51 protein-coding genes and 1 pseudogene (1 of these 52 running past the window's edge) are annotated in these 57,671 nt (G+C 56.4%); 30 read left to right on the forward strand and 22 right to left on the reverse strand.

All coding sequences use genetic code 11. The annotated features are described in order from the left end of the window. Positions 1-102 precede the first annotated feature (102 nt). Entirely contained in the window at positions 103-2,505 is a 2,403-nt protein-coding gene (locus HUV30_RS14430; protein WP_205245238.1) for an ATP-binding protein, read from the forward strand. Here the strand turns inward: HUV30_RS14430 and HUV30_RS14435 are convergent. Continuing rightward, positions 2,499-3,761, reverse strand: a complete 1,263-nt coding sequence (locus HUV30_RS14435; RefSeq protein WP_174406217.1) for a beta-eliminating lyase-related protein — start codon at positions 3,759-3,761, stop codon at positions 2,499-2,501. The genes HUV30_RS14430 and HUV30_RS14435 overlap by 7 nt on opposite strands. A gap of 328 nt (positions 3,762-4,089) precedes the next feature. Here HUV30_RS14435 and HUV30_RS14440 point away from each other — a divergent pair, with 328 nt between their 5' ends. The 3 genes from HUV30_RS14440 (at position 4,090) to HUV30_RS14450 (ending at position 8,726) form a co-directional block, all read left to right on the forward strand. Continuing rightward, complete coding sequence (locus tag HUV30_RS14440; RefSeq protein WP_174406218.1) at positions 4,090-6,264, forward strand: malate synthase G; 2,175 nt, start codon at positions 4,090-4,092, stop codon at positions 6,262-6,264. 155 nt (positions 6,265-6,419) lie between these two features. Beyond that, complete coding sequence (locus tag HUV30_RS14445; protein WP_174406219.1) at positions 6,420-7,595, forward strand: glycosyltransferase family protein; 1,176 nt, start codon at positions 6,420-6,422, stop codon at positions 7,593-7,595. A gap of 195 nt (positions 7,596-7,790) precedes the next feature. Next, positions 7,791-8,726 (forward strand): methylated-DNA--[protein]-cysteine S-methyltransferase, encoded by a 936-nt coding sequence (locus HUV30_RS14450; protein ID WP_174406220.1) that lies wholly within the window; start codon positions 7,791-7,793, stop codon positions 8,724-8,726. Positions 8,727-8,976: 250 nt separating this feature from the next. Here the strand turns inward: HUV30_RS14450 and HUV30_RS14455 are convergent, their stop codons facing one another. Continuing rightward, positions 8,977-9,423: a MarR family winged helix-turn-helix transcriptional regulator gene (locus HUV30_RS14455; RefSeq protein ID WP_174406221.1), complete on the reverse strand. Its 447-nt coding sequence runs from the start codon at positions 9,421-9,423 to the stop codon at positions 8,977-8,979. 391 nt (positions 9,424-9,814) lie between these two features. Here HUV30_RS14455 and HUV30_RS14460 point away from each other — a divergent pair, with 391 nt between their 5' ends. The 4 genes from HUV30_RS14460 to HUV30_RS14475 all read left to right on the forward strand — a co-directional run bounded on the left by HUV30_RS14460 (position 9,815) and on the right by HUV30_RS14475 (position 13,343). Continuing rightward, entirely contained in the window at positions 9,815-11,611 is a 1,797-nt protein-coding gene (locus HUV30_RS14460; RefSeq protein WP_174406222.1) for a DEAD/DEAH box helicase, read from the forward strand. A 23-nt stretch (positions 11,612-11,634) separates the two neighbouring features. Then, complete coding sequence (locus HUV30_RS14465; protein WP_174406223.1) at positions 11,635-12,096, forward strand: hypothetical protein; 462 nt, start codon at positions 11,635-11,637, stop codon at positions 12,094-12,096. A gap of 21 nt (positions 12,097-12,117) precedes the next feature. Further along, positions 12,118-12,459, forward strand: coding sequence for a DsrE family protein (locus HUV30_RS14470; protein WP_174406224.1), 342 nt, complete (start codon positions 12,118-12,120; stop codon positions 12,457-12,459). Between the two features lie 182 nt (positions 12,460-12,641). After that, positions 12,642-13,343, forward strand: coding sequence for a DVU0298 family protein (locus HUV30_RS14475; RefSeq protein ID WP_174406225.1), 702 nt, complete (start codon positions 12,642-12,644; stop codon positions 13,341-13,343). Positions 13,344-13,578: 235 nt separating this feature from the next. Here the strand turns inward: HUV30_RS14475 and HUV30_RS14480 are convergent, their stop codons facing one another. Further along, positions 13,579-14,193, reverse strand: a complete 615-nt coding sequence (locus tag HUV30_RS14480; RefSeq protein WP_174406226.1) for a phosphatase PAP2 family protein — start codon at positions 14,191-14,193, stop codon at positions 13,579-13,581. A gap of 250 nt (positions 14,194-14,443) precedes the next feature. Here HUV30_RS14480 and HUV30_RS14485 point away from each other — a divergent pair, with 250 nt between their 5' ends. From HUV30_RS14485 to HUV30_RS14495, 3 genes are all read left to right on the forward strand, one after another. Beyond that, a complete protein-coding gene (locus tag HUV30_RS14485) occupies positions 14,444-16,204 on the forward strand; it encodes a chloride channel protein (RefSeq protein WP_174406227.1) in 1,761 nt (586 codons plus the stop codon). A gap of 303 nt (positions 16,205-16,507) precedes the next feature. Beyond that, on the forward strand, positions 16,508-16,684 hold the full coding sequence (locus HUV30_RS14490; protein ID WP_174406228.1) for a hypothetical protein: 177 nt from the start codon (positions 16,508-16,510) through the stop codon (positions 16,682-16,684). A 10-nt stretch (positions 16,685-16,694) separates the two neighbouring features. Continuing rightward, positions 16,695-17,432: a ubiquinone/menaquinone biosynthesis methyltransferase gene (locus tag HUV30_RS14495; protein WP_174406229.1), complete on the forward strand. Its 738-nt coding sequence runs from the start codon at positions 16,695-16,697 to the stop codon at positions 17,430-17,432. Between the two features lie 143 nt (positions 17,433-17,575). Here the strand turns inward: HUV30_RS14495 and HUV30_RS14500 are convergent, their stop codons facing one another. Next, positions 17,576-17,773: a DUF2065 domain-containing protein gene (locus HUV30_RS14500; protein ID WP_174406230.1), complete on the reverse strand. Its 198-nt coding sequence runs from the start codon at positions 17,771-17,773 to the stop codon at positions 17,576-17,578. 65 nt (positions 17,774-17,838) lie between these two features. On the opposite strand from HUV30_RS14500, the gene HUV30_RS14505 reads away from it, so the two are divergent. The 12 genes and pseudogenes from HUV30_RS14505 (at position 17,839) to HUV30_RS14560 (ending at position 32,303) form a co-directional block, all read left to right on the forward strand. After that, on the forward strand, positions 17,839-19,152 hold the full coding sequence (locus HUV30_RS14505) for a nucleotide sugar dehydrogenase (RefSeq protein ID WP_174406231.1): 1,314 nt from the start codon (positions 17,839-17,841) through the stop codon (positions 19,150-19,152). A gap of 66 nt (positions 19,153-19,218) precedes the next feature. Next, positions 19,219-19,407 (forward strand): hypothetical protein, encoded by a 189-nt coding sequence (locus HUV30_RS14510; RefSeq protein ID WP_174406232.1) that lies wholly within the window; start codon positions 19,219-19,221, stop codon positions 19,405-19,407. After that, on the forward strand, positions 19,404-20,138 hold the full coding sequence (gene mqnB, locus HUV30_RS14515; RefSeq protein ID WP_174406233.1) for a futalosine hydrolase: 735 nt from the start codon (positions 19,404-19,406) through the stop codon (positions 20,136-20,138). Before HUV30_RS14510 ends, mqnB begins: the two co-directional genes overlap by 4 nt. Positions 20,139-20,255: 117 nt before the next feature. Further along, complete coding sequence (locus HUV30_RS14520) at positions 20,256-21,224, forward strand: polyprenyl synthetase family protein (protein ID WP_174406234.1); 969 nt, start codon at positions 20,256-20,258, stop codon at positions 21,222-21,224. Positions 21,225-21,237: 13 nt separating this feature from the next. Next, complete coding sequence (locus HUV30_RS14525) at positions 21,238-23,751, forward strand: sensor domain-containing diguanylate cyclase (RefSeq protein WP_174406235.1); 2,514 nt, start codon at positions 21,238-21,240, stop codon at positions 23,749-23,751. Positions 23,752-23,997: 246 nt separating this feature from the next. Next, positions 23,998-26,979 (forward strand): AIR synthase-related protein, encoded by a 2,982-nt coding sequence (locus HUV30_RS14530; protein ID WP_174406236.1) that lies wholly within the window; start codon positions 23,998-24,000, stop codon positions 26,977-26,979. 146 nt (positions 26,980-27,125) lie between these two features. Next, positions 27,126-28,280, forward strand: a complete 1,155-nt coding sequence (locus HUV30_RS14535; protein ID WP_174406237.1) for a DUF4268 domain-containing protein — start codon at positions 27,126-27,128, stop codon at positions 28,278-28,280. Positions 28,281-28,295: 15 nt separating this feature from the next. After that, positions 28,296-28,946, forward strand: a pseudogene (locus HUV30_RS14540) (RHS repeat-associated core domain-containing protein); the annotation flags it as partial. A gap of 45 nt (positions 28,947-28,991) precedes the next feature. Next, positions 28,992-29,528: a hypothetical protein gene (locus tag HUV30_RS14545; RefSeq protein WP_174406239.1), complete on the forward strand. Its 537-nt coding sequence runs from the start codon at positions 28,992-28,994 to the stop codon at positions 29,526-29,528. A 37-nt stretch (positions 29,529-29,565) separates the two neighbouring features. Continuing rightward, the gene (locus tag HUV30_RS14550; protein ID WP_276512327.1) at positions 29,566-30,006 is read left to right on the forward strand and encodes an RHS repeat domain-containing protein; all 441 of its coding nucleotides are present in this window, start codon (positions 29,566-29,568) and stop codon (positions 30,004-30,006) included. Positions 30,007-30,514: 508 nt separating this feature from the next. Beyond that, positions 30,515-30,841, forward strand: a complete 327-nt coding sequence (locus HUV30_RS14555) for a hypothetical protein (RefSeq protein WP_174406240.1) — start codon at positions 30,515-30,517, stop codon at positions 30,839-30,841. A gap of 379 nt (positions 30,842-31,220) precedes the next feature. Beyond that, on the forward strand, positions 31,221-32,303 hold the full coding sequence (locus HUV30_RS14560) for a hypothetical protein (protein ID WP_174406241.1): 1,083 nt from the start codon (positions 31,221-31,223) through the stop codon (positions 32,301-32,303). Positions 32,304-32,453: 150 nt separating this feature from the next. On the opposite strand, the gene HUV30_RS14565 is transcribed toward HUV30_RS14560, so the two are convergent. After that, complete coding sequence (locus tag HUV30_RS14565) at positions 32,454-33,248, reverse strand: DsbA family protein (RefSeq protein ID WP_174406242.1); 795 nt, start codon at positions 33,246-33,248, stop codon at positions 32,454-32,456. A gap of 227 nt (positions 33,249-33,475) precedes the next feature. On the opposite strand from HUV30_RS14565, the gene HUV30_RS14570 reads away from it, so the two are divergent. From HUV30_RS14570 to HUV30_RS14585, 4 genes are all read left to right on the forward strand, one after another. Continuing rightward, positions 33,476-34,261, forward strand: coding sequence for a LytR/AlgR family response regulator transcription factor (locus HUV30_RS14570; protein ID WP_174406243.1), 786 nt, complete (start codon positions 33,476-33,478; stop codon positions 34,259-34,261). A 41-nt stretch (positions 34,262-34,302) separates the two neighbouring features. Next, positions 34,303-36,006, forward strand: a complete 1,704-nt coding sequence (locus tag HUV30_RS14575) for a LytS/YhcK type 5TM receptor domain-containing protein (protein ID WP_174406244.1) — start codon at positions 34,303-34,305, stop codon at positions 36,004-36,006. Positions 36,007-36,114: 108 nt separating this feature from the next. After that, positions 36,115-36,531, forward strand: a complete 417-nt coding sequence (locus HUV30_RS14580; protein WP_174406245.1) for a bacteriohemerythrin — start codon at positions 36,115-36,117, stop codon at positions 36,529-36,531. Next, positions 36,532-37,299: an exodeoxyribonuclease III gene (locus HUV30_RS14585; RefSeq protein WP_174406246.1), complete on the forward strand. Its 768-nt coding sequence runs from the start codon at positions 36,532-36,534 to the stop codon at positions 37,297-37,299. A 140-nt stretch (positions 37,300-37,439) separates the two neighbouring features. Here the strand turns inward: HUV30_RS14585 and HUV30_RS14590 are convergent, their stop codons facing one another. Beyond that, positions 37,440-37,652, reverse strand: coding sequence for a hypothetical protein (locus HUV30_RS14590; protein ID WP_174406247.1), 213 nt, complete (start codon positions 37,650-37,652; stop codon positions 37,440-37,442). A gap of 322 nt (positions 37,653-37,974) precedes the next feature. On the opposite strand from HUV30_RS14590, the gene HUV30_RS14595 reads away from it, so the two are divergent. Both HUV30_RS14595 and HUV30_RS14600 read left to right on the forward strand, forming a co-directional pair. Then, entirely contained in the window at positions 37,975-38,262 is a 288-nt protein-coding gene (locus tag HUV30_RS14595) for a type II toxin-antitoxin system Phd/YefM family antitoxin (protein ID WP_174406248.1), read from the forward strand. Further along, on the forward strand, positions 38,259-38,585 hold the full coding sequence (locus tag HUV30_RS14600; RefSeq protein ID WP_174406249.1) for a type II toxin-antitoxin system RelE/ParE family toxin: 327 nt from the start codon (positions 38,259-38,261) through the stop codon (positions 38,583-38,585). Before HUV30_RS14595 ends, HUV30_RS14600 begins: the two co-directional genes overlap by 4 nt. 238 nt (positions 38,586-38,823) lie before the next feature. Here HUV30_RS14600 and HUV30_RS14605 read toward each other — a convergent pair whose 3' ends face one another. The 16 genes from HUV30_RS14605 to HUV30_RS14675 form a co-directional block, all read right to left on the reverse strand. Further along, positions 38,824-39,663: an FAD/NAD(P)-binding protein gene (locus HUV30_RS14605; protein WP_174406250.1), complete on the reverse strand. Its 840-nt coding sequence runs from the start codon at positions 39,661-39,663 to the stop codon at positions 38,824-38,826. A 2-nt stretch (positions 39,664-39,665) separates the two neighbouring features. Beyond that, positions 39,666-40,733 carry a 4Fe-4S dicluster domain-containing protein gene (locus HUV30_RS14610; RefSeq protein WP_174406251.1) on the reverse strand — a complete coding sequence of 356 codons (1,068 nt, stop codon included), beginning with the start codon at positions 40,731-40,733 and terminating at the stop codon, positions 39,666-39,668. A 9-nt stretch (positions 40,734-40,742) separates the two neighbouring features. Then, positions 40,743-41,723, reverse strand: a complete 981-nt coding sequence (locus tag HUV30_RS14615) for a coenzyme F420 hydrogenase/dehydrogenase beta subunit N-terminal domain-containing protein (RefSeq protein ID WP_205245239.1) — start codon at positions 41,721-41,723, stop codon at positions 40,743-40,745. 2 nt (positions 41,724-41,725) lie between these two features. Then, entirely contained in the window at positions 41,726-42,250 is a 525-nt protein-coding gene (locus HUV30_RS14620; RefSeq protein ID WP_205245240.1) for a hydrogenase iron-sulfur subunit, read from the reverse strand. Between the two features lie 27 nt (positions 42,251-42,277). Next, positions 42,278-45,088 carry a 4Fe-4S binding protein gene (locus HUV30_RS14625; protein WP_205245241.1) on the reverse strand — a complete coding sequence of 937 codons (2,811 nt, stop codon included), beginning with the start codon at positions 45,086-45,088 and terminating at the stop codon, positions 42,278-42,280. A 36-nt stretch (positions 45,089-45,124) separates the two neighbouring features. Further along, a complete protein-coding gene (locus HUV30_RS18590; protein ID WP_205245242.1) occupies positions 45,125-45,349 on the reverse strand; it encodes an FAD-dependent oxidoreductase in 225 nt (74 codons plus the stop codon). A 47-nt stretch (positions 45,350-45,396) separates the two neighbouring features. Continuing rightward, entirely contained in the window at positions 45,397-46,722 is a 1,326-nt protein-coding gene (locus HUV30_RS14630) for a (Fe-S)-binding protein (RefSeq protein WP_174406253.1), read from the reverse strand. Between the two features lie 235 nt (positions 46,723-46,957). Next, positions 46,958-48,382 carry an NADPH-dependent glutamate synthase gene (gene gltA, locus HUV30_RS14635; protein WP_174406254.1) on the reverse strand — a complete coding sequence of 475 codons (1,425 nt, stop codon included), beginning with the start codon at positions 48,380-48,382 and terminating at the stop codon, positions 46,958-46,960. Next, the gene (locus tag HUV30_RS14640; RefSeq protein WP_174406255.1) at positions 48,369-49,217 is read right to left on the reverse strand and encodes a sulfide/dihydroorotate dehydrogenase-like FAD/NAD-binding protein; all 849 of its coding nucleotides are present in this window, start codon (positions 49,215-49,217) and stop codon (positions 48,369-48,371) included. Before HUV30_RS14640 ends, gltA begins: the two co-directional genes overlap by 14 nt. A gap of 45 nt (positions 49,218-49,262) precedes the next feature. Next, positions 49,263-50,603, reverse strand: a complete 1,341-nt coding sequence (locus HUV30_RS14645; protein WP_174406256.1) for an SLC13 family permease — start codon at positions 50,601-50,603, stop codon at positions 49,263-49,265. A 146-nt stretch (positions 50,604-50,749) separates the two neighbouring features. After that, the gene (locus tag HUV30_RS14650) at positions 50,750-52,072 is read right to left on the reverse strand and encodes a malic enzyme-like NAD(P)-binding protein (protein ID WP_174406257.1); all 1,323 of its coding nucleotides are present in this window, start codon (positions 52,070-52,072) and stop codon (positions 50,750-50,752) included. Between the two features lie 30 nt (positions 52,073-52,102). Then, on the reverse strand, positions 52,103-52,648 hold the full coding sequence (locus tag HUV30_RS14655; RefSeq protein ID WP_174406258.1) for a Fe-S-containing hydro-lyase: 546 nt from the start codon (positions 52,646-52,648) through the stop codon (positions 52,103-52,105). After that, complete coding sequence (locus HUV30_RS14660; RefSeq protein WP_174406259.1) at positions 52,648-53,484, reverse strand: fumarate hydratase; 837 nt, start codon at positions 53,482-53,484, stop codon at positions 52,648-52,650. Before HUV30_RS14660 ends, HUV30_RS14655 begins: the two co-directional genes overlap by 1 nt. Further along, positions 53,471-54,259, reverse strand: coding sequence for a fumarate reductase iron-sulfur subunit (locus HUV30_RS14665; RefSeq protein ID WP_174406260.1), 789 nt, complete (start codon positions 54,257-54,259; stop codon positions 53,471-53,473). Before HUV30_RS14665 ends, HUV30_RS14660 begins: the two co-directional genes overlap by 14 nt. Positions 54,260-54,271: 12 nt before the next feature. Further along, the gene (locus HUV30_RS14670) at positions 54,272-56,179 is read right to left on the reverse strand and encodes a fumarate reductase flavoprotein subunit (RefSeq protein ID WP_174406261.1); all 1,908 of its coding nucleotides are present in this window, start codon (positions 56,177-56,179) and stop codon (positions 54,272-54,274) included. Between the two features lie 12 nt (positions 56,180-56,191). After that, positions 56,192-56,845, reverse strand: coding sequence for a succinate dehydrogenase/fumarate reductase transmembrane subunit (locus tag HUV30_RS14675; RefSeq protein WP_174406262.1), 654 nt, complete (start codon positions 56,843-56,845; stop codon positions 56,192-56,194). 420 nt (positions 56,846-57,265) lie between these two features. Between HUV30_RS14675 and HUV30_RS14680 the strand changes: the two genes are divergently transcribed. Continuing rightward, a protein-coding gene (locus HUV30_RS14680) for a glycosyltransferase family 2 protein (RefSeq protein ID WP_174406263.1) crosses the window boundary here: on the forward strand, positions 57,266-57,671 show its beginning. It continues 611 nt past the right edge of the window; 406 of the gene's 1,017 nt are visible here — the first part of the coding sequence; the start codon lies at positions 57,266-57,268; the stop codon falls past the right edge of the window.

The following is a 57,671-nucleotide window of genomic DNA, read 5'->3' on the forward strand; positions in this document are numbered from 1 at the left end:
CGCACGTAAGCCAGAACTCACAGCGGGAAGTGCTGCGCGGCAAGCATCCGCGGGAAACGATGCTGAAGGGGATGTATGAAAAAAAAAACAAGGGGCGAAGTGATGAGTGATTTCGCAAACTATTTTCGATCTGAAAACGATTGGCCTTTTGTTTTAAGAGAACACGAGCTGACTGCTGCCATGGCATTTCTTGATGTGGGAACATCCAGACAACCAAAAATTCTGAGGTTGTTTGGTCCCTCTGGATCTGGGAAAAGTTTTTTTGTGAGAGAGTTACTTACTAAAATTGCCCATGATAAGCCCGATGCAATCGTGCTTTACCTTGATACTCCGCCATCAGATCTTGAAGCTTCGCAGACATTAGAGAAGCTTGGAAGGTTGCTCAAAAAAGAGAGCATAGCTTCAAGGACCCATCCTGTTAGTATTTCACGCAACATGGTATTGCGATTGAAACAACGAAACGTATTGCGCAGCTCATCCTTTATTAACTATCTTTATGGGGTATTTCGAGATCTTATTGGCCAAATTCCGGTGGCTGGGCCAATAGTAAAGGCCTTGCTACCTCAAAATTTACCAATGCGGCAAGAAACTGTGCAAGGGGATATGGCGCTTTTCAACTGTTGCCTTGACATCTCAAACAACTTTCCCGTGTTGTTGGCATTGGATAATATTCAATTTCTTTCAACAAGTATGCTTGAAATATTAAGAAATACATTTGCAGAAGCAGGGTGTATGTTTTGTTTTGTTGTTATTGAAAGGACCAAACAAAGCAAAGCTATCAATTGGCATCCTGAAATAAGCGATGCAACTTACAAAGACATTTATCTAGAAGCTATTTCAGAAATAGACACGCTCGCTATTGCAAGGGCAGTTCTTCCGGGCCACGAAGATTTACGAGAATTGGCCAAAAGTATTCATCGACGTAGCGAAGGGAATTTGAAATCAATATGGTTTCAACTAAAATTTACAGTTGAAAGAATAGAAAAGGGCGAGCAGTTTGCTTTACAGAATTGTACATATGAAAATATTGTGCAATCCTTACCAGCACTTGATCAATTTATTTTAAGAACCATTGTTATTCTTTTAGGCGGGCTGTCAATTGCACACTTGATTGAATTGTTCAAAACTTCAAATTTAGGAGTTGATCCTAATCAAATATCGTGGGCTATCAACGACATGATGGCCATGGGCTTGCTTGTCCTTAACTCTGAATCTCATGACAAGATAAAAATTGAGCACGAGCGTGTTGCAAGCGCGGTAACAGACTTGACTCCAGAAGATGAAAAAATGGAACTCCGTGAGCAGGTTGTAAAATCTATCGTAAATCTATTAGCAGAAAAACAATTAGCTGATGATGACGTTCTGTATGACCGCCTAATCGGCAACACTCATGAACAAGAAGTAAGGTCTTGCCCAAAAATACAAACTCACATTGTAAACTTCATAAATACGAAAAATAGTCTTGAACAGTTTACATACCTCTCAACCCTTGGGCGAGATACAGTTTGTTGGGATATTATAGACATTCTTCCATCTTCAACAATAGCAATATTGATGAATGCAGTACAGAAGTGTTCATTGTTTCATTTTGGACTTATACTTGCTGAGAGATGCAAAAAAATAGAGGCTCATCGTTCAATCTCACACCTTTATGAAGCAAAGTATTTAGTTCAGCTTTTCCACTACGAACTAGCTCAAGCTTCGTTACAGGAAGCCAAAGTTGGCCCAGAGCGTAACCTTGTAGCATTTAACATTTTAATAAACTTGAATCGCAACGACGAGGCAACGCGCATAGCGCGCAGCACCTACAAAAAAGCTAAAAAAGAAACCTGCTCTGAGTTCGAATATGCAATTTTAAGAAGTTCTGGACATTTGTTCAAAAAACAAGAAGCTAAAGAAGTCTTGGAGGTTGCAATCTCAGGCTTTCACAAGCTGGGCAGTGATTTTGGCGTTGCAACAACACTAAGCAATTTAGCAATCGTCGAGATGGTAATCCCCCAAACAACACAAGCGGAGAGGCACCTCGACCAAGCATGCACTCTTCTACAAAAATTAATGTCTAATGAAATCTATCAGCCTTTAGTTAATTTAAGTGGCATAGCCATACTGAATAGAGATTACTCCGCAGCAGAAAGATATCTGCACTTAGCAAAAGGCAATGCCCCCAGAAGTTTAGCCATGGACACTTTGATGTTCGAATATAACGAAATGGCTGTGGCAATTTTGGCAGGCAAGGCTTCAGGTTATGATGCGCTAGAGACCTGCCTGCATATCCACCATAGAGCGCAAAAGACCAAGGACATACGCTTTATTGAAACATTGGGCTGGTTTACAAATATGCTTTCTTGTCATTTTGGCTCTGGGCAAGCCACTGATTATTCTTCTGAAATAATTGAAATAATTACGGACACTGAGTTGGCAGGACTGGAGTTGCTTGTGTCAACCGACCGATTGGGGCCAGACATTACGGTTCCATATATTTTATCTCCTCATTGGCGCTACTGATTTTTTAAATAGGTTGGCTGAGGATACTTATGCAGGAGCTCCCGAACAATATCAGTTTTGTTTGCCTTGTTCTCGATAGTGTCGCATATCCAATTCCCCAAACGCTCTATATCCGTCTTATCTATGCCAAGGATTGCTAAGTTGGTTGTCCCTATTCGCAAACCGGATGCTGTACTTGGCCCACGCAGATCTCCAGGGATTTGATTTTTATTAAGCAACACGCAGCGATCCTCAAACCTTTTCTCCAGTTCAGCACCAGTTTCTTGCCGGCAAGCTAGATCTAACAATAGGATATGGCAATCACTACCATCCGTTACGAGCTTCACACCTCTCTTCTTAAAAGTTTCTGCAAGAAGCTGCGAACGCAAGACTATCTGGTGAGCATATTCTGCAATATCTCTATGTTGCCATTCCAAAATTGTTGCGTATTTCGCAAGTAGGCAAGGCTCATTAGCTCCACCTTGTGTATCAGGAAAAATAGACCGACTAATTTTTTTATGAAAATCTTCTCGGTATATAACGACTCCTGAATTTGGACCTCTTAAATTCTTCATCATATTAAACGTAGCAAAATCACAATAAGGAAAAATGTTTGTATGTAGACCGCCAATTATGAAAGGGCAAGTATGTGAAATATCAGCATGCAGAAAAGCATTCACCTTCCGTGCAATCTCGCTACAACGGGCAAAATCAATCATCCTCGGCAGAGAACTGCCACCTACAATAATCAATTTGGGCCGGCGCTCTTGCGCCACCATCTCTAATAATTCATAGTCAATATAGCCATCTTCTCTTAAGCCAAAGTTATATGTCTTATTTCGTCTCGAGAGTAGTACTGTGTGGGAAATATGACCACCATCAGATGGCTTGAGACATAATACTTCATCTTTAGAAGTAAGCACTGCGTTGTAAACAATCTGGTTTGCCTGAGTGCCCGAATGGGGCTGTAGTGAAACACGGTATCCTGTTGAGTCCGAAAACATATTAAGCAGTAGCTGCTCCCCCTCAGCCTCCACGATATCCATAACCGCTGCTCCAGGAAGATACCTTTCTCCAACGATTCCTTCGACAGGAAGTAGCGTAGATGGCTCAGCTTGCGCCTTCAGTACCGATGGGAAGGGATAGCAGGCACTCGCAACGAGATGTAGATGATTAGATATAACCCCTCGTTGCATCGCTATTATTTCATCAAGACGACCAAGCGATTGCGATCCAAAGTAATCATGATATTTTTGCTTTCTTCTTATGATATTCATAATTTCCAGTTATCAGTTAGTTAGTTTGTTGCTTCCAAGAATTTGTTAAAAGCATAATAAATAGTTGTCAACATATGCGCTCCATCCCCTTGCCACGCCACTCAACCTATGCCACTCTGGTCAGACCAATTGTGGCAGTTTACACGTCTCTGATAAGCTGCGGGCTGGTGTTTGTTGCTGTGTAAAAATAACGCCGTTTGCCCCATGCCTGTGATAGGATTGGTTGGTCTTATCACAGTGCCGCTTCCATCAAGGGACACCACACTAGCCTGAGGCCGCTGTTGCCTGTTGTTTGCCGGGCAGGGCGGCCGCATACAAGGAGACTGGCATGGGACAGAGGGTACGCATCGGAAATCTTGAAATATCCAGCCCCCTGCATGATTGTGTTGCCAATGACATCGCCCCGGGGACGGGCCTTGCGCCGGAGGAGTTCTGGCGCAATCTGGAAGCGGCCCTGCGTGAGTTGCAGCCCCGGAATAAGGAATTGCTTGCCGTTCGTGATCGCATGCAGGAGGCAATAGACCGCTGGCATATCGAGAACAGGGGCAAGCCCCATGACGCCGCAGCCTACAAGCAATACCTGATCAGCCTCGGGTATCTGCGTCCTGCGGGTGAAGATTTTTCCATAACGGTTGAGAATGTGGACCCTGAGATTGCGACCATTGCGGGGCCGCAGCTCGTGGTGCCCGTTACCAACGCCCGGTATGCGCTCAACGCGGCCAACGCGCGTTGGGGCAGCCTGTATGACGCTCTCTATGGCACAGACGTACTGCCGGAGAGCAACGGCGCTGAAAAAGGCCCGCAGTACAATCCCGTGCGCGGTGCCAGGGTTATTGAATATGCTGCCGAGTTTCTGGACACGGCTGCGCCGCTTGCCAAGGGCAGCCATGCGGAGGTTGTTGCCTACGCCGTGTCCGACAAGGGCGGCGTGAAGACCCTGCATGTTACGCTGGCGGGAGATAGCTCCACCGGTCTTGCGAACCCTGCGCAGTTTTCGGGCTACGTGGAAGAGGGCGAGCGACTGACCATTCTTCTGCGCAACAACGGCCTGCATATCGAATTGCTGGTGGATCGCAGCCACCCCATCGGTGCGCAGAATCCATCCGGCATCAAGGATGTGGTGCTGGAAGCCGCCATGACCACCATCAACGACTGCGAAGATTCCGTGGCCGTTGTGGACGGCGAGGACAAGGCGCTGGCCTATGGCAACTGGCTTGGGCTCATCAAGGGCACGCTCACTGCCTCCTTCCCGAAGGGAAAGACAATGGTGGACCGCAGTCTGAACCCCGACCGCACCTACACCGCGCCGGATGGCTCGTCCATGGCACTTTCCGGCCGCAGCATGCTGCTTATCCGCAACGTGGGGCATCTCATGACCACGGATGCCGTGCTCATGGACGGTAACGAGATTCCGGAAGGCATTCTGGATGCCTTTGTCACCGCCTATGTGGCCCTGCACGAACACAAGGGCACCGCGCGCTACGGCAACAGCAAGACGGGCAGCGTCTACATCGTGAAGCCCAAGATGCACGGACCGGATGAAGTGGCCTTTGCCTGCGATATCTTTGCCGCAGCGGAAAAAGCCACGGGCCTGCCCGCACGTACCCTCAAGATAGGCATCATGGACGAGGAACGGCGCACTACCCTGAACCTCAAGGAGTGCATCCGCGCCGCCAAAGACCGCGTCATATTCATCAATACCGGCTTCCTCGACCGCACGGGTGACGAGATTCACACCAGCATGGAAGCAGGCCCCATGGTTCGCAAGAACGACATGAAGTCGCAACCCTGGATTGCGGCCTATGAAGACTGGAACGTGGATGTGGGCCTTGCCGCCGGTTTCCACAAGCGCGCCCAGATCGGCAAGGGCATGTGGCCCAAGCCGGACATGATGGCGGAAATGATGGTTGCCAAGATCGGCCATCCCAAGGCTGCGGCCAACTGCGCATGGGTGCCTTCACCCACTGCGGCCACCCTGCACGCCATGCACTACCACATGGTGGATGTGTTTGCGCAGCAGGCAGCGCTTATCGGCAAGCCCCGCGCCAGCCTTGATGACCTTATCGCCATGCCCCTGCTCACCGGCACGCTGTCGGCAGAAGAGGTGCAGCGCGAGCTGGATAACAACGCACAGGGTATCCTCGGCTACGTGGTGCGCTGGATCGATCAGGGTATCGGTTGCTCCAAGGTGCCGGACATCACGGACGTGGGCCTGATGGAAGACCGCGCAACACTGCGTATTTCCAGCCAGTATATTGCCAACTGGATGCACCATGGCGTGTGCTCGCCGGAGCAGGTCATGGAAACCATGCGCCGCATGGCAGCCGTAGTGGACCGCCAGAACGAAGGTGATCCGCTCTACAAGCCCATGGCTGCGAATTTTGAAGCCAGCATCGCCTTCAAGGCGGCCTGCGATCTCGTGTTCAAGGGGCGCCAGCAGCCCAGCGGCTACACCGAACCCATTCTGCATGCCCGCAGACGCGAGGTGAAGGCGCAGGGGTAATCTCTGGAACAGCAGATCAGAGTATAAACTATTGATATGGAACGCGGAGCAACGCACAGCGCGCTGCTCCGCGTTTTTTGTCCTGCTCTGGCTTTGCAGCGGAGAATGCGATATGAGTCGCATGGGGAATCTCTGTGTAATGGAGGGGGGATACCATGCGAATACGCGGGGGGAAGAACTGCCGGTTGCTGCTTGTCGGGGCAAACTATTATCTGGAACGTGAACTGAGCCACGCCGCCAGAATGGTGGGAGTGGAAATGGAAGTGTTTCCCGCCCACAGGCATGCCCATGACTTCGGCACGGCCTTGCTGGAGCATATGCGGCGGTTCAGGCCGGATGCCGTGCTGAGCGTCAATGCCAGAGGGCTCGGCAACTGGACCGAGCTGCCGGATGTGCTGGGGCGCATGGGGGCTGCGCTGTGCGTCTGGTTCATCGACAGTCCCGAGCATTTTGTCTCCGGCTCGGTGCCGGACAGCGAGAACCTGCTGCTTTTTACCTGTGAACGGCAGGCCATGCCCCTGTTGCAGGCATGGGGTGGCAGGCGCGTGCATTACCTGCCCCTTGCGGCAGATGCGGCACGCCTGCACGGGCAGGAAGACCGTTTTCTGCCGGAAGCGGAAATAACGGCATCCTTTCTCGGGGTAACATGGACGGAAAAGAAAGCCCTGTGCCTCCGGAACGGGCGTTTTCCACGGTTCATCCTGCGCCGGTACAGGGAACTGGGCAGACGGTTTGCCGCAGCGCCCGAGCCTTCCGTACTGGCCTTTCTCACCCGCGAGGAACCGGCTTTTGTGGACGCGGCCCGTAATGCGCTGGGCAGTGAACGGTTAAGGGATTTGTGCATTTTGATCTGCTGGGAAGCCAATACGGCGAAGCGGGTGCCCATGGTGCGTGCTCTGCTGCCCTTTGCGCCGGTGATTGCGGGCGATGCCTACTGGAAGCAGCATATCCCCGACGATGCATGTGCGCGGCTGCACCCGCCCATAGGATATTACGCGCCCGATCTGTTCAATTTCTACCGCCACAGCCGTGTGAACCTGAACGTCTCCAGTGCGCAACTGCCCACGGCGACCACGCAGCGTATTTTTGATGTTCCAAGCGCGGGCGGTTTCGTCATCTCCGACCACAAGGAACAGATTGCGGAATGCTTTGATATAGGCACAGAGGCCGTGACCTTTTCGCGGACGGATGAGATAGGGCCGCTGGTGGAATACTACGCCGCGAACCGTGAAGCGGCGGGCAACGTGGTTGCCAACGCCCGCAGGCGCATCCTTGCCGAGCATACCTACGGGCACCGGCTGCAGGCCATTGTGCGGGCGGTGCAGGAATAGGGCGGTTGCAGTTCCCGGCCATACGCGGTGCGACAGGCTGTACTGTGCAGGCAATGCGTACATTGGCGCACACATTGTTCGATTTTGAACGGATTGCGGTATATCCGGTGGAAACACGTTGCGATATGAGCGCAATATTCGGGTCGTCATCAGGCGCTGTCGTACCTATGCTATGCTTAAGACGCGGAGGACATTATGGAGCACATGACGCAATCGGACGACTACGCCCGCATAGAAACAGCCATACGGTTCATCGAAGAACATCACAGGGAGCAGCCGGATCTGGATGAGATCGCGCGGCAGGTGCACCTGAGCAAGTTTCATTTCGACCGCCTGTTCCGCCGCTGGGCAGGGGTGAGCCCCAAACGCTTTTTGCAGTATGTGACGCTGGAATACGCCAAGGGTATGTTGCAGGCGGGCAACCTGCAGGCGGTGGCTCTTGAGGCAGGCTTGTCAGGCACGGCGCGTCTGCATGATCTTTTCGTGACCATAGAGGCAATGACGCCGGGGGAATACCGCAACGGCGGTTCCGGTCTGTCATTGCGGTACGGGGTTGCAGCAACGCCGTTCGGCGAATGCCTTGTGGCATGGACAGAACGAGGGCTGTGCCATCTGGGCTTTGTGCCGCAGAGCGGCTTTGCTGCGGGGCCACATACACCCGATTTAACCGGTTCGCCCAGTTCGCCCAATTCGGACAATTCGCCAGGCTTGGCACCTGACTTGGCGGCGGCGCTGGATGCGCTGAAAGCCAGATGGCCCGCAGCCGCATTGCAGGAAGATGCCGCCGGAGCGGAAGATATAGCGGCAAGAATTTTCGTGCCGGATGCCCGCACCGCACGTCCTTTTCACCTGCATCTCAAAGGCACCAACTTTCAGATTCAGGTCTGGAAGGCGCTGTTGCAGATACCGGAAGGCTGGGTGGCCAGCTATGAAGAGCTAGCGGGCTTCATGGGCAATCCCAAAGCGTTTCGCGCCGTGGCCAGTGCTGTGGCGGCCAATCCCGTGGGCTTTCTCATCCCCTGCCACAGGGTGATACGCAAAAGCGGCGAGGCCCATAACTACCGCTGGGGTCACCTGCGCAAGAAAGCCATTCTCGCGTGGGAGGCAGCCAGAAATACTCCGGCTGCATAGGGGTAGGTTAGTTTACGGCATCCTTCGGGAGGAATCGCAAGAGTGGGCTGAAGGCAAAGGACGGTATGTAGCCGTGTGCAAGCGGCGCAGGCTTTCCGCTGTTGGCTGAATACGGGACGCTTACGGATGCGGGGAGCAACGCGGGATACTTTCCTTGCCCTTGTACGATCTCTTTAGCCGGCAGTATTCGTCCGGATTTATTCATCCGTTTTATTTATCCGATTTTTTCTCTGGCATTATCCGTCTGGCTTTATTCCTCAAGACCAGTCCCTGCACAGGCATGGCCCAGCTTGCGGCACAGGTTGCCGAGCTGTGTCTGTTCTTCGGGCGTGAGCACGGAAAAGAGCTCGGCGATGCCCTGCGCGTGTGCGGGGAATATGCGCTCTATGAGTTCACGCCCTTCATCTGTGAGATGCACAGTGCTGAAGCGGCGGTCTGCCTCGCCTCTTTGTCTGCGGACAAGTCCTCTTTTTTCCAGATTATCCACAACGGTTGTCATGTTCCCGCCGGATTTCAGCAGCTTCTGGGCAAGCGCGCGCTGGCAGAGCGGACCTTTGTGCAGCAATGCTTCCAGCACGCCGAACTGGCTGATGGTAAGGTTGTGTCCGCCAAGGTGCGCATGTGCGCACGAGGTTACGGTGTCTGCGGCGCGGGCCAGCTTTACGTAGGTTGCGAGAGCCTGTTGCGTTTGGGGCATTGCATGGCCTCCTTGATTAATTGTCGAATGATTTGATATTGAAGTAATTGCGCACCGTGCGACTGTCAATGTTGCGGGGATGGTCAGATGGGCTGTGCTTGCATATGACTGGTTTATGGTTGGCATATGAGGACTTATGATTGTCACGGGGCCGGAGCACGGCTCCTGAGCGTTGTTTATGCTGGTGGCATGTGGAGCTGCGGCGTTTGCATGCTGCACCGGAAGAAGGTCGGCAACGCAGGGTGTGAAGTCCTGTAATTCCTGCCTTCCGGCAGGGATGAATGGCGTTGGTCCCGTATACTTGCGAGGGCGGAGAATACGCGCTATATAAGGGGGTGCCCCCTTGGGCTTGCATCATCTTCGTCCAGAGGGGCGAAAAAGGAAATCATACATGACCGACCGTCCCGAAGACGTGAAGGGTGAAGACTCTCGCGTTGATGAAACCGGAAGTGAGGCCCATTCTCAGGCGGCCTCCGCCGTCCGGCCCGCAGCCGACTATGATCCCGCCGCGCGCATTGCCGCAGAAATTACTGAAATTGACGAACCTGAAGACGCGCTGCCACCCGTGACGCTGGAGGAACTGCCTCCCGCCATGCGAGCCGCCTGCGAGAATGCAGGGTGGCGCAGCATAATGCCCGTGCAGTCGCGTTCCATTCCCTATCAGCTTGCCGGGCGCGACATCATGGTTCAGTCCCGCACCGGCAGCGGCAAGACGGGTGCCTACCTGTTGCCCGCCATTGAGCGGCTGGATGCCTCCAAGCCCCATGTGCAGATGCTTGTGCTGGTACCCACCCGCGAGCTGGCCCTGCAGGTGGAGCATGAAGCCAGAGTGCTGTTTGCCGGCACCGGCCTGCTTACCTGCGCCGTGTACGGCGGGGTGGGCTTCGGCAAGCAGATGGAAGCTCTGCGCGACGGCGCTCATGTGGTCGTGGGTACGCCCGGTCGTATTCTGGATCACCTTCTGCGTCGCACCATGGACCTGAATCAGGTTCGTGTGCTCGTGTTTGATGAAGCGGACCGCATGCTTTCCATCGGTTTTTATCCTGATATGCGCGAAATCAAGCGCTACCTGCCCAAGCGTCGGTCCACCTTCCTGCTTTCCGCCACATATCCGCCCCAGATCGTCAAGCTGGCGGGCGAATTCATGCACGATCCCTGCATGCTCAGCCTGAGCCACCAGCAGGTACACGTGGCGGATACCCCCCACAGCTACTACAGTTCCAAGCCCATGGAAAAAGACCGCGTGCTTGTGCGCGTGCTGGAAGTGGTTAACCCTGCTTCCGCCATCATCTTCTGCAATACCAAGGCGAACGTGCATTTCGTGACCGCCGTGCTGAAGGGCTTTGGGTATGATGCGGACGAACTTTCCGCCGATCTTACGCAGAGCAAGCGCGAGAAGGTGCTGGAAAAGCTGCGCGAGGGCAAAGTGCGTTTTCTTGTGGCAACAGACGTGGCTGCGCGTGGTATCGATATCCCCGAACTTTCGCACGTCATTCTCTATGAGCCGCCGGAAGATCGCGAATCCTACATTCACCGTGCCGGCAGAACGGGCCGTGCGGGTGCCACCGGTGAGGTCATTTCGCTGGTGGACATCATGCAGAAGCTTGAGCTTGAGCGCATTGCCAAGCATTACAAGATAACCATGGAGCATAGGACCACGCCCACGGATGAAGATCTTGCCGCTGTTGTAGGACAGCGCATGACCGCCATGCTGGAAGCGAGGCTGCGTGCAAAAACCGGACTTGAACGCGAACGCATGAAGCGCTTTACCCCCATGCTGAAAAGCCTGCTGGCGGATGAAGAAGCACTTCCGCTGGTGGCGCAGCTGCTGGACGAGCTCTATCAGGTAACGCTGCATACGCCCCTGCAGATGCCCGACGCAGAACCCGAGACGCAGCAGTATGGTGCTTCGCAGCCCCCCCGCAGGGTGACAGACCGCAAGCCCTTGCGCGGCAAAGGCGAACGCAGGGAAAGAAGTGGCGGTCAGGGTGGGAGACCGTCGGAGAACAGCACAGAAGTCCGTTCCGAACCCAGAAGGGACGGGCAGTCACCGGATAAGGAGGCAGCTCCGGCCAGCGGACGTGCCAACGAGGCTTCCGGTACCGAAGAGGGGGAAGGAGAAGGCAGGCGCAAACGCCCCGGCCGCTCCCGAAGACGCAGGAAGCCCTCGGCTCCGCGTCAGGATTAATCTGTTACAGGATGTTCCGGTACGTGCAACAAACCCAGTACACCAGCGACGAGCTCATCCGCATATTTCTTGCGCTGCTTGACTCCTATGATTTTGACGCCGAACTTGCCATATTCGGCTTTAAAAAACATCAGTTCATCAAGAGGAAGAAGGCGCGCCGTGAACTGGCAGCGCTTTTCATCGCCCTGTGGGATCTGGCTCTGCAGAAGTCCTTTCCCGCGGAACGCGAGTTGGTATTTGAGGAATTCATAAGCCGCTACGCGTATTCCGCCAAAGGGAATAACAAGGAAGTGGACCTGCAACTGCGCAGCATAAACGTGTATGTGACGCTGTTGCAGAAAAAACGCGATTCGGATTTTTCGGAAGTGGCGGCGTTTCTTGCCGGCCTCATGCTGGAAGACCAGGACGCCGTGGACAAGGCGAGGCTGAGACTTGCGCTGGCCATACGCGCCATGTTCCGTCTCATTTTCGACAGACTCATCTAGAGTCAGGGAGTGCGGCCTGCCATGGAAAACGCGATTGTCTTTCATTTTGATAATGGTGAAGCGGAACTGAATATCGCCATCAGCAACATTACCAACACCTTTGCCGCCTATGAAGGGCAGGAGTGCAGTCTGGTGCTGGTGGTGAATGGTCCCGGCATCAAGCTTATGGGCAAGGACAGCCCCTTTGCAGGAGCGCTTGAAGCGCTGTGTGACAAGGGGTTGAGTCTGCGCGTGTGCAACAACGCACTCACCAAATTCGGCCTTGCGCCGGAGTGGCTCACTCCTTCCGGCCGGATAGTGCCTGCAGGCATCATCGAGCTGGTGGAGCTGCAACGCAAGGGCTACATCTACATCAAGCCCTAGGCCCGCATGGCAGAACAGAGAGGAACGGGCTGCCGCACTTTCCTTTCCGGTGCCTTCTGTTCAACAGGCATGTCATCTTTACGCGTCCGGTTTTCCTTCGGGAACACCGGACGCGTTTTTCGTGAAAGATGTTGCGCATCTTTCGGGAATGATTATTATTAATCATCCAACAAGGAGGCATCATGGCTCGATTCCGTTCTCTCAAGACACAGCTGCGATGTCAGCTGCAATCAGAACTGTGGCAGGATCACCTGCCTGACATATTGGCTCTTCCCGGCCGCGAAACCGTTGGCCCGCTCATGTCTTTTCTGCTGTTCGGCGGCGAAATGAAGTGGCGGGCCGCCACGGCGCTGGGGCTGGTGGTGGGACGCATGGCGGACGAAGACATGGAGCAGGCCCGCGTGTTCATGCGTCGTCTGCTCTGGCACATGAACGAGGAGTCCGGCAACGTGGGCTGGGGTATACCCGAGACCATGGCGGAAATCATGTGCAATCACCGCAGGCTGGCGGACGACTACAACCGCATGTTGCATTCCTATGTGCGTGAAACCACTGAGGATGACAACTATCTGGACCATCCGCCGCTCAGGGCCGCCGTATACTGGGGACTGGGCAGGCTGGCACAGGTGCGGCCGGAACTCATGCAGCCTGCCGTGCGGGCTCTGTGGTGGGGGCTGGAAGATGAGTTTCATCCCGGTCGAGGCATGGCCGCATGGGCGCTTGGCAACCTCAACGCGCTGGATGCGGCGGACAAGATCCGCACCCTGCTGGATGACGACACTCCGGTTGAACTCTTTGAGGATGGAGCCGTTGTGTGCACCACCGTGGGGGGCATTGCGCGTCAGGCCCTTGAGCGCATGGGGCTAGAAGCAGGAAAGGATTAGACCGGTGGTGGGCCGGACAGGATCGGGCAGGCACAGATTGTGTCTGGAAGGGACTGATCGGGCCTGACTGAGACAGGTCGAGACTGATAGAGTCTGGTCGAGTCCGGTCGGGCATGGTCAGGTCTTGCCATGCCCGGAGTCAGGAGATGGAGATACTCCGTAGCCGAAGTACTGGGTGCGGCCAACTGGAGCCGGACAACTGCTACCGGAACAGGCACCGGAAACCGGCGCAGTATCAGTCCGTCGCGGATTCGCCCCGCACGAAACGCTTCACCCGTCCGGGAATGCACAGCCATACCACCATCAGTACGGCTGTGCCCACCAGCCAGCCGCCCATGACATCCGAAGGGTAGTGTTTGCCCAGATACAAGCGCGAATACCCTATGGCAAAGGGCAGCAGCCACAGCAGGCGCATGAGGGGCATGCGGTTCCAGAGCAGGGCGGCCATGCCCGCTGCGGCCATGGAATTGGCTGCATGCGCGGAAACATAGGACTGCCCCTTGGTCTTTACGGGGGTAAAGTCGGCAGGGCGCTGACGCCATTCACCATCTTCCACGAAATGCACCGAGGCCATGGCGTTCAGGGGGCGTAACCGCTTGAATTCCTTTTTGATGGGGTAGCAGGCAAGGTCGCTCAGTCCCGCCACAAGGGCGATAAGCACCAGTCCGGTCAGCAGGGGCTTCCAGCAGCCGCTGCGGCGTGCGGCAATGGCAAAGCAGATGGCGGCAAGGCCCCACATGACGATGCTGTTGGAAACAAGGGGCATGATGATGTCCAGCGTCTGGTTGCGCCATGCATCGTTCACGAGAAAGAAAAGGGATTTGTCCCACTCGGGCGTACTGAAGAGCATGCTGTCCTCCGGAATGTTGCGGTTGGTATACGGTCTTTTGGAAAAGGTCACAACCGCAACGGTTCATAAAAGGGAATCCGCCGCAATCATACGATCGGGCGCAATACAGCGTGGTCAGCAATTCTTCCATCCTGTTCCCATGATTTGAAAAATGGGCTAGGGTCATAGCCAGTTCCGTTCATGGGCCGGAAAGGCCGGTGCCGCTTCGGTGAGGTGCCGGTCCGTAAGGCTGCAAGATGAGGAAGTGGTCATGCCCGAAACCTGCCCTTCGTCTTCCTTCGGCTGGCTGCGCCAGCGTCTTTCCCATCTCGACAAACATCTGCCCCTGCTCCTGCTTGCCATCGCCGTGGGCGTGCTCGCCGGATACGGTGCCGTGCTATTCCGCTTTGTCATCAAAGGCGTGCAGTATGCCTTTTATCAGAACTCGGAAGACTTTCTGCTCTTTGCTCATGCTGTGCCGTGGTACCTGAAGCTCGCGCTGCCTGCAGCGGGCGGGCTTGTGGTGGGTTTTCTCGTGTCGCGCGGTGCGCCGGAGGCCAAGGGCCACGGGGTGCCTGAGGTCATGGAGGCAGTCGCCCTGCACGACGGGCGCATACGCAAGCGCGTGGCGCTGGTCAAAATTCTCGCTTCCGCCATATCCATCGGTTCCGGCGGCTCTGTGGGGCGCGAAGGACCCATTGTGCAGATAGGCTCAGGCATCGGCTCCACGCTCGGGCAGCTGATGAAGGTTTCGCGTCCGAACCAGCGCACGCTGGTGGGCTGCGGCGCTGCGGCGGGCATTGCCGCAACCTTCAATGCGCCCATCGCGGGGGTGCTGTTTGCGCTGGAGATTCTGCTGGGCGACTTCGGCATCTCGGCATTTTCTCCCGTGGTCATTTCCTCGGTCACGGCCACCACTATAGCCAGATACTATTTCGGTGATTTTCCGGCCTTTGAGGTACCCTCGTTCGAGGTCATCTCGCTGTGGGAATTCGGTATCTATCCCTTCCTCGGCATTCTGTGCGGGCTGGTGGCGCTCACCTTTGTCTTCGTCCTCTACAAGGGGGAGGATCTCTTTGACGTGCTGCACATTCCGGCTCCGCTCAAGGCGGGGCTGGGCGGTCTGCTTGTGGGGTGCATTCTGCTGTGGTTCCCGCAGGTGTTCGGGGTGGGCTACGGGGCCATAAACCTGTCGCTCATGAACAGCATGGGCTGGCAGCTCATGCTGGCACTGGTGGGCATAAAGATCTTGGCCACCACCATAACCATAGGCAGCGGTGGCAGCGGCGGGGTGTTTGCGCCTTCCCTGTTCATCGGAGCCATGACGGGCGGTGTGTTCGGCTGGGGCATGCACTTTATGCTGCCGGGCATAACGGCCAGCCCGGGTGCCTATGCACTCGTTGCCATGGGCGGGCTGGTGGCAGGCACCACGCATGCGCCCATTACGGCCATTCTCATCATCTTCGAGCTTACCAGTGACTATCAGTGCATACTGCCGCTCATGACCACCTGCATCATCAGCACGCTTGTGGCATCCGGCCTGAACAGCGGCTCCATCTATACCATCAAGTTGCTGCGGCGGGGGGTGGATATACGGTCGGGCATGGAACAGAATATTCTGCGCAATCTGAAGGTGCGTGAGTTCATGCATTCCGATGACATCACCATCTATGAAGGAGCTCCGCTGATGGATGTGCTGGGTGCTTTTCACCGCAACAATGCATCCTACCTGCATGTGGTGGACGCCAAAGGCGTGCTCACGGGTATTATCTCTTTCCGCGACCTGCGCAATGTGCTGGCGGAGGAGTACCTTGAGCATCTGATCATTGCCAGAGACATTGCCACAACCTGCCTGCAGACGGTGCAGGCGAACGATTCCATCCAGCACGCCCTGCACACCATGGCCGTGCGGGGGATATCGCAACTGCCTGTCATTGATGAATCCGGCAGGCTGCAGGGCACCATCCGCGAGCGGGATGTGGTCACCGCCTACGATAAGGCCGTGGTGCAGCGCCAGCTTACACAACGCTGATCTGGCGCGGGGGCAACCTATCTGTCGGAAAAATTACCATCCTTCCGGCAGCATATGGGGGTAAAACCACTCTCGACTCCCGCGAGGCTTAGTGCTATACAGCGCGGAAAATAAAAGGAAGGGGTCTGATCGGTTTCTTCTTTTTGTATCCGCCCGGTTTTGATCGTGTCGGTCTGAACCATTCCCCCACGGGCGGTTTTTTTGATATCAAGCAATGTTGCAGGTTTTGAAGCATCGCTCGCCGGACGATGCCCCATGTGCCGCAACGTTGATACTTTCCGGCATTGGTATGAGGGCTTCTTCATGGAAAAGCTTCAGAAGGAAGCATTGCAGGTAACCAAGGAGATCGTGGTCAAGTTTATCGAGACCGGCCGCGTTTCTCCGCAGAATATCACGGAAATATTCCCCGCCGTTTATGACGTGGTGCTGGGTACCCTCGATGGTTCGGCGGCCGCCGATGCGGCGGACGAAGAAAACTAAAGGCTTTCGAATGCAGGAACATTCCCAGAGCTGCCGTGATGTGCGGCATGACGAGCATGCCCGCGAGGTTTCCGGCATGTTCGGGCGTATTGCACGCTGGTACGATTTTCTGAACCATCTGCTCAGCGGCGGCATGGACTATTACTGGCGGCAGCAACTGGTGCGCCAGATCATTCCCGGCCCCACGGGCCGCGTGCTCGATCTGGCTGCGGGCACCATGGATGTGTCGCTGGAAATTCTGCGACAGCACCCCGGTGTGACCGTGCCAGCGCTGGACTATTGCCTGCCCATGCTGTCAACGGGCAAGTCGAAGCTGACCAGGGGCCGCAACGGGTTCATCATGCCCGTGCAGGCGGACGGTCGCTCGTTGCCGTTGCCGGACGAGAGCGTGGATTGCGCAACCATCGCCTTCGGCATACGCAACATTGTGCCGCGCAGCGACGCCCTCAGGGAGTTGCACAGGGTGCTGGTACCCGGCGGCAGGTTGTGTATTCTGGAATTCGGAACGGGTAAAACGCCCGTCTGGAAAGGTTTTTACAATTTTTATCTCAACCGACTTCTGCCTGTCATCGGCAAGATTCTTTCCGGTGATGCAGGTGCGTACAAGTACCTTGCCGACACCATCATGGCGTTTCCTACGGCTGACGAGCTGGTGCAGGAAATGATGGATGCCGGATTCCACCGCGCGTTCTACAAGCCTATGACTTCCGGCATTGTGTATCTGCATGTGGCGGAAAAGAAAGGCTGACGGACTGCAGCAGCATGAGGGGCCGCAGGCGCAGATGTTCCGCTCGGGGCATGCGGGCGGGCAGGCCCCGGATTGCTTGGAGGGCCGTGCTGTGACTTTTTAGGTGATCGTGTCAGATTTGGGAGATGCAGCGGCGCAGGCCGCTATCCCCTGACAAGCCAGACAAGCAGAACCCCGGCGCAGATTGCCGTGAGCCCCATGAGTCGTATGGCAGAAGGCCCGCGCTGCGCAAGCTCCATGAGCATGGCGGGCAGCTTGTCCGAAAAGATGACGTAGGGCAGACCCTCAAGAACGAGCGCCAGCCCCAGAGCAGTGAGTAGTATATTCCAATCGATGTGCATGCGGGTCTTTTTTCATACCGGCCCGGACATGTCCACCCTGCCATAGGGGACAAGGAGAATAATACATGATGACTTTCGACGATATATCTTCCGGTAAAACCGCAGTGGCGGTCATCGGCCTCGGTTATGTGGGCCTGCCTCTTGCCGTTTGTCTTTCCGAGCATTTCAGGACCATCGGGTTTGATATTTCCGAGCTCCGCGTGAAGGAACTTTCCGGCGGCATCGACCGTACCGGCGAAGTGGAAAACGACAGGCTCAAGGCCAGCAAGGTGGAGTTCACCACCGATCCTGCGCGCATCGGCGAAGCCGGTATCATCATCGTGGCCGTGCCCACCCCCATTGACTCGCACCGCAACCCCGACCTGACCCCCGTGCTCAAGGCTTCCGAGACCGTGGGCCGCAACATGTCCAAAGGCTGCATGGTTGTGTACGAATCCACGGTATACCCCGGCCTGACCGAAGAAGAGTGCGTGCCCGTGCTGGAACGTCTTTCCGGCATGAAGTTCGGTACTGATTTCACTGTGGGCTATTCCCCCGAGCGCATCAACCCCGGTGACAAGGTGCATACCCTTGAGACCATCGTGAAGGTTGTGGCCGGTTCCGACGAGCGCACCCTCGATATTCTTGCTTCTCTCTACAGCACCGTGGTCAAGGCTGGCGTGCACCGCGCAAGTTCCATCAAGGTTGCAGAGGCCGCCAAGGTTATCGAAAACACCCAGCGCGACCTGAACATCGCCCTGATGAACGAACTTGCCATCATTTTTGACCGCATGGGCATAGACACCATGGAAGTGCTGCAGGCCGCCGGTACCAAGTGGAACTTCCTGCCTTTCCGTCCGGGCCTCGTGGGCGGTCACTGCATCGGCGTCGACCCCTATTATCTCACCTTCAAGGCTGAAGACCTCGGTTACCATCCGCAGGTCATTCTCGCCGGTCGCCGCATCAACGACTCCATGAGCAAGTACGTGGCCGAGAGCTGCGTCAAGGGCCTCATCCGCTGCAACCGCCTTATTCAAGGCGCCCGCGTGGGTGTGCTGGGCTTCACCTTTAAGGAAAACGTGCCGGATCTGCGCAACACCAAGGTCATCGATATGGTGCATGAACTGCGCGAATACGGCGTGGAAGTGCTGGTGCACGACCCCGTTGCCGATGCCGAGGAAGCGCTGCACGAATATGGCCTTGCGCTGAACCACCTGCAGGAATTCACCAGGCTGGATGCCGTTATTCTGGCCGTTGCGCATGATGAATACCGCGCCATTGCACCCTCCCAGCTGCTCAGCTGGTTTGCAGAGCCCAAGAATGCCCTGCTGCTGGACGTGAAGTGCATGTTCGACACCGAAGCCGTTCGTGCCGCCGGCATGGAGTTGTGGAGACTGTAATTCGTGGAACCTCTTCCCGTCATCAATTGCTGGGCCGATTGCTGAATCGGCTTCATGGAGGCGAGTTTGCGTCTCCGGAATGCCGAGACAGGTGAAAGGATCATAGCACAGGCGAGACCGTCTGACCGGCAGCGCATCGAGCGCATTGCCAGGGTGCGGGATGCGGTAGTTGTTGAGGCGCGCCTTCTGCCCGTCGACAATGAGGCGGGCAGGGCGGAAGACCTGGTCAATTACGTTCTGGAAAAGCGCGCATGACAGTTATTGTTGCCACTGCCACGCAGAAAGAAATGGAGGCGGTGCTCAAGGGGTTCAACGGTCGGGGGCGTGTAGGCTGCCAGTTGCCTTTACAGGGGCAGTGGTGCGAATCTCCCATTAACGAGCACCAGTGTCTGCTGGCGGTCACGGGCGTGGGTCCGGTGAATGCTGCGCTGACTCTGGGACGCATCATGGGAGAGTGCTTCGGCATTACCGGCGTGTTGAATCTGGGCATTGCGGGAACCTTTGATCCGCAGGCGTGTCCGCTTGGCAGTGCCGTGCTTGCCGAAAAGGAAGTGTGGCCGGAATATGGCCTGCGCACGTCACAGGGTGTGGACAGCCGGGGCATAACCTTTCCCCAGTGGAGAGGTGGCGATCCCGGAGTTGAACAGCCGCTGGAACAGATTGTATGGGATACCGTGGAGCTTTCTCCGGCGGAGGACCTGAGACGTATAGGTCTTAACTGTCCGCAGGTGCTGGCGGGAACCAGCATTACCGTGGCCGGGGTAACCGGCACGGCAGAGCATGCCGCCATGCTCAGGGACCGCTACGGCGCGCTGACGGAAAACATGGAAGGCTTTGCCCTTGCGCTGGGGTGCCGGCAGGCCGGTATTCCCTTTGTGGAGCTGCGCACGGTTTCCAACGTGGTTGGATCGCGCGCGGCGGCGGACTGGAAGCTGAACGAAGCGTTTGTCGCACTGGGGGCTGTTGCGCGATCGCTGTTCGTCTGAGGCGCCTTTCCGCCGGTTGCGGGCGGGCTGTGCGTTCAGCCGTGATTCCGGAGAGAAAGTCACCTCCGGAGTCCGGTACTGGTTGTTTTGACTTTAACAAACGGATAATGTGATTTCATGCGAGAACTCATTGCGTACCTGACGGCGGAACAGCCCCGGATCAATGCTACTCTTGAACAGGAGACAAGCCGTCTCAACGGTCTGGTGCAGCCCGTGGCTGCCCATGTGCTCAAGGCTGGCGGCAAGCGCCTGCGTCCGCTGCTCACGCTGCTGTTCGGCCGCATGCTCGGCTACGGAGCAGACGATATTTACCCGCTCGCATGTTCCGTTGAGCTTCTCCATTCCGCCACGCTGCTGCATGACGACATTATCGACGATGCCGACCTGCGCCGCGGCAACCCTGCCGCGCATACCCTGTTCGGCAACACCAAAACCGTGCTGGCGGGCGACGTGCTTCTGGCCCAGGCCAACACGATCGTGGCCCGCTACGGCGATGCGCGCCTCACCACCTGCATAGCGGAAGCCATCATGGCTACCGCGACCGGTGAGATTGAAGAAATCGAATACCTGCGCAGCACCGAGCATCCGCAGGAAACCTACATCGACATCATCAAGGGCAAGACCGCCTTTCTGCTGCAGGCTTCCTGCCAGCTGGGCGCCATGGTGGCAAAGGCCACTCCCGCCCAGATTCAGGCCGCCACGGATTTCGGTATGAATCTCGGCATTGCCTTCCAGATCGTGGACGATGCACTCGACTTTGCCCCTTCCGCCAAGGATATCGGCAAGCCCGTTGCCGGTGACCTGCGTGAAGGTAAACTCACCCCGCCCCTGCTGATGTATCGCGATAGTTTGCAGGCAGATGCGCGAAAATCATTTGTCCGGAACTTTGAAGAAGGTACCTTTACCGAAGACGAGATTCTGGGCATTGCCGCCTCCATCCGCGAGACAGGGCTTGATGTGCGCACCCGTGAACTTGCGGACAGCTACCTCGCCATGGCGCAGGCAGCGCTGGATACGCTGCCGGAATGCCCAGAACGCCTCATGCTCGGCCAGACCATAGAGTACGTGAGAGACAGAAAGCATTAATCGAGGGAGCTACATGGGAGAGGAGCACCGCACCGCACTGGCAATTACTCCGGAAGCTCTGGCCAAGTGTCTTGCACTGACCTTTCCCCCTGCCATGGTGCAGCTGGTACAGGAGCTGGTGGCTCCGGTTCCTGCCTTCGATAATATCGCCAAGATCATTCAGAGCGACCCTGTCCTTTCGGCCACGGTGCTGACGCTGGTCAACTCGCCGTTTTACGGGATGACCACCAAGGTTACGAATCTTGAGCGTGCCGCCGTGGTTCTGGGCACGCGGGAAATTCTGAAGATCGCCCTGTCCATATCATTTCAGCAGAATACGTCGGTTGCAATCAAGAGGGACAAGAAGACCCTGTTTGCAGACTGGCGTCTTTCCGTCTGGTCCTCCATTGCGGCGGAACAGATAGCCGCCCGCACCGACCCCAAGCAAGCCCACCTTGCCTATCTTGCCTCGCTGCTCAAAGATCTCTCGCTGTTCCTGTATCTGTGTTTAGAGCAGGGCGGGCCGGATGAAGAGAACGCCTGCTTCCTCTGGCTCGAAGACCGGCAGATGGAGGCCGAGCGGGCCCGCTGGGGAGAAACCCATGCTGAACTTACCCGCAGCCTGCTCAGCGGGTGGATGCTGCCTGAACCCATTCTCGAAGCCATTGCCCATCACCACGACATGGAGGACCTTGAGTCCTGCTCGCTGATCACCCGCAGTGTGATTCTTGCCACCCGCTGGGCCGAGCTGCAGCATGCGGCCGTGCCTGACCACGGGGGCATAATCCAGTTCGAGATGCAGCTGCGTGCCATGCTGGGGCTGGATGATTCCCAGCTTGAACTGCTGCGCGAAGAATGCACCCAGCGGTTTGAATCTCTTCTGCAGTTGCTGGGCATTCAAAATGCCTCGCTGGACAGTCGGTTCTATTCACAGTCGCTGCAGTCCATGCAGAGCTTCTATTTTCATGCCATGGAGATAAGCAGCGCCGTCAACGGTGTTGAGGGCATGGGCCGCATCATCTGCCGTCAGTTGCGCTGGAACTGGGGTATTGAGCATGCTCAGCTGGCCCTGCGTACAGCGGGCGGCAACTCGTTTGTGCTCTTCACCCTCTTGTCGGAAGACGCCTCGCTGACCATGAACGAGGCTCCCTCCATTGCCAAGCTGCCATGGAAGGTGAAGGGCGAGAAAATGCAGTTAGGCCCCAAGGGGCAGATATACGGTGAACTGCGCTATGCCGTGCCAGCCAAGCCGCTGCGACCGTTGCAGGATATGCCGGTCTATTCCAACTTCATTACCTCTACGCTGACAACCTACTATAAAGATCATGCCGTCATGGCGACCAAGGCCCGCGCACTGCAGGCCCTGCCCATAGGTGTGGCGCTGGCCAGCCCTGACGGGATTCTGCTGGACGCGAACCAGCGTTTCAACTCCTTTGATAACGACGGCTCCGGTGATGTGGTAGGGGATAACGTGGCGGATATGCTGCGCCGTTCGCTGGGCATTCCTGCTGCTTCGTTGCTGGATGCCCTGCGCGCCGACGGGCAGCGCCAGTCCATCAGTCAGCTGTTCTGCGTAGCCGCTCCCCATCTGCAGCGGCAGGAAGTGTGCCTGTATCTTTCCATCCACAGGCATGAAGTCGATTCCTCACCGGCATTCCTCATTGTTCTTGAGGACATTTCCGAATTGTCCGCCATTGAGATGCAGGTGCTCAAGCAGCGCGATTTTCTCGAAAAGATGGTGGCGGCCATGCAGGAGAGCATCTTTATCGTCGATATCGGCGGCACCGTGGTGTGGAGTGCGCCTGCAACCGCCCATCTCGTGGGGCGCAATCTCTTCGATTTCACCAGGCCTACCGGACTGTTTACGGGTGAATGGAACAGCACGTTTCTCGCTTCCGGCCCTGCTCCTGCCATGCCGGTAGAGGTGGACATAAACGACGACCTGCAGGAGATGACGCAGCTGGAGCTTGTCTTCTCGCCGCTGCACGAGGCAGACGATGTTTCCCGTTCCTACCTTGTGGTCGGGCGCGATCTTACCGTCATCCGCAGGCTGGAGAGCAAGATTCGTCAGCAGGCCATGTTCGACGGGCTGACCGGGCTCTTCAACTACTCGCAGTTCAATACCGTGCTCGCACGAGAGGTGGAGCGCAGCAGCAGAACCGGCAGGGGGATGGGGCTTATCTTCTTCGACCTCGACCGCTTCAAGCAGGTGAACGACACCTACGGGCATCAGACTGGCGACCGCCTGCTCAAGCTTATTGCCAAGGGCGTGATGCAGAGTGTGCGCAAGGGAATGGATTTTCCCTGCCGGTACGGGGGGGATGAATTCGCGATTGTGGTGACGGAAGTGGACAGGCAGACACTGGAAAAGATGTGTGTCCGTCTGCACGAAATGGTGCGCAAGCAGTGTCAGGACGCTGTTTCCCTCAGTATGGGGGTGGCCCTGCTGCGGCCGGAAGAAACCGCAGAGCAGCTTCTGCAGCGCGTGGACAAAGCCAGCTATACCGCCAAGCACAAGGGCGGTGCCCAGACCTGCTGGGAAGATTAAGGGCAGAATTTTGGAGGGTAAGATGCCTCCGGCGGGGAGGGGAGATGATCTCCCCTCCACCCCTCGACAGGGGGGAGCTTCCGTATTCTACAATTCATCATAGGCAAAATTCATCCCGTCCGGCACCGTACCCTGCCTTTTGTTTCCCGTCTTCCCTCAGTCAATTTTGGCCTTCCCAAATGGCGCAAATGCCAGTATGGAGTGCCCAACCGATAACCACAGCAACCCAATTTTCAGGAGAAGCACATGCTGCGGCGCATTGAAGTAGGGCTGCGCGCCGGTGTCGTTGACACCGTAGGACGCAAGACAGCGCATAAGATCAAGGAATCTTTGGGACTCGACGTGGCTGATGTGCGTCTGGTCAAGGTTTTCACGGTAGACGGGCTGGACGATGCGCAGGTTGCGCAGCTGGTCGAAGCAGCCGGTCTGCATGATCCGGTACTTCAGGAAGCGTCGATCACTCCCGTATCCTCTGACGCGGACTGGGTGCTTGAGGTGGGGTTCCGCCCCGGTGTTACCGATAACGAAGGCCGCACCGCACGCGAGACCATTGCCATTGTGCTCGGTCTTGCCAAGCGCACGGGCGTTTCCGTCTTCGTATCCAACCAGTATCATATTTACGGCAAGCTCACCGAAGCACAGGTGGACTCCATCGGCCGTGACCTGCTCGCCAACGAACTGATTCAGCGGTACGAGTATGTCAGCGGTGATGCATGGCGCGCTGCCCCCGGATTCAAGCCCTTTGCGGCCCGTGTTTCCGGTCAGGCAAGCAGCGAAGTTGCTATCATTCCCTTCTCCACCATGACGGATGAGCAGCTTGTCGCGTTCTCCCGCGAGAACACGCTGGCCCTGTCGCTGGAAGAGCTGCACACCATCCGCGACTACTACACTGATTCCGCCGTGCGCGAAGCCCGCGCAGCACAGGGGCTGCCCGCAGACCCCACTGATGCGGAAATCGAAGCGCTGGCCCAGACATGGTCCGAGCACTGCAAGCACAAGATCTTCTCTTCGCGCATCGACTACACCAATGCCGAAACCGGCAAGCGCGAAGTGGTGGACAACATCTACAAGACCTTTATTCAGGGCTCCACCAAGACCCTGCGTGAACGCATGGGCAAGGACGACTTCTGCCGTTCCGTGTTCAAGGACAATGCAGGCGTCATTGCCTTCAACGACACGCACGACGTGTGCATCAAGGTGGAAACCCATAACTCGCCTTCTGCGCTGGACCCCTACGGCGGCGCACTGACCGGCATTGTGGGCGTGAACCGCGACCCCATGGGTACCGGCATGGGCGCGAACATGGTCTGCAACACCAACGTATTCTGCTTTGCCTCTCCCTTCCATGAAGGTGAGCTGCCGCCCCGTCTGCTGCATCCCCAGCGCGTGCTTGAAGGTGTGCGCGAAGGCGTGGAGCACGGCGGCAACAAGTCCGGCGTGCCTACCGTGAACGGCTCCATCGTGTTCGAGGACCGTTACCTCGGCAAGCCGCTGGTATATTGCGGCACCGTGGGCCTTATGCCCAAGGACCTGCACGGCAAGCCCGGTCATTATAAAAAGGCTCTGGTCGGCGACATCATCGTCATGGCCGGCGGCCGCATCGGCAAGGACGGCATCCACGGCGCAACCTTCTCTTCCGAAGAGCTGCACGAGGAATCTCCGGCCACTGCGGTGCAGATCGGCGACCCCATCACCCAGCGCAAGATGTATGACTTCATCATGCGCGCCCGTGACAAGGGCCTGTACAACGCCATTACCGACAACGGTGCAGGCGGCCTTTCCTCCTCCGTGGGCGAAATGTCCGAAGATACGGGCGGCTTCCGCATGGACCTTTCCAAGGCTCCGCTCAAGTACGACGGCCTGCGTCCGTGGGAAATCCTGCTTTCCGAAGCACAGGAACGCATGACGCTGGCTGTTCCCACCACCCACATCGACGAGTTCATGCAGCTTGCCGGTGAAATGGACGTGGAAGCCACCGCCCTTGGCGAATTCACCGACAGCGGCTACTTCCATGTGACCTACGGCGACAAGCCCGTTGCCTTCCTGAGCATGGACTTCCTGCACGACGGCGTGCCGCAGATGCAGCTGAAGGCTGAATGGAAGCGTCCTGTGCATGCCGATCAGGCCATTGAAGTGGCAGACGCCGATCAGGGTGGCCTGCTCAAGACCATGCTGGGCCGTCTGAACATCTGCTCCAAGGAATATGTGGTCCGCCAGTACGACCATGAAGTGAAGGGCGGCAGCGTTATCAAGCCCATGGTGGGCGTGAAGCGCGACGGTCCTTCCGATGCGGGCGTTGTGCGCCCCCGTCTGGAATCCGAAGCCGGTATCGTGCTTTCGCACGGCATCTGCCCCCGCTACAGCGATTACGACGCATACTGGATGATGGCCAACGCCATTGACGAAGCCGTGCGTAACGCCGTGGCCGTGGGTGGCGACCTGCGCCACATGGGCGGCTGCGACAACTTCTGCTGGTGCGACCCCGTGCAGTCTGAAAAGACCCCCGACGGTCACTACAAGCTTGCCCAGCTGGTCCGCGCCAACCAGGCCCTGGCTCACTTCTGCCTTGCCTACGGCGTGCCCTGCGTGTCCGGCAAGGACTCCATGAAGAACGACTACACCGGCGGCGGCGTAAAGATATCCATTCCGCCCACGGTGCTGTTCTCTGTCATGGGCGTTATCAAGGACGTGAACAAGACCACCACCTCCGACTTCAAAAAGGCCGGAGACCGCATCTACATGCTGGGCGCAACCCTGCGTGAACTGGGCGGTTCCGAGCTTATCGACGAACTGAAGCTGAGCGCGGCCGCCGTGCCGCAGGTGGATGCCCTTGCAGCCCGCACCCGTTACCTTGCCGTGCACGAGGCCATTACCTCCGGTCTGGTCAACGGCTGCCATGACTGCTCCGATGGTGGTATGGTCGTAGCGCTTGCAGAAATGGCTCTGGCTGGCCGTCTGGGTGCCTCTGTGGACCTCGACAAGCTCGTCACCGTCGGCAGCCTGAACAAGGCCGAAGCGCTCTATTCCGAGTCTGCTTCCCGCCTTGTGGTGACCGTGCCTGCAGCCAAGGCCGATGCCTTTGAAGCCCTGTTCAAGGGCCAGCACATCGCCTGCCTCGGTGAAGTCACCGACAGCGGCCTGTTCACCGTGACTTCCGGTTCCTCCAAGCTCATCAGCGAGAATGTGGAAGAGCTGGCCAAGTCCTTCAAGGGAACGCTGCAGTTCTAGGCTATTCGCAAGATAATATGAGATAATGAGAAGCCCCCGTCCGCAAGGACGGGGGCTTTTTTGTTGCGGTTCAGTGATGGATTGTCAGTGAAACGCATGTGATGTATCGATTATTTTATAGTAACTAAATGCGTATGGAGGTGAACATGTTCAGAGTGAATAGAGCAAGCAATCGAATGGAACCACTGAAAGAGACTTCTTTTCAGGAGCTGGGGTGTACAGAGAGGGCAAACCTGCAAGAATGGTTAGAAAATGCTCCTGCGGCATTTGGTGAGGATTTGCTAATTATACAAAAGGAGTTTGATGGTTTTAGTGATACGCGAGAGCGACTTGACTTGTTGGCGTTGGATAAGCAAGGAAATTTAGTGATTATTGAGAATAAGCTTGATGATTCAGGAAGAGATGTGGTTTGGCAGGCTTTAAAATACGCTTCCTATTGTTCGACGTTAACTGCAAGTCAAATTGTTGGTATTTATCAGCAGTATATCGATAGTTTTGATAGTGGTTATAGTGCAGAAGAGTTGATTTGCTCATTCTTAGGACTAGACGATTTAGAAGATGGAGAGATTAATAAAGGTAAACAGCAGAGAATCTTTCTCGTTGCAGCTAGATTTAGGAAAGAGGTCACAAGTACAGTTTTGTGGTTGATGTCATACGGTGTTAGTCTTCAATGCTATAAAGCAACGCCGTATGTCGACGGTGATTCAATGTTTTTAAAATTTGATTTAATTATACCAGTTCCTGAAACAAAAGAAATGATAATAAGTATGTCAGTAAAAGATGCAGAGGAAAAAATAGCTCAATCTTCTTTGGCAACTAGGCATGTAATAAGGAAGGATTTTTGGGAAGCATTGTTGTCACGTATGAGTGATGCTGGGTATGCTCGATTCCAAAATATAAGCCCATCAAAAACAAACTGGATTTGTGCAGGGTCTGGAGTAAGGGGGGTGCCGTATGTATTAGTTTTTGGGAAAAAAGAAGTGCGTGTAGAGATTACTCCAGATACTGGTGATGGCGTCTTGAATAAGTTCATATATGATGCTTTGCTGAGTGGAAGGGCTGAAATAGAAAAGGTTTTTGGGGAGAGTCTAAGCTGGGAGCGTCTTGATGGTAAAAAAATGAGCCGCATAAAGTGTTCGCTAGCTTGTGACGGTTACAATAGGAATAACTGGGAATCGCTTATGGATTGGATGCTTGATCGTGCCCAGCGTATGGAAAAAGCCTTTGATGCACCGCTCAAAAAGGCGCAGAAGGCTTTTCGAGCTAAAGAGATTGTACAAGGTGAGCCGTCACAGAAGTAGGCATATGATAGCTTCGGGACTATGCTGAACGACTCCAATCCCGAGCTATTTCTGCCTGTTGGCTTTGCCTCCGGCCTTGTGGACCGCCACACGGGACTCATCCGCTTCGGCTACCGCGACTATTCCCCCGAACTGGGCCGCTTTACCGCCCTTGACCCCGCCCGCGATATGCGCGGCGATGGCGATCTGTGGGATTACTGTGTGGATGATCCGATCAACTGCGTTGACCCGTGGGGGCTTTTCCGGTTTGGAGTCCGTTCTCTGGATGGATTTACATCAGTTTCCCGCCCCGGTTTCACCTCACCCATGCCTGACAGTGGTGTTGCGCATGGGTGGATAGACGGGATGAATAATCCCGGCGAGTATAACCTGCAGTTGCACCATGAACAGGGGTTTTATGAGGACGAAAAGGGAGGGGATATTGGTCATGGGAAAGACGGCCCAATGACTAAAGAGACCAGAAGAAAAGACGATTATCGTATGGATTCCAAGCAGTACGATGACTCCATCATGCGGGATTCTGCCCAAATAACAAGGCAGGGGAAATACGATCTCTTTACCAATAATTGCCAAGATTATGCCGATAGGCTGCGCGAGAACTATGATATATTGAAAGATAGTCCAGAGATTAGGCGCGAAATTGAGAAGGAACGAAGCGCTGAATAATAACAATACAGGCCTCCCTGCTAAAGGGAGGCCTCATAAGCAAATATGATGAATAATAAAATAAAAATCGCTATATGTGTCGCTGCATTACTTTCGTTTGCATTATTTTATAGGCAAATAATACCAAGAGATACACTTGCTCTTATTAATTCCTGTAGAGATGATATGTACGACGAAATTTGGAAAGGTAACCTTGATCTAACAAGAAAAGGTTCAACTGCTAATGCAACGATATATTCGAATAAGGTGTTCAGATACGGTGTGTTTGCTAACTGCAATATAAACAATGTGCATATAACATATGATTCTGTGCAGGCTGAATTTAAAGGGACGATAAAATATACTGTTTATAATAATGGAAAAATTATAGAATCTAATGTTGTTACATCAAGTCGAGGCTGGAGAGGGGGGAGAATTCCACAAAAAAATTTTTGGAGAGAGAGCCTCTTTCCATTCTGGATGCCTTACGCAGATAAGTACGAAACAGTAACTATCCAAATGGAAGTCTTGGAGCCTGATCCGACATTTTTAGAAAAGAGAAGCAACGTTTACCTCTCAATCAGAGGAGAATGGGTGCCTTAATCTCTAAGCGCTGAGATATTTCTGCCACACGGGACTCATCCGCTTCGGCTACCGCGACTATTCCCCCGAATTGGGCCGCTTTACCGCACTTGACCCCGCCCGCGATATGCGCGGCGATGGCGATCTGTGGGATTACTGTGTGGATGACCCCATAAACTGCGTCGACCCGTGGGGGTTGGCAGATATTCCATGGTGGGTTCCACAAAAAATCGTCCGTAATGGTGCAAGGCAATATGCCAAGGAGTTTGGCTACGATTTGGAAGAGTGTTCTGATGATGATATTGATGAAATGATAAACACTGTTCCAAACAAAAAAGTAGATGAATTTAAAAAATCATATGACAGACGTCCAGATGCAGCCACGCCGCGGTCTAAGGAAACAGATAGCACAAATGCTAAGGAATATGATTTTGAAAAGCAGTTGATAGACGAAATGGTGAAAAAGTATGGGAAAGACTGCATCAAAAAATCAAATTAAATAACCTTCTGCGCCAGCAATGAGCTGGCGCAGTTTTTGGGTTGGAGTATATATGGTAGTGTTTTTTGAACAATACTGGATGGTAATTTGTTATTCTATGTTTGTTGTGTCTCTTATGATTATCGTTCTTATGGTGCGTTTCAAGAAATGGTACAAAATGCTGCTTATTTTTTGCCTTGCGTGTATTTTAGCCTCTATTCTTATGGATTGGTACAAGTTTTATGAAATTATTGAAAGTATTGGGAGAAAAAAATTATCCATAGCGCATTGGTATAAAGAATAGTGTACGGTGTTGAGTTGTAACATGCTGATGTAGTTATATTGTGGTTCTGAATTATAATGCAATGAATATATTTGATATGCATTGTAGAAATATAGATAAGAGGTGTGTGTGGGTGTTGAGTCTCGCTTAGGGATCAGGTGCTTTTTGGCTGCATGCCATGCAATATTACTAGCATTCGTATGTGGCTGTGTATTCATTCTATTGTTTGATCAAAGCGCATCAACAATGGCCAAGTATGTGTTCGGCACTGCATTGGTGCCCTCCTTGTTCATGTTCGTGGTATTCAGAGGGCTGTATCGAATAGAGAACAATACGCTGTTCCTCTGTTCACTGTGGGTCCGAAAACTGGAATTGTCACAGGTCAGAACCATGGTTCCATTCATTTCATGGGTTGCTCCATGGCAACCGCAGCCAATAGGGACAATACTGATCATAACAAAAGGCTGGTTGTTGCCGTTCCGGTTTTACGTGGTGCGTGCCGTTGATATAGAAGAGGTTTGCCGTCACTTCCATGGCTACAAGAAAGAAGTAGAAGTATTGCAGGGTAGCTGAGGAACGGTATTAAAGGAGGCTCGCTCGTCTCGGGACTCATCCGTTTCGGCTACCGCGACTATTCCCCCGTCAGTATTTGTCTTGAACTCGCTCGCGATATGAGCGGCGATGCTGTCTTGATGCTCTGGTTAGTAGTTGTGACTCTTGAAAGTTTACGATTTTCAAACAAATGTGTGTATGTAGATATGATCATGTATATATAATTTAGTCTGGTGCGTGTTAAAGAACTGTTATACTGCCTTGTTATCGTGTTTTTTTATTTGTTGGTAGATTATAATCCCCATAAATTTGCGGTGTAGTATATATAGAAATCACAATTCCATTGTGGTTCAGGAGGTGCTTTTGTGGTTTGATTGATTGGTAGCAACCGGAGGTAGTTATGTCACAGGTAACACGTATTTCTGCGATTCTGTTGGCTGTTATGGTGCTTACGGGGTGCGCAAGCTTAAACTCCATCCATAGAACTCATGATTTTAAGACTGGAAGTGCTATAATTGATGCTAAGCAGCGCGCAATTATTGCTAGAGAAGATCTAAAAAACGGCGTTCTTGTATGTGCAGAGCCAAGCCCGGACGCCATGTCTGCATATGCTGCGGAACTGGCAGGCAAGGTTGGAGTCCCTAACAAGGTTGCCGCTGAGTTTGTAGGATCATTTCATGAAGGATCTTCATTTGTTGGCCTGCGGACACAGAGCATTCAGCTGTTGCGAGATGAATCATACCGCTTGTGTGAAGCGCATATGAACGGTTTTATAAGTAAAGAAGAATATTCAATCTTATTGCGAAGACAACAGAGGATCACTGTAGCGCTTTTGGCTATTGAGCAGTTAACAGGAGCGATAAGGCCACCCAATATTTCCATAAATACGAAGGGCGTTGTAGAGCTTTCTAAGGGGGTAGATGAACTAGTCCTGCAAAAAGAATACAAAAATAAGCAAATAGATGCCAAGAAAAAGGAAAAAGAAAATGTTGATAGTAGCTCCGAAGGGTCTGCTGAAATAATTAAATCTATTGATAATGAGATTGCTGAATTAGAAAAGAGTAGAGATTCATTAGTAAAAGGCATTGAGAATGGGCGGTCTATGTTAGCTTCTGGAGCTGCAACTGCTGTAGTTATTGGTGCAGAGGCGATGTCTCCTCGATCTGATGATCATATTCAAGCTATAGCTGGATATGTTGATAAAATTGTAGAATATACTCAGACGGATGATCTTGGGCAGATGTGTGTGGCTCATATGCAAAGAGTCGATAGTGGCCCGTTAGTTGATAAGTGTGTATCATATCTTGATACTATTGTTAGGCAAGAGAATGCGCGTGTAAAGATTTTAGATGCATACAGTAGTCATATTGAAAAAATGAAAATGAAAAATGTTGATGATTTGGGTAAGTTAGGAAATGTCACGTTGCCATGGCAGGATATAGTAAAGTCAGCACCTCTTCAAAAGAGTATGGGTGAGGAATAATTGCTAGCAAGATACTAAACCTAGTCCCGCCTCATCCCCCATCACCCCCACCCACAAAACAAAAACGGGGCGGAAGGATAATCCTTCCGCCCCGTGTGCGTTTCTGCCGTCTTGCGTCTGATGATGCGAGACTTACATTCTTTGCTGGAACTACTTTTTCTTGTTGGCGTGATCCAGCGCAAGGTCCACGGCTTCGCTGAACAGGTCGAAGGGCAGTGCGCCGCGAATGACGATGTTGTTCACGAGGAAGTAGGGGGTGCCGGAGAAACCGAAGTCCTGTGCTTCCTTGATGTCTTCGTCAATGATGGTCTTCACGGCGGTGCTCTTGGCGTCTGCTTCCAGTCGCTTCACATCCAGCCCCACGGTTGCGGCGGTGTCCTTGAGGAAGGCTTCGCCGTCGGCAATGAGCACCGAGCGGTTGGCGAAAATGGCGTCATAGAGCTGCCATGCCTTTTCCTTGTCCTGCATGGCTGCGGCCACAAAGTACTCGGAAGCGGTGCGGGCATGCTCGTGGCTGGCAAGGGGGAAATTCTTGAACACAAAGCGAACGGTCTTGCCGTAATGCTTGAGAATGGTGTTTACGGTAAAGGCAGCCTGCTCGCAGTAGGGGCAGGTGAAGTCCGAAAAAGCCACAATGGTCACGGGGCTGTCTGCATCGCCGCGCACAAGTCGGTTTTTCAGGTTCACGGTCTTGGGCACGTCTACATCGGCATTCCATTGGGTGGTAATGGCCTTGCGCTGCGCCTTCTGTGAGCCTTCACGCATGATCAGAAACAGTTCTTCGCTGTTTTCACGCAGTACGTTCATGAGCACTTCGGGGTGCTCCTGCAGAATGGTTTCCAGTTGCTGTTTCAGCTTGGCATCTGATTCTTCTGCCGCGCTGGCGGTTCCGGCGAACAGGCAGAAGGAAATGAGCAGTGCGGCGATCAGGGCCTTGTGGAACATGGAGCCTCCGAATCTTCGGTGGGTGGTGTTGTCAGGCCGGGACTCGGATAAACGCCGATGGCGGCCTGTGGATATGAACGTACACAGTCGATTGTCGCATGTTGCGATGCTTCAGCACACAGGGCCGGTGCGCAAAACATCGTGAGAGGTGTCCTTGTATCGCGAAGGGCTCCGGCTGGCAAGAAGCCCCTATTTACAACCTATAAACGGCAGGGTAGCATCCGCGCATGAAAATCAGGTGCATCATAGTGGACGATGAGCCCCCGGCACGCGACGAGTGGCTCTACATGCTTTCCCGCATGGAAGATGTTGAGGTGGTTGCCACTGCCTCTTCCGCCACGCAGGCGCTTGAGGTCATTTACGAACATGATCCTGATCTGGTGTTTCTGGATATAGAGATGCCGGGCGGCAACGGCTTTACGGTTGTTGAGCAGCTCATGGATATGGAAGACCCGCCCCTTGTCATCTTTGCGACCGCGTTCGACCAGTACGCCATCCGCGCATTTGAAGAGAACGCCATAGACTACATTCTGAAACCGCTCGAAGAACAGCGCGTTCGCAAGGGTCTGGACAAGGTGCGGCAGCGGCTGGCCCGTGAAAATGCACCGGATGCCGCAGAAAAGCCGCATTCGGAGCTGGCACAGCTGCTGGAAAAGATAGGGCAGCGCGATTCGTTCACGCGCATTTCCGTGGAAAGCAGGGGGCGCGTTCTGCTGCTGCAGCCGCAGGACGTGTATTTCTGCCGTGCGGATGACAAAAGGGTGTGGGTGCACACCCGCGACGACCGGTATCTGTGCCACGGCACGGTGAATCTGGGCAAGCTTGAGGAACGGCTCGGGGCGCATGCCTTTTTCCGCGCCAACAGGGCCGATCTGGTGAATCTTGCTAAGGTGCGCGAGTTTGCCCCGTGGTTCAACGGCAAATATACCATTATCGTGGATGATGCCGTGGGCACGGAAATCGTGGTCAACCGCAGCAGAGTCAAGGATTTCAAGGACCGCCTCGGACTGTAGGCGGCCATGACGCGTTTTCTACGCAATATTCGGGTATCAATATGACGACAGAAGTCTTGCTCGGTGTGCTCATCGAGCGTTTCGGGCTCATTGTGGCGGCAGCGTTTCTGCTGCTCTCCTTCCGTCCGCTGGAGCGTTTCGGCGGCAAGCATTCGTCTTCGTTGCAGACTGTCTTCTACATGTCCTTTTTCGGGCTGTTCGGCATTCTCGGCACCTACAGCGGCAACGACATTCATCAGTCCGTGGCTAACCTCCGTGCCATGGCCGTCATTACCGGCGGCCTGTTCGGCGGTCCCGTGGTGGGTGCCGGTGCCGGTCTTATTGCCGGCCTGCACAGAAACCTCATAGACATCGGCGGCTTTTCCGCGGTTCCCTGCGGGCTTGCCACGTTTATCGAAGGGCTTGTGGCGGGCCTTGTGGCGCGCAAGCTGGGCGACGGGCTGGACTGGCGCGCGGCCGGTGCCATAGGCATTCTGGGCGAAACCCTGCATATGGGGCTGGTGTTGCTGCTTTCCCGTCCCTTTGAGGATGCCCTGCATCTGGTCAAGATCATCGGCATGCCCATGGTTGTGGTGAATACGCTGGGCGCCATTCTGTTCGTGCAGATCATCAGCCTGGTATTCAAGGACCGCGAAAAGCGCGATTCCGACATGGCGGAGCAGATTCTCTCCATTGCCAACCAGACGGTTTCGCACCTGCGCGGCGGGCTGAATGCAGCTTCGGCGCGCGAGACGGCCCGCATCATCTATGACCGTATTCCCATCTCTGCCGTATCCATTACCGACGACGTGGCCGTGCTGGCACATATCGGCATCGGAGACGACCATCACACCACCGGCTGTGATATCAGGACGCTTGGCACGCGGCGGGTACTGGAAACGGGCGAACCACTTCTGCTGAACGGGCCGGAAGACATAGGCTGCCATTTCAAGTCCTGCCCGTTGTATTCGGGCATTGTGGTGCCGCTTCGCAAGGGCGAGCGCATCATCGGCACGCTCAAGTTCTACGGCTCAAAGGAAGACCCTCTGGACCGCATACGCTTTGAGCTGGCCAAGGGTCTGGGGAGCCTCTTCTCGACGCAGCTGGAGCTTGAAGACCTGCACCTGCAGACGCGCATGCTGGCCCATGCCGAAATCCGCCGCCTGCAGGCACAGATAAATCCGCATTTCTTGTTCAACTCGCTGAACACCATTGCGGCGTTCTGCCGTACCAACTCGGACAAGGCCCGCGAACTGCTGCTGGACCTTTCGCGCTACATGCGCCGCAATCTTGATTCCAGCCGCGGGTTCATTCCCCTTTCCGATGAACTGGAACAGGTGCAGTCGTACCTTGCCATTGAGCAGGCACGTTTCGGCGACCGCATCCGCGTGCAGATGGATGTGGCACCCGGCTGCGAAAGCTGGCCGGTTCCGCCGCTGCTGATTCAGCCCATTGTGGAAAACGGCGTGAAGCACGGCATTGCCCGTAGAGAAGAAGGGGGGCTGATTCAGCTTTCCATCTCCCGTCAGGGCGACGAGCTGTGTGTGGCCGTGCTGGACAACGGTGTGGGCATGGCTCCCGAACAGGTGGAGCACCTCATCACCCCGCGGACCATGGAGTCCGCATCCGAGGGGATAGGCGTCATGAACTGCCACCAGCGGCTGGCGCAGATGTTCGGGCCGGAATATGGTCTGCACATAGACAGCCTGCCCGGACAGGGCACGCAGGTGCTGTTCCGCATCCCCAGAGCGCCTGTGTTGCAGTAGCTGGTCGGCTATTGTAAGGTATGCTGGTTGTTCTGGCGGCTGTTCTTGAAACGGTCGATTTTTCGGGGGGCGGGGGCTCACTCTGTAACTGTCAGTGTCGGTGGTGCGATGTCGTATATTGAATGGTCCGACGAGCTGAGTGTCGGGTATGCGCAGTTGGATGCGCAGCACAAAGTAATGCTGGAAATCATAAACGAGCTGTTTGATAGCGTCTCCCACGGAGCAGGCTGGGCCGCCATGGCACTTATCGGTGTGAGGTTGATGGAATATTCGCAGGTTCACTTCGATGCGGAAGAGGAGCTGATGCGGGCGTGCGATTTTCCCGGTCTTGCGCTGCACCAGCAGGAACACATTCGCTTTATGGAAAAGATCCGCGATTTCATGGTCGCGGTAGAAGAAGGGCAGTCTACCGGCATGCTGCCCATGGAACTCTTTCATTTTCTGCAATCATGGCTGGCGGAGCACATAATGCGCATGGACAAGGAGTATAGTGTGTATTGCAGGACGCATCAGGGGGCGGCGTAAATGCGGTTTGCCTCATGGAACGTGAACGGCTTCAGGGCGGTGAGCAAGAAGCCTGAATGGGATTGGTTCCGCACCTGCGGGGCCGATGTGGTGGGCCTGCAGGAAACCAAGGCCACGCCCGAGCAGGTGGAAGAAGAGCACAGAAACCCGCAGGGCTTTCACAGCTACTGGTTCGCCTCCGAGGTGAAGAAGGGCTATTCCGGCACGGCGGTGTTTTCCCGCGTCGAGCCGCTGGCCGTAAATTTTGACCTGCCGCATGCCGACTATCGCGGCGAAGGCCGGGTCATCCATCTGGAATTCGAGCGTATCCACTATTTCAATATCTACTTCCCCAACGGGCAGTCCGGTGACGACCGTCTGGAATACAAGCTCGGGTTCTACGACGCCTTTCTCGACCATGCGGAATCGCTGCGCAAGTCAAAGCCCATTGTGGTGTGCGGCGACTTCAACACCGCCCATTATCCCATAGACCTTGCGCGGCCCAAGCAGAACGAAGGCACTTCCGGCTTTCTGCCCATTGAACGGGCATGGATGGATAAGCTCGTGGCCCACGGCTACACGGATACCTTCCGCCTCAAGCATCCCGGCGAAGCCGACATGTATTCGTGGTGGTCGTACCGGCTCAAGGCTCGCGAAAAGAACGTGGGCTGGCGTATTGACTATTTCTTCGTGTCCAACGAGCTGGACGGTGCCGTGCGTGATGCATGGATAGAGATGGACCAGCACGGTTCGGACCACTGCCCCGTGTGGCTTGATCTGGATATCTAGCGGCGCGTTGCGCCGTCAGGGCAGGAATACAAACGAAAACCGCACCGGTTGCCGCTGAGCAGCCGGTGCGGTTTTGCTATGTGAAGGAGGTAGTATCTAATTCGTCGTAGTAAGCGAGGCTTCGGACAGAGCGGTTAGCTCTAGCAGTGGCACATTCCGTTGATATCGCAGCCATGGTGTCCGGCGCGGCGGGCATGCTTGCCAGCGGGCAGGCCGGAGCCGAATGCGTCCAGCGCGGATGCAAAGGCAGGCTGCACGGGGCGGGCGTTGTTGTCATGTGCGTGGTGAAGACCGTTGCCGAATGCGTCCAGCGCGGACGCGAAACTGGGGGAATTCTGAACGTTGTTGTTCATGATTGCATCCTCATCGTCTGAATGTTGAAAGACCGTTTGCATGGGTTGCCATGCGAGCCTGTAACCGTTTCAGCGAGGAGCGCGGAGCGTTGAGCGGAGGACTTCTTCAGATGGTTGCCTGAAGGTTTCCCGCAGGGATGATTCCATCCCCTGATGAACCGTTGTCGCTCTGGTTCTTCGTCGTTGAATATAATTTGAGCACTCAAACAGGATTTGTAAAGGGGGTAGCGTGAAAATATTTTTCGGAGCAGGTGCGGACGGGGGATGAGGCTTGCTATGGACCAGAATGTGGACTAAATTATGGTCAAAGAGTGAGGTTGTCATGAAACTCAGCGAATCCGTAAAGCCCGTGAGCTATGTGAAAGCGCATGCCTCGGAGATTATCCGCAAAGTCAGCGAAGAGCAGGCCGCACCTGTCGTGATAACGCAGAATGGCGAAGCCAAGGCCGTGCTCATGGGTATTCAGGAATATGAGCAGATGCAGGAAAGCCTTGCCATGCTCAAGCTTGTCGCCATGAGCGCCAAGGATATCGAAGAAGGGCGGACAGTCTCCGTGGACGATGCCTTTGCCGCTGCACGGGGGCGTCTTGGCAAGCGGGGGCGTAAGTGAAGCGTTATGCTCTTGAGATCACGGTCCATGCGCAGGACGATTTGGGAGACATTGGCGAGTATATAGAATCGCGCGATGGTGAAGAGCAGGCTCATGCAGTGCTTGATAGCCTGCTTGAGGCTGTTCACTCGCTGCAATCTCTGCCGGAGCGGGGGAATCATCCTCCGGAAATGAAGCGCCTTGGGCTCACCGGAGTGCGGGAGCTGCACGTCATGTCTTACCGGGTGCTGTATCAGATAGCCGCCGGCACCGTATATGTCGTCGCGTTTATCAGTGCCAGAAGGGATGTGCAGGCACAGTTGTCCGAGCGGCTGCTGCGGTGAAAACAAAACGGGCAGGTTAATGACAAACCCTCGTTTTCAGTAAAACTGTATTCCCGTTAAGCCGGAACCGAGGTTCGAAAACGGATTTTCATCGCTTATACGAGGTGCAGGAACGTTAGGTTCCTGCCCGGCGGAGCCAAAAAATACCAGAAATGACTTTGTCAGCAGTCTGAATAAAACGGGCAGGTTCACACCTGCCCGTTTGCATTTCATCTTATCTAGCCTTACGGCTCCGCCGCTAATACTCCAGCGGCAACTCGTCCAGCTCGGCCTTGCTGAACACGGGGCCGTCCTTGCAGACGTATTGATGGCCGACATTGCAGCGGCCGCAGATGCCTATGCCGCACTTCATGCGGTTTTCCAGCGACAAAAAAATCTGGTCGCTCTTCCAGCCGCACTTATCCAGCACGGGCTGGGTGAATTTGATCATCACGGGCGGGCCGCAGACAAGGGCTATGGCGTTGTCCGGCTTGGGGGCCAGACGTTCCACCACGGCGGGTACGAAGCCGGTAAGCCCGCTCCAGCCGGGAAACTCGCGGTCCACGGTAACGTGACACCGCACGCCGCCCGTTTTCTGCCACGCTTCCATCTCTTCACGATACAGCAGCATGCCGGGGGTGCGGGCACCGTAGATGAAGTCTATCTCACCGAAGCGGGAACGGTTTTTGGGGTCCTGCAGCCACACCATGGTGGAGCGCAACGTGGTCACAGCATAGCCGCCCGCGATGATGACAAGGTTCTTGCCCTCGTTCTGATCAAGCGGATACCAGTTGCCCATGGGGCCGCGCACGCCCATCACGTCGCCTGTCTGCATGTCGTGCAGCCGCGAGGTCACACTGCCTGCACGGAATACCGTAAAAAGGAGCTTGTTGCCCTCTGTGGGGCTCGAAGCGATGCCGATGGGACTCTCACCCAACCCTGGGATGGAAAGCTCCGCAAACTGGCCGGGATGGTATGCAAAGGCTTTGGCGTCCTTTTCATGCAGAAACTCTAACTCGAAGGTCCGCAGGCTCTTGTCCTCGGTTTCCACGCGCACATCCGAGATGCGCACGGGATAGGGCAGATAGGGATTCAGCATGGCTATACCTCCTGCCCTTCGGTTGCGGTGTCCGGAGCATTCATGGCGTTGATCACGTCGCGGATGTCGATGTTCACGGGGCACAGGCGCACGCAGCGCCCACAGCCCACGCAGCCAACCTCGCCGTCACGTTTCATGGGGATGTACTTGTACTTATGCATGAAACGCTGGCGCACGCGGGCAATCTTCTTGCCTCTGGGGTTGTGGCCGGAGGTGTGCAGGGTGAACAGCGGGGCCATGCAGAAATCCCAGTTACGCACACGGCGTCCGTTGCCGCCGCTGGCGGGCACTTCGTCCTGAATGTCAAAGCAGTGGCAGGTGGGACAGACAAAGGTGCAGGTGCCGCAGTTTATGCAGGTTTCGCACACCCGTTCCCAATAGGGCAGGTTGTACAGCTCCATCAGGCTGCGCTGTTCCACGTGCTGTGTGTCTATGGTCTTTTTCATGGCTGCTTCTGCCTGCTGCCGCTTGGTCTGGGCGGCCTTCACATCGGCTGCAGAGGCATCGGGCAGGGAGGCGGCAATGGCCTTGCCGCGTTCGGTAAGCGGCTTGAGAAGCAGCTGCACGCCAAGGTCCACCATCAGGATATCCAGTCCGACCTCATGGTGCGGGCCGCAGTTGGCTTCCAGACAGAAACAGCTGGGGCAGGGCGAATTGCAGGCAAGGCCGATCATGACCGTGCGCTCGCGCTTGTCGCGCCAGTACACATCGTTGGTCTGCTCGTCCTGACAGAAGATCATGTCCATGAAGGAAAGGCCCTTGCCGTCGCAGGGGCGCACGTTCAGCAGCACACGCTGTTCCGTATCCTGCTCCACGGGCTTGAGCACCATGGCGTCTTTGCCCTCGGCCTTGAAGCGCATCATGCATTCGCTCTGCGGAAACACGAAGTCCTTGGGCGACATGTCCGTGTTGACGAACTCGAAGGTGGGCGTCTCATCCGCCTCAAGCACCTTCCAGACCATCTTGTTGGGTACCTTCTTGTCCCGCTTGGGGGCATAGACCGTATAGTCCTTGCGCAGCGCCTCTATGAATTCCGCGAGGCTGTCCTTGCTCAATATCTTGTGTTGCACGGCGGCCTCCTACTTGAAGTGGTCTTCCGGATCGTCCGGCCTGTAGGTGGAAAGGGGCGGCTTGGTTTCGCAGTCCATGCCCGGTTCGTGGTTCCATTTGGCCCGCACGTCCTTTTCCAGCATGCTGGTCAGGCGGCGCATCTTGATGCCTTGCGGACAGGCCGATTCGCATGCGCCGCAGTCGGTGCAGCGTCCGGCACAGTGGAAGGCGCGCAGAATGTGGAAGGTCTGCACGTCGGCGGGGTCCTGCGTCTTGCCGCACCACTGGGGATTGGATTCGTCCACGAAACAGGTGGTGCAGTAGCACAGCGGGCACACATCGCGGCAGGCATAGCAGCGTATGCAGTCTTCGAAGTTCTTTGTGAACTCCTCCCACCGGCGGTCGGTTTCAAAACGCGCCCACGGGGTCGCCACGGCGTTTATGTCGCCGCCTGCGGTTTCGGAAACAGGCTCCGTAACCACTTCGTCGGCACCCACGGGATTGCGGTGCATGCAGGTGTAACAGTTGTCACGCTTCACGTCGCGGCGCTTGATGACTTCCACAAAGCATTCGCGCACGGCATTGCAGCCGGAGACGGTGATCTCGCCCAGATCCTCTTCAGGATCGTTCTTCAGCAGCTCGATGTTGCGGCCCATGAGCTTGGCTTCGACCTTGCGCTGGTCGAGCATGCCGATGCAGGGCACACCGATGATGTAGAGGTTGTCGCGGTCGATGCGCTTTTCGTGCACCAGCCCGTTCAGGTTGCGGGAAACGCAGCCCTGCGCCACCACGGCCACGCGGTCCTTGCGGCCGGAGGCGATGGTGGCAAGGTTGCCGCCGCAGAAGCTGCTCCATATGAGCTTGTCGCAGTCTTCGGGCGTGTAGGCGATGAAGGGCTGGGCGCGCAGGGGAATGGTTCCCTGCATGTAACCGATGACCGCATCCACCTTGCCGGCTTCAAGAAGCCTGCGTGCGGCGGCGCGGATTGCTTCGGTGCGGGTCTTCATCATGGTCAGCTCCTCCTGCCTGCCGCTGCGTCGAGCGCCTCGAGGTCTTCGTAACACTCGTTCATGTAGTTGCAGGTGGGCACGGGCGGTATGCAGTCGTTGCACAGGTCCTTGACCAGCTTGGTATTGGGGCCGAGCTTGCGCACGGATTCCACCACGGTGATGGCCATCTGCTGGAATTTTTCCGCTTCGGCGGATGATATCCACGAAAAGTGGATGCGGTCTTTTTCGATGCCGATGTATTCCAGCATGTCCTTGAACAGCTCAAGCCTGCGGCGGGAATGGTAGTTGCCGGTGCCGTAATGGCAGTCGCCGGGATGGCAGCCGGAAACCCAGATGCCGTCCGCGCCCTGACGCAGGGCATGGAGAATGAACTTGGGACTCATGCGGCCCGTGCAGGGAATGCGCACGGCGCGGAAGCTTGCGGGATATTCCATGCGGCTCACCCCGGCGAGGTCGGCAGCACCGTAAGAGCACCAGTGGCAGAAAAAGGCCACAATGCGGGGTTCGTACAGTTCCAATTCTTTCATGCAAACTCTCCTTGCGTCAGCCCGTGGCTAACCGAGCATGGCGGAAACCTGTGCCATGATGTCGCTGGTGGTGAATCCGCGAAGGTCCGGCGCACCGGAGCGGCAGGCGGCGACACACAGGCCGCAGCCCTTGCAGAGGGCCTCGTTCACTTCGGCAAAGCCGTTGTTGTCGGGGCTTATGGCGTTGTACGGACATACATTCCAGCACACGGCACAGCCCACGCACTTGGTCTTGTTTATGGTGGCCACGGTGCCTGCCAGCGTCATTTCCGTGCGGCTGAGCACGGTGGAAACGCGGGAAACGGCAGCACGCGCCTGCGTGACGGATTCTTCAAGAGGCTTGGGATAGTGGCCGAGACCGGCCATGAACACGCCGTCGGTAACAAAGTCCACGGGGCGCAGTTTGGAATGCGCTTCCACATACCAGCCCTCGTCGCTGAGGGTGGCCTTGAGCATCTGGGCAAGGTCGTTCACGTCCGGGGCGACAATGGCCGAGGCAAGGCCCAGCATGTCGGCTTCCACGGTCAGCTCTTCCTGCAGCACGTGGTCCTTGAAGGTGACGTTGATTACGCCGTCGATGACGGCAACTCTGGGGCGTGCCTCAAGGCTGAAGCGTGAGAAGATGACGCCAGCCTCGCGTGCTTCCTTGTACAGCAGCTCGCGCTGCCCGTAGGTGCGCATGTCGCGGTAGAGCACGGTTACGCGGGCATCGGGGTTGGTGCGCTTGACGTGCAGGGCGCTTTCCACGGTGTGCGTGCAGCACACGCGGGAACAGTAGGGGCGTTCCGGCTCGCGGGAACCCACACACTGGATGAACACCACGCTCTGCATGTTCTCCGGCTTGATGGAGCCGTCCATGAATCCGGCGTCTATCTGCTGGTGCGTCATGATCATGGGATGCGTGCCGAACCCGTAGCGGCCTTCCGGCTTGAGCCCTGTGCCTCCGGTGGCAAGCACCACGGCACCGTGCCGTATTTCCTGCTCCGCGCCGTTTTCCTTCAGGCGGGTGACAAAGTTGCCCACAAAGCCGTCCACATCCGCAATGGCGGTCTGCGTATGCAGGGAAATGAGCTTGTGCGCGCGCACCTTTTTTTCCAGTTCGGCAAGGTAGGGGGCAACTGCAAAGCGGCCCTGTGCCACCCGCAGCTTGCGGGCGTTGCCGCCGAGATCCGCTTCCTTTTCCACCAGGTGCACTTCAAAGCCCTGTTCGGCTATGCCCAGTGCGGCTGTCATGCCGGAGACACCGCCGCCCACCACAAGGGCGGAGGGGGTGACACCCAACGTCACTTCCTTGAGCGGGGCAAGGTGGCGGGCGCTGGCAACGGCCATGCGTACCTGATCCTTGGCCTTGCGGGTTGCTCCTGCGGGATCGTTGGCGTGTACCCATGACCCATGGTTGCGGATGTTGGCCATGGCAAAGAGGTATTTGTTCAGGCCCGCTGCTTCCAGTGTTTCGCGGAACAGCGGTTCGTGCGTGCGGGGGGTGCAGGCCGCAACCACAACGCGGTTGAGCCTGTGCTTGCGGATGACTTCCGCAATGGCAACCTGCGTATCCTGCGAGCAGGAGAACATGTTGTTCTCCACATGGACCACGCTGGGCAGGGCGCGGGCGTAGTCGGCAACCGCGTGCACGTCTATGACGCTGGAGATGTTGATGCCGCAGGCACAGACAAACACGCCTATGCGCGGTGTTTCGCCGAACACGTTGATGGCTTCGGGAACCTGCCGTTCAACCGTGCGGGTGCCGCGTGCCGTTGCCAGCGATGCCGTGGCGGCACTGGCGGCGGCGCTGGCTTCCATCACCGAGCGGGGAATATCCTTGGGTTCCTGAAAACCGCCGCACACATATACACCCTTGCGCGAGGTGTGCACGGGGTCGAAGGGATCGGTTTCCGCAAAGTTCCATCTGTCCAGATCAATGGCAAAGGTCTCGGCAAGGTGTTTGGCTTCCGCAGGCGCTTCAAGCCCCACGGAGAGCACGACCATGTCGAATACTTCCGAGTGCAGGTCGCCCGCTTCGCCCACGTAGTCCACCCGCACGCCCTTGTTACCCTCGCCGGGCAGGAAGGAGTGGGGGCGGGCACGCAGAATGCGCACGCCCTTGTGCATGGCCTGATTGTAATACTGCTCAAAGCTCTTGTTGTGGGCGCGCACATCCATGAAGAAGATGGCCTGATCGTGGCCTTCGCCATGGGCGTGGTCTGCCGTGACCAGCGCCTGCTTGAGCGCGTACATGCAGCACACGTTGGAACAGTAATCGTTGTCACACTTGTTGTTGCCGCGCGAGCCCACGCACTGCAGCCATGCAATGCGCCTGGGTTCCGTGCTGTCAGAGGGACGCAGCACATGGCCCTGACATGGGCCGGAGGCGGAAAGGAGGCGTTCGTATTCCAGACTGGTGATAACGTCGGGTATGCGGGAGTACGCGTAGCTGTCAAAGGCCGACGGATCAAAGGTCTTGATGCCGGGGGCAAGCACCACGGAACCCACGTTCACGCTGAATTCGCGGGGCTTGTCATTGAAATTTACCGCATCGGCGGGACAGACCTTGGCACAGGCGCCGCATTTGCCCTTTTGCAGGTAGATGCAGCTTTCTTCGTCGATGGCGTATTTCAGGGGAACGGTCTGGTCGTAGAGGATGTGGACGGATTTGCGTGTGTCCAGACCGGCGTTGAAGGAGTTGGAAATCTTCTTGGGGCATTTTCTGGAGCATTCGCCACAGGCTATGCACTTCTCCGGATCAATGTATCGCGGAGCCTGCCGCAGGTGCACCGTGAAGTTGCCTTCATCACCTTCCACTTTCCGCACCTCGGTGAGGGGCAGAAGTTCTATGTTCAAGTGCCGACCGCACTCTACCAGCTTGGGTGAGAGTATTCAGAGTGCGCAGTCGTTTGTGGGATAGGTTTTGGCCAGTTGGGCCATTACCCCGCCGATGCCGGATTTGTTTTCTACAAGATAGACTTTGAATCCCGAATTGGCGAGGTCAATGGCGGATTGCATTCCTGCAATACCGCCACCAACCACCATGACGGCACCCTGGGAGGGGCCGGAAGAACCGGGAGGGGCATCAGACAGGCTCGACTTGGTCGCTGCGTTCATAGCTTCCTCACTGGTGAAACTTCCGCCGTTATCCTGACGGCAGAACGTTATTCGTCATCAATGTTGCACATACCGCAATCGCACAGATCCTCTCCGAGGTATTCGCGTTCGTTTTCGCCGAGCATACCCAGCGAAAGGGCTATGAGGGTCCACAGGTGCACCACATGATACCCGCCGCCGTAGAATTCGGACAGGTCGTGTATCTGCGAGTGGCAGTTGTGGCAGGGGGCGATTACATACGGAGCCCCGGTGTTCTTGATCTGTTCATCCTTGCGCTTGCCGTAGTAGCGGCGCGCGTCGGGGAAGCCGGACTGAAGGAAGCCGCCACCGCCGCCGCAGCAGTAGTTGTTGGACTTGTTGGGCCACATGTCGATGAAGTTCTCTTCACCCACCACGGCCTTCACCACATACCGCAAATCATCCGCAACAGGATCGCCGAACGACTTGCGGACAAGCTGACAGGGGTCCTGCACGGTGAATTTTATGCCGTCCTTGTTCCAGTCGGAATTCACGGGCAGTTTGCCTTCGCGAACCCACTTGGCGTAAAGACGGATGATGGATTCTATCTGAACGTCGGTCTTGATGTTGAATTTCTGCAGTCCGAACCGGACTGCGTAAAGTTCGTGTCCTCACTCCGTGTTCAGCCAATATTTGCAGCCGAGGTCCTCCACCGCCTTGATTTTGGTGCGGACAATCTGCTCCCACTTTTCATCGTCTGCGGCAAAGAGACAGTAGTTTTCAGCCGCCCATCCCACTGAACCGTAGGTCCAGTCGCATCCGGCCTTGTTCAGAATCTTCCAGAGCGGCACCATTTCATCTGGTTCGGTCACCGGCTCGCGGGAGTTCTGGTTCAGGAAATACTCCGCTCCCTGCTTGTCCATGGGAGCCTCAAGTTCTTCCTGTCCGGGCTGGGATTCGCGCACTTCCTCCACCATGTCTTCCACCACGAAGCGGAAATCTTCCGAGCTTGCGCCCATGGCACTGAAGCCGTCTGTCTTCAGGGCCTGATGGCAGGAATTGACAATGCCGCGGGGCTTCTTGTCATCAGGCCAGCTTTTGCGTGCCTGATACACGAGCTGGGGAATATTGATGCGCATGGGGCACACATGCACGCAGCGCGTACACATGGTGCACATCCAGACCCACGGGGTGGTTGTCAGTTCCTCGTCCATTCCCAGCGCAGCCATGCGCAGGAACTTGCGGGGGTCCATACCTTCCAGCCCGGTGGCGGGGCATCCCGCGGAACAGGCGCCACAGGTGAGGCACAGATTAAGGTTTCCGCCTTCGGGCAACAGTTCCGCTACCTTATCCTTGAAGGTTGAGCCGGACTGCCGGGGCAGTTTCTTGGGCTCGTGTGCGGGGGTGTCGGGCATAATTCGCTTCTCCGGAGCGGCACGTCTGCCGCTTTGTCATGAATAACTGAATGATAATGCAGAAAGGGTTTCAGAATACGCTATTTCCCGCAAAATGGAAAGCCATCACAAAACAGCATGCAACAGCCTGTGCGGAGCGGGGAGGATAATAACCGTCCTGCATCCATACCGCCCGCCCGTTGGGCAGCGGGCGGGCGGTGGGATACAGGCCGAAAGGCCTTAGGGACAGGTCGCGCTATTCCGCAATACCTAAACGGCGGGCTATCTCCTTGGCAGCGCGGCGGCCCGCGCCCATGGCAAGGATGACCGTTGCCGCACCGGTGACAATGTCACCGCCGGCATAGGCATTGGGAATGGAGGTTTCGCCGGTGGCTTCGTCCACCTCTATGTAGCCCCACTTGTTGAGCTTCAGGTCGGGCTCGTTTTCCAGCAGCACCGGGTTGGGGTTGGTGCCCACGGCAATGACGGCGAGATCGGTTTCCAGCTCGTAGGTGTCGCCCTCAACGGGCTTGGGGGAACGACGGCCTGATGCGTCCGGTTCTCCGAGTTCCATGCGCTGGAGCAGCACCGACGTAAGGTTGCCCTTTTCGTCGCCACGGAACTCGATGGGGTTTGCCAGACACTCGAGATGGATGCCTTCTTCCACGGCGTGTTCGATCTCTTCATGACGCGCGGGCATGGCGTCCGCGGTGCGGCGGTAGACGATGTGAACGGATTCAGCGCCAAGACGCTGCGCGGTGCGCGCTGCGTCCATGGCCACGTTGCCGCCACCGTATACGGTGACCTTGCGACCTCGTATGATCGGGGTGTCGTAGGCAGGGAACTCGTATGCACGGCCGAGGTTCACACGGGTGAGGTATTCGTTGGCAGAGAACACACCGATGAAGTTCTCGCCGGGAATGCGCAGGAACTTGGGCAGACCTGCGCCCACGCCGATGAATACGGCCTTGTAGCCCTGATCGAACAGATCCTTGATGTTGAAGGTTTTGCCGCCCACATAGTTGGTGACAAACTCCACTTCAAGTTCCTTCAGGGCGCCGACTTCCTTGGCCACTATCTTTTCTTTGGGCAGGCGGAATTCCGGAATTCCGTATACCAGAACTCCGCCCACCTCATGCAGTGCCTCGAAAACGGTCACCTTGCAGCCGCGGGAGGCAAGATAGCCTGCCACAGTAAGGCTGGAGGGACCGGAGCCGATACAGGCGACCTTTTTGTCCTGGTCGATGTACGGGCATTCGGGTTTGGCGGTGATAAGGTCGCACGCGTCCATGTGCATGTACTCGTCCGCGACAAAGCGTTCGAGACGGCCGATGGCTACGGGCTGCTCCTTGGCGTTGAGAATGCACGCACCCTCGCACTGTATCTCCTGCGGACAGACGCGTCCGCACACGGCGGGCAGGCTGTTGGTGGACTTGATGACCGCATAGGCCTTTTCCACGTCACCCTTGGCCAGGTGGGAGATAAAGTCGGGAATGGGCACCTCGACAGGGCAGCCCTTCACACACTTGGGCTTTTTGCACTGAAGGCAGCGCTTGGCCTCTTCCATTGCCATTTCCCTGGTGTAGCCCAGCGCAACTTCTTCAAAGTTGTTCCTGCGCACATCCGGCGGCTGGTTGGGCATGGGAACGCGGGCGGCAATTTCCTTCTTACTTTTTGTCATTGCACTTACACCTGCAGTGATGGTCAAAGGATTGCTTTTCCATGGACGAGAATGCCGCCAGTCTCTGCCGAAGCTCCATGAAGTCCACCTGGTGGCCGTCGAATTCGGGGCCGTCCACGCAGGCAAACTTGGTTTTTCCGCCTACGGTCACGCGGCAGGCGCCGCACATGCCCACACCATCCACCATGATGGAGTTGAGGCTGACCGTGGTGGGAACACCGAACGGTTCCGTGGTCTTGGAGACGGCTGCCATCATAGGCACGGGGCCTACGGCAACCACTTCGATCACGGACTTGTCCTTTTCAAGACGTTCCTTCAGCAGCTCCGTCACAAGGCCCTTATGGCCGTAGCTGCCGTCGTCGGTCGAGATGAGCACTTCGGGACAGAAGCTCTTCAATTCCTTTTCAAAGAGCAGCAGGTCCTTGTTGCGTGCACCGATAACGGCCACAACGTGGTTGCCTGCCTCGTGATGCCCCTTGGCGATGTGATGCATGGCCGCAATGCCGGTGCCGCCGCCAACACAGATCACGGTTCCGCCCTTGTGGATGTGGGTTGCTTTGCCCAGCGGTCCGCACAGGTCGAGAATGTCGTCGCCTTCGTTCAGTTCTTCCAGCAGAGCGGTGCTCTTGCCGAGAACAAGATAGACGATGGTGATGGTTCCTTTTTCAGGGTCCGTGTCCGCAATGGTCAGCGGAATCCGTTCACCCTTGTCGCAAACGCGAAGGATGACGAAGTTCCCCGGTTTCGCCTTGGCGGCGATATGCGGTGCATCAATGACCAGCTTGCTGGTCTGCCCGGGAATCAGCTGCTCTTTCTTGAGAATTGTGTTCGCCATGAGAGTATCCTGTTCAAGTTCGCAATCTGACGCCTAGCGGAGTTCCTAGAAGGGCCAGATCATGGGGATTAATACAACACACATGATAAAGGTTATGATCTGCAAAGGCCAGCCTGCCTTCACATAGTGCATGAAGTTATAATTACCGGGCCCGAGCACGATGGTGTTGGGCGGGGTAGCAACCGGGGTAAGGAAACATGCCGAGGCCGACATTGCAATACCCATGGCGAGCGGAAGCGGGCTGATGCCACTCTGCACGGCGATCGGAATTGCCAGCGGAGCCATGAGTGCAGCGGTTGCGGTGTTGGACATGAAGTTGGTGATGATGGCCGTCAGGGCGCAGCACACGGCCAGCAGCGCATACGGATCGGAGACGTGGCTTACCACGTTCTTTGCGATCAGGGAAGCAGCACCGGACTTGTCCATGGCGGTGCTCATGGAGAGCATGCCCGCGAACAGGAAGATGGTGGTCCAGTCGATGGCCTTGAAGGCTTCACGCATGGTCATACAGCCGGTGATGACCACAAGGCAGGCGCCCAGCATGGCGGCCGTAACCAGCGGCAGGAACTCGGAAGCCATGGCAGCCACAACGAAGATGAAGATGCCAAGGGCCCACCACATCTTTTCAGGACGCTGCACCTTGGGAGCAGCCTGCTCATCAAGGGTGCATTCTGCCTGCGTGTTGGGCAGCATTTTGCTGCCGATGGTGGCGTAGAAGATAATGCCAACGATCAGCAGGGGAACACCGAAGAGGCCGAACTCAAAGAAGCCGAAGGGCTGGATGCCCGCAGGGCCCATCTTCTGCAGCATGGAGTTGATGATGCCGTTGGGCGGGGTGCCGACCAGCGTGATCGTGCCGCCCAGCGACGAGGCAAAGGCCACGGGCATGAGAATCTTGCTGGGGCGTATGCCTGCGGAGGCACACATGCCTATGATCATGGGAATGGCCACAACGGTGGTACCGGTGTTGGACAGGAAGGCGGAAAGGATGCCGATAACGGCAACGGAAAGCACCAGCAGCCTTTTTTCGCTGCCACCGGCCATTTTGACGGTGGCCTTGCCCACCTTGTCGGCAAAGCCGGTGACAAAGGTGGCTTCACCCACGATGAACATGGCCATGAAGATGATTACCCAGACGTTACCGAAGTTCGAAAACGCGGCCTTGGCATCCACGATCTTGAAGATGCTGAGGGCAATGGGAACCAGCATGGCGGTAACGGGCAGCGGAACAATCTCGGTAAAGAAAAGCACTGCGGCAACAGCAAGAATACCGAGGGTAAGATAGGCTTTGGTAGGATCAGGCGGAGCGTCTGCAGCAAAGCACACTCCGGCAACAACAAGCACCAGCATGAGAGCCAGACCGAGAATCGGAATCAATCGTTTCATGTGTTGTATCCTCACTTAACACGTTAAACACGTTGATCGGTCACAGGCCAGCGGGGGGTGACGGTCCCTCACGGACGACAGGTTGCAGGGGGTTGAGGGGGTATGCGCCCGCCGGTGGCAAACCGGCGGGCGCGGGACTCGTTTGACTAGAACTCGAAGCCGTAGCTCTTCACGAAGGTATTGATACGCTTGCGGGACGCGGCAACACGTTCCTTCAGCGCCTTGGTGTAGGCATCAAGGTCGGCAATGGGGGCGCGGGCAACTCCGCTGTCCATGGCGGCCTTGGCAACTGCGGGCACTTCCCATTCGAGGATACGGGTATCCAGCGGCTTGGGAATCACGTAGTCCACACCAAACTTCAGTTCCTTCACGCCGTAGGCGTCGCAGATTTCGCTGGGTACGGGTTCCTTGGCGAGAGCGGCGAGGGATCTGGCAGCGGCAACTTTCATTTCCTCGTTGATCTCGGTGGCCTGTACGTCCAGTGCTCCGCGGAAGATGTACGGGAAGCCGGAAACGTTGTTCACCTGGTTGGGGAAGTCGGAGCGCCCGGTACCCATGATGCAGTTGGGGCTGGCTTCCTTGGCGAGGGGATACGGAATTTCCGGGTCGGGGTTGGCCATGGCGTAGATGATCGGGTCCTTGGCCATGGACTGCACCATTTCCTTGTTCAGCAGGTCCTTCACGGAAAGACCGAGGAAGCAGTCTGCGCCCTTGAGACAATCGGCGAGGGTGCCGTGGTCCTTGTCCTGCGCGAAGGCTTCCTTGTACTTGTTCATGCCGCCGCGTCCCTTGTGGATGAGACCGCGGGAGTCGAACATGAAGATGTTCTTCCGGTCCACGCCGAGCTGAACGTAGAAATTGGCGCATGCAATGCCGGCTGCGCCGGCGCCTACAACGACAACCTTCAGATCTTCGATCTTGCGGTTGGTGATCTCGCAGGCGTTGATCAGGCCCGCACCGGAGATGACAGCGGTTCCGTGCTGGTCATCGTGGAATACGGGAATGTTCATTTCACGCTTGAGAGTTTCTTCAATGTAGAAGCATTCGGGAGCCTTGATGTCTTCGAGGTTGATGCCGCCGAAGGTGGGCTCCATGGCCTTGACGATGTCGATGAGCTGATCGGCGCTCTTCACGTCAAGGTTGATGTCGAATACGTCGATGTCGCAGAAGGTCTTGAACAGAATGCCCTTGCCTTCCATGACCGGCTTGCCGGCACGGGGGCCGATGTTGCCGAGGCCGAGCACTGCGGTACCGTCGGAAACAACGCCGACAAGGTTGGCGCGGCCGGTATACACGTCTACCAGCGAGGGGTCGGCGTGAATGGCCATGCAGGCTTCCGCCACGCCCGGAGAGTAGGCGACGGAAAGATCCTTCTGGGTGTTGCAGGGCTTGATCGGAACGACTTCCACCTTACCGCGGCGGGGCAGTTCGTGATAGTCGAGCGCCTCTTGCTTGGTATACAGGGCCATATGATTCTCCTCTGTGTGACGGATTCCCTTCTACAGATCGTAGTTGGGCTTAGCGTATTGCTCGTTGCCGTGGGCGTCGTTCACCACCAGCAACGGAAAGTCCTTTACAGTCAGTTTGCGCACGGCTTCCGGCCCGAGTTCATCGTAGGCGATCACTTCTGCCGCCGTGATACACTGCGAGAGCAGGGCTCCCGCACCGCCGGTGGCACCGAAGTATACGCCTACATGCTTCTGCAGGGCCTCGCGGACTGCCGCGCTGCGCTTGCCTTTGCCGATGCTTGCCTTCACGCCGAGGCCGTGCAGGCGGGGAGCATAGGAATCCATGCGGTAGCTGGTCGTGGGACCGGCGGAACCGATGGGTCTGCCTTCGGGAGCCGGGCTCGGACCCACATAGTAGATCACGGCGCCCTGCAGCTCGAAGGGAAGCTTCTCGTTTTTGTCCAGCTGGTCGCACAGGCGCTTGTGGGCCGCGTCGCGGGCGGTGTAGATGGTGCCCGAGAGCTTAACCACGTCACCGGCCTTGAGCTTGAGCAGGTCTTCGTCGCGCAGGGGGGTGTTCAGGTTGTAAGTAGCCATTACAGAACAACCTCCTTGATGCGGGAAGAATGGCACTGCACGTTCACGGCCAGCGGCAGGCTGGCAATGTGGCAGGGGCGCATCTCGATCTTCACGTCCAGGCTGGTGGTCTTGCCGCCGAGGCCCATGGGGCCGATGCCCAGTTCGTTGATGGCATCGAGCAGTTCCTGCTCCATGGCGGCGATTTCCGGATCGGGATTGCGCACGCCCACGGGGCGGAACAGTGCCTTTTTGGCCAGTGCGGGGGCAAGGTCGAAGGTGCCGCCAATGCCCACACCCACGATGGTGGGCGGGCAGGGGTTGGGACCGGCTTCAGCCATGCGGCGCACCACGAATTCCTTGATGCCGGCCCACCCCTGTGCAGGAGTGAGCATGGTGCAGCGGGACATGTTTTCAGAACCGCCGCCCTTGGCCATGTGCTTTATCTTCAGCTTGTCGCCGGGCACGATATCCACGTGCACCACGGCGGGGCTGTTATCGCCGGTGTTCTTGCGGGTCAGGGGATGGCAGAGCGACTTGCGCAGCAGGCCCTTCTGATACCCTTCCACCATGGCACCGTTGATGATCTCCACTATGTTGCCCTCCACGTGCACCTCGTCGCCGAGCTCCACGAAGAACACGCCCACGCCGGTATCCTGACAGAGCGGCAGCCCCGTCTTGGCGGCAAGGTCCGCGTTTTCGAGCAGCTGGCCCAGAATCTCGCGTGCGGATTCGGATGTCTCCGCGTCCAGCGAGGTCTTCAGAGCCGTGTGCACATCTTCAGGCAGGTAGCGCGCGGCGGACATGACGATGCCGACCACGGCTTCGTGTATGTCCTGCGCCTTAATGCTTTTCATGACAGCAACCCTTGTGCTTCAGTTTGTCCAGAATACCCTTGGGCAGAATGCCCTTTACGGAATTGAGGGCGAGCATGCGGCGCATGATGCCCAGCTGGTCCTGCAGCGGAATCTTCTTGGGGCATACGTCTTCGCAACCCAGAAGGCCCATGCAGCCGAACACGCCCTGATCGTTGCCGATGACGTCGTAGTAGTCGTCTTCGGAGCGTTCGTCGCGGGGGTCAATGTAGAAACGGGCCACGCGGTTGATGGTGGCTGCGCCGAGGAAGTCTTCACGCATACGGGCGGTGCCGCATGCTGCGATACAGCAGCCGCATTCCACGCAGCGGTCAAGTTCGAATATCTGTTCGGCAAGGGCGTTTTCCATGCGGGCTTCTTCGGCCTTGGAGTCGAAGGCGGTGTCGTCGGAATGCACCCATGCTTCGATCTTTTTGCCCACTTCACGGAACCAGGTGCCCGTGTCTACGGAGAGGTCGCCGATGAGCTTGAACACCGGCAGGGGGTGCAGCACGATGTGTTCGGGCAGGTCGCGGGTCTGGGTGTGGCATGCAAGGCCGGGGCGGCCGTTGATGACCATGCCGCAGGAACCGCAGATGCCTGCGCGGCAGCAGAAGTCGAACTGCAGGCTGGGGTCCTGTTCCTCGCGGATGATGTTCAGGGCGATGAACAGCGTCATGGAGTCGTATTCGTTCACGTAGAACGACTGCATGTGAGGCACGGAATCAGGGTCCAGCGGATTGTAGCGGAATACTTCGATATGGAGTCTGCGAGACATGTTGACCTCCCCTTACTTCTTCTTCTCGGATTTGGCGGGCTTGGCCGCAGGAGCCTCAGTGGGCGCATTCTTGCCGGGCACCACGAACTTTTCCGCAGGCAGATCGGCAGTGATGATCTTGCCGCCGCCATAGCCGCGGTCGCCGGGAGGCAGTTCGTAGTAGGGCGATGCCTCTTCGTACTTCAGAACGGGCAGGGTCTCGCCGTCCTTCCAGTACGCGAGGGTGCGGTTCAGCCAGTCACGGTCGTTACGTTCGGGGAAGTCTTCGCGGGTATGAGCGCCGCGCGATTCGGTACGCTGCAGTGCGCCGTAGGCGGTGCACAGGGCCAGCTTGAGCATGCCGGGAACGCGCAGTGCCATGGACATTTCGGGGGTAAAGCCCTTGGTGGGAGCCTGCAGCCCGATGTTCATGGAGCGCTCGTACAGGGCCTGCAGCTTTTCCACACCGGCCTGAAGGTCCTTGGCGTTACGGAAAATGCCCACGTGCTCCATCATCACGTCCTGCATCTCGTTGCGCAGCTGGAAGCAGCTTTCGCGGCCCTTGGCGCTGGTGGTGATGTTCTTGATGCGCTCGGCCACGAGGTTGTGGGCGTCGCGGATGGCGGAGGACTTGAAGTCCACATCGTAGCCCTGCAGGAACTGGGCAACCTGCTTGCCGATGTAGGAACCGGCAACAACGGTTTCCGCAAGGGAGTTGCCGCCCAGACGGTTGAAGCCGTGCATGTCCCAGCAGGCGGATTCACCGGCGGAGAACAGGCCCTTCAGGCCGTAGGCTGCGCCGGTCTTGTCCACACGCACGCCGCCCATGGAGTAGTGGTGGGTGGGACGCACGGGAATGAGCTGGTGAATGGGGTCCACGCCGAGGAAGTTGGTACAGATGTCGTACACCTCGCGCAGCTTGGTGGTGATGTGCTTCACGCCGAGGTGGCGGATATCCAGCCACAGGTGCTCGCCGTAGGGGCTCTGCACGCCGAATCCCTTGCGGATGTGCTCGATCATGCGGCGCGAAACAACGTCGCGGGAGGCAAGTTCGGCCTTTTCCGGCTCGTAGTCGGGCATGAAGCGGTATTCGTTCACGTCCAGCAGGGTGCCGCCGTCACCGCGGCAGCCTTCGGTCACCAGAATGTCGGTGGGCACGGTGCCGGTGGGGTGGAACTGCACGGCTTCCATGTTGCCCATGGGCACAAGGCCGGTGTCCAGCGCAATGATCTGGCCGCCGCCGTCGCAGATAACGGCGTTGGTGGTGGCGCGGTAGATGCGGCCGTAACCGCCGGTGGCGATAAGGGTGGCCTTGGCAAGGTAGGCGATCAGTTCGCCGGTCTTCAGGCAGCGTACAATGGCACCAAGGCAGCGTTCGCCGTCGTGGATGAGCGCTTCTGCCTGCGTGCGGTCGTGAATTTCCACGCCGTACTGCAGACACTTGGTGTCCAGCGTATTCAGAACGGAACGGCCGGTGCCGTCCGCCGTGTAGCATGTGCGCCATTTGGCAGTGCCGCCAAAGGCGCGGGCATGGATAAGGCCGTGCTTGTCGGCGGCTTCTTCCGCTTCAAACGGCTTACCACCCTTGTAATAGGTATGGGTGCCTGCCACCACGCGGTTCCACGGAACGCCCCAGTGGGCCATTTCGCGCATGACGATGGGAGCGGTGTCTGCAAATATGCGGGCAACTTCCTGGTCACAGCCCCAGTCGGAGCCCTTAACGGTGTCTGCAAAGTGCACGTCGGGGCTGTCGCCCTTGCCCATGACCGCGTTGCCGAGAGCGGCCTGCATGCCGCCCTGTGCGGCGGAGGAGTGGGAACGACGGGGAGGAACAATGGAAAGACAGATGACATTGAAGCCTGCCATGGCTGCTTCCACAGCCACACGTTCACCTGCAAGGCCGGCGCCGATGCAGAGAAGATCAGTATATATGGTCTGCATGTGGTACTCCTCTTAGATGCTCAGAAGGGAAAGGCGCACGTGGGTCAGGAAGCTGATAGCCGCAGTGGCGACGAGCAGGTAGACCATGTACTTGCGGTATGCAGGCCGGTTTGCGCGGGTGACGAAGCCGATCTTGGCACCGATGCGGTACAGGCCGATCACGATGTGGATGGCAGCGGCGGCAAGCAGAACGATGTAGAAGGGCATCCAGCTGCCGTGCTGGATGCGGGCGGCACTCTTGGCCGCCGTGATGGGCAGTGTGTCGAGCATGGTGTAGATGTGGATGCTCGCCATGACCAGGATGATGATGGCGGTGGCAACCTGAACCAGCCACAGGGTGGTGTCCTGATGGTGCATCATCTTGGAATGGGCGCGGAAGGCGATGTATTCCTTCTGGCGGAAGGGCATCTTGCGGGCGCCGAGAATGAAATGGCCGATCATGACCAGCAGGATGAGCGGACCGCCGATCTGTACGAGGTACAGCTCTTCAAAGAACCATGCCAGCCCGTTCATCAGCGAGGGGCTGAGGATGACGCTGCCGACGAACAGCATGTGCATGCCGACGAACACGGCAAGCAGAAAGCCGGAAACCATCATCAGGACATCCAGTCGGCCCGAAAGCTTGTTCTTCGGGGGCACATGAAGCGTCACGTTGTGTAAACTCATTTGAACGACTCCTCCATATCGGGTGATGGGTCAACATGACCAACCGATTGAATCCGGCCTCGGGGCACTCCGAAGGCGGATGGCAACAAACAACCAGTCTCCGTATGTGATCCCGGAGGCGTATCTGCCCCGGGGTCTCACGCAACCATTGTCCGTTTAGGACGAGAATGGGGGAAGCACAGTTTGTGCCAAAGTGTCACAATGTGAGCGTGCCATGATAATGCCTGTTTTGCGGCATGGTTCTGGTTGATTGATCACTTTTTTTCCTGTCCCGCAAGAATGTTTTTCCTGCCTGACAGGAAAATTCCTGTAACAGCAGAAAGACCTGCTTTCGTGGTATGCTACGGGACAGCCCTCCGGGTATTGCCGGTGCGCAATCCGCCGCTTGCTTCGTCCTGCCAAATGCCCTACCCAAGGGGCATGCATGCACCCCGCATTTCCGTTATCATGCCCGTGTACAATGCCGCGGACACCGTTGCCGAAGCCCTTGAGAGCATTCTTGCCCAGAGCTTTGCGGACTTCGAATGCCTTGCCGTGGACGATGGCTCCACGGACGATTCCGCCGACGTGCTGTCTGCCATTGCCGCGCGCGATGCCCGTGTGCGTGTGCTGCGCCTGCCGCATGGCGGCATCGTACCCGCCCTGAATGCGGGGCTTGCCGCAGCACGCGGAAGTTACATAGCCCGCATGGATGCGGACGATTACAGCATGCCGGAGCGGCTGGCGGTGCAGCATGCCTTTCTGGAGCAGCATCCGGATATCGACATGGTGGGCTGCCGTGTGGCCTTTGGCGGCGGAGAGGACGCAGGCGGCTACGCCCGCTATG

The organism is Desulfovibrio subterraneus (assembly GCF_013340285.1).
Classification (GTDB): Bacteria; Desulfobacterota; Desulfovibrionia; order Desulfovibrionales; family Desulfovibrionaceae; genus Halodesulfovibrio; species Halodesulfovibrio subterraneus.

Coding starts and splice junctions, on each gene's coding strand:
- HUV30_RS14430 (WP_205245238.1), top strand. CDS start 103: ATGAGTGATTTCGCAAACTATTTTCGATCTGAAAACGATTGGCCTTTT.
- HUV30_RS14435 (WP_174406217.1), bottom strand. CDS start 3,761: ATGAATATCATAAGAAGAAAGCAAAAATATCATGATTACTTTGGATCG.
- HUV30_RS14440 (WP_174406218.1), top strand. CDS start 4,090: ATGGGACAGAGGGTACGCATCGGAAATCTTGAAATATCCAGCCCCCTG.
- HUV30_RS14445 (WP_174406219.1), top strand. CDS start 6,420: ATGCGAATACGCGGGGGGAAGAACTGCCGGTTGCTGCTTGTCGGGGCA.
- HUV30_RS14450 (WP_174406220.1), top strand. CDS start 7,791: ATGGAGCACATGACGCAATCGGACGACTACGCCCGCATAGAAACAGCC.
- HUV30_RS14455 (WP_174406221.1), bottom strand. CDS start 9,423: ATGCCCCAAACGCAACAGGCTCTCGCAACCTACGTAAAGCTGGCCCGC.
- HUV30_RS14460 (WP_174406222.1), top strand. CDS start 9,815: ATGACCGACCGTCCCGAAGACGTGAAGGGTGAAGACTCTCGCGTTGAT.
- HUV30_RS14470 (WP_174406224.1), top strand. CDS start 12,118: ATGGAAAACGCGATTGTCTTTCATTTTGATAATGGTGAAGCGGAACTG.
- HUV30_RS14475 (WP_174406225.1), top strand. CDS start 12,642: ATGGCTCGATTCCGTTCTCTCAAGACACAGCTGCGATGTCAGCTGCAA.
- HUV30_RS14480 (WP_174406226.1), bottom strand. CDS start 14,193: ATGCTCTTCAGTACGCCCGAGTGGGACAAATCCCTTTTCTTTCTCGTG.
- HUV30_RS14485 (WP_174406227.1), top strand. CDS start 14,444: ATGCCCGAAACCTGCCCTTCGTCTTCCTTCGGCTGGCTGCGCCAGCGT.
- HUV30_RS14490 (WP_174406228.1), top strand. CDS start 16,508: ATGGAAAAGCTTCAGAAGGAAGCATTGCAGGTAACCAAGGAGATCGTG.
- HUV30_RS14495 (WP_174406229.1), top strand. CDS start 16,695: ATGCAGGAACATTCCCAGAGCTGCCGTGATGTGCGGCATGACGAGCAT.
- HUV30_RS14500 (WP_174406230.1), bottom strand. CDS start 17,773: ATGCACATCGATTGGAATATACTACTCACTGCTCTGGGGCTGGCGCTC.
- HUV30_RS14505 (WP_174406231.1), top strand. CDS start 17,839: ATGATGACTTTCGACGATATATCTTCCGGTAAAACCGCAGTGGCGGTC.
- mqnB (WP_174406233.1), top strand. CDS start 19,404: ATGACAGTTATTGTTGCCACTGCCACGCAGAAAGAAATGGAGGCGGTG.
- HUV30_RS14520 (WP_174406234.1), top strand. CDS start 20,256: ATGCGAGAACTCATTGCGTACCTGACGGCGGAACAGCCCCGGATCAAT.
- HUV30_RS14525 (WP_174406235.1), top strand. CDS start 21,238: ATGGGAGAGGAGCACCGCACCGCACTGGCAATTACTCCGGAAGCTCTG.
- HUV30_RS14530 (WP_174406236.1), top strand. CDS start 23,998: ATGCTGCGGCGCATTGAAGTAGGGCTGCGCGCCGGTGTCGTTGACACC.
- HUV30_RS14535 (WP_174406237.1), top strand. CDS start 27,126: ATGTTCAGAGTGAATAGAGCAAGCAATCGAATGGAACCACTGAAAGAG.
- HUV30_RS14545 (WP_174406239.1), top strand. CDS start 28,992: ATGATGAATAATAAAATAAAAATCGCTATATGTGTCGCTGCATTACTT.
- HUV30_RS14555 (WP_174406240.1), top strand. CDS start 30,515: ATGGCCAAGTATGTGTTCGGCACTGCATTGGTGCCCTCCTTGTTCATG.
- HUV30_RS14560 (WP_174406241.1), top strand. CDS start 31,221: ATGTCACAGGTAACACGTATTTCTGCGATTCTGTTGGCTGTTATGGTG.
- HUV30_RS14565 (WP_174406242.1), bottom strand. CDS start 33,248: ATGTTCCACAAGGCCCTGATCGCCGCACTGCTCATTTCCTTCTGCCTG.
- HUV30_RS14570 (WP_174406243.1), top strand. CDS start 33,476: ATGAAAATCAGGTGCATCATAGTGGACGATGAGCCCCCGGCACGCGAC.
- HUV30_RS14575 (WP_174406244.1), top strand. CDS start 34,303: ATGACGACAGAAGTCTTGCTCGGTGTGCTCATCGAGCGTTTCGGGCTC.
- HUV30_RS14580 (WP_174406245.1), top strand. CDS start 36,115: ATGTCGTATATTGAATGGTCCGACGAGCTGAGTGTCGGGTATGCGCAG.
- HUV30_RS14585 (WP_174406246.1), top strand. CDS start 36,532: ATGCGGTTTGCCTCATGGAACGTGAACGGCTTCAGGGCGGTGAGCAAG.
- HUV30_RS14590 (WP_174406247.1), bottom strand. CDS start 37,652: ATGAACAACAACGTTCAGAATTCCCCCAGTTTCGCGTCCGCGCTGGAC.
- HUV30_RS14595 (WP_174406248.1), top strand. CDS start 37,975: ATGAAACTCAGCGAATCCGTAAAGCCCGTGAGCTATGTGAAAGCGCAT.
- HUV30_RS14605 (WP_174406250.1), bottom strand. CDS start 39,663: ATGCTGAATCCCTATCTGCCCTATCCCGTGCGCATCTCGGATGTGCGC.
- HUV30_RS14615 (WP_205245239.1), bottom strand. CDS start 41,723: ATGATGAAGACCCGCACCGAAGCAATCCGCGCCGCCGCACGCAGGCTT.
- HUV30_RS14620 (WP_205245240.1), bottom strand. CDS start 42,250: ATGAAAGAATTGGAACTGTACGAACCCCGCATTGTGGCCTTTTTCTGC.
- HUV30_RS18590 (WP_205245242.1), bottom strand. CDS start 45,349: ATGAACGCAGCGACCAAGTCGAGCCTGTCTGATGCCCCTCCCGGTTCT.
- gltA (WP_174406254.1), bottom strand. CDS start 48,382: ATGACAAAAAGTAAGAAGGAAATTGCCGCCCGCGTTCCCATGCCCAAC.
- HUV30_RS14640 (WP_174406255.1), bottom strand. CDS start 49,217: ATGGCGAACACAATTCTCAAGAAAGAGCAGCTGATTCCCGGGCAGACC.
- HUV30_RS14645 (WP_174406256.1), bottom strand. CDS start 50,603: ATGAAACGATTGATTCCGATTCTCGGTCTGGCTCTCATGCTGGTGCTT.
- HUV30_RS14650 (WP_174406257.1), bottom strand. CDS start 52,072: ATGGCCCTGTATACCAAGCAAGAGGCGCTCGACTATCACGAACTGCCC.
- HUV30_RS14655 (WP_174406258.1), bottom strand. CDS start 52,648: ATGGCTACTTACAACCTGAACACCCCCCTGCGCGACGAAGACCTGCTC.
- HUV30_RS14660 (WP_174406259.1), bottom strand. CDS start 53,484: ATGAAAAGCATTAAGGCGCAGGACATACACGAAGCCGTGGTCGGCATC.
- HUV30_RS14665 (WP_174406260.1), bottom strand. CDS start 54,259: ATGTCTCGCAGACTCCATATCGAAGTATTCCGCTACAATCCGCTGGAC.
- HUV30_RS14670 (WP_174406261.1), bottom strand. CDS start 56,179: ATGCAGACCATATATACTGATCTTCTCTGCATCGGCGCCGGCCTTGCA.
- HUV30_RS14675 (WP_174406262.1), bottom strand. CDS start 56,845: ATGAGTTTACACAACGTGACGCTTCATGTGCCCCCGAAGAACAAGCTT.